General features: G+C 71.0%; 50 protein-coding genes and 1 pseudogene (1 of these 51 only partly in view). 15 read left to right on the top strand and 36 right to left on the bottom strand.

Going from position 1 to position 56562, the window contains the following annotated elements; all coding sequences use genetic code 11:
* Positions 1-262, bottom strand: partial view of a ComF family protein gene (locus BM430_RS26965; protein WP_177303186.1) — the start only. Its footprint begins 509 nt before the window's first position; the window shows 262 of its 771 coding nt (coding positions 1-262); its start codon is at positions 260-262; the stop codon falls past the left edge of the window.
* 219 nt (positions 263-481) lie between these two features.
* On the opposite strand from BM430_RS26965, the gene BM430_RS26960 reads away from it, so the two are divergent.
* Positions 482-700, top strand: a complete 219-nt coding sequence (locus BM430_RS26960) for a hypothetical protein (protein WP_093570320.1) — start codon at positions 482-484, stop codon at positions 698-700.
* Positions 701-815: 115 nt separating this feature from the next.
* Here BM430_RS26960 and BM430_RS26955 read toward each other — a convergent pair whose 3' ends face one another.
* A complete protein-coding gene (locus BM430_RS26955; protein WP_093570319.1) occupies positions 816-1571 on the bottom strand; it encodes a restriction endonuclease in 756 nt (251 codons plus the stop codon).
* A 262-nt stretch (positions 1572-1833) separates the two neighbouring features.
* Between BM430_RS26955 and BM430_RS26950 the strand changes: the two genes are divergently transcribed.
* Entirely contained in the window at positions 1834-2628 is a 795-nt protein-coding gene (locus BM430_RS26950) for a DUF1194 domain-containing protein (protein WP_093570318.1), read from the top strand.
* Positions 2629-2690: 62 nt separating this feature from the next.
* On the opposite strand, the gene BM430_RS26945 is transcribed toward BM430_RS26950, so the two are convergent.
* Positions 2691-3149, bottom strand: a complete 459-nt coding sequence (locus tag BM430_RS26945; RefSeq protein ID WP_093570317.1) for a Ros/MucR family transcriptional regulator — start codon at positions 3147-3149, stop codon at positions 2691-2693.
* 676 nt (positions 3150-3825) lie between these two features.
* Entirely contained in the window at positions 3826-4875 is a 1050-nt protein-coding gene (locus BM430_RS26940) for an adenylate/guanylate cyclase domain-containing protein (protein WP_093570339.1), read from the bottom strand.
* A 374-nt stretch (positions 4876-5249) separates the two neighbouring features.
* Between BM430_RS26940 and BM430_RS26935 the strand changes: the two genes are divergently transcribed.
* On the top strand, positions 5250-5483 hold the full coding sequence (locus BM430_RS26935; protein WP_093570316.1) for a hypothetical protein: 234 nt from the start codon (positions 5250-5252) through the stop codon (positions 5481-5483).
* 57 nt (positions 5484-5540) lie between these two features.
* On the opposite strand, the gene BM430_RS26930 is transcribed toward BM430_RS26935, so the two are convergent.
* On the bottom strand, positions 5541-5948 hold the full coding sequence (locus BM430_RS26930; RefSeq protein ID WP_093570315.1) for an EF-hand domain-containing protein: 408 nt from the start codon (positions 5946-5948) through the stop codon (positions 5541-5543).
* Positions 5949-6093: 145 nt separating this feature from the next.
* Entirely contained in the window at positions 6094-7416 is a 1323-nt protein-coding gene (locus BM430_RS26925) for a hemolysin family protein (protein ID WP_093570314.1), read from the bottom strand.
* Positions 7417-7686: 270 nt separating this feature from the next.
* Between BM430_RS26925 and purH the strand changes: the two genes are divergently transcribed.
* Together purH and BM430_RS26915 are read left to right on the top strand one after the other, a co-directional pair.
* Positions 7687-9288: a bifunctional phosphoribosylaminoimidazolecarboxamide formyltransferase/IMP cyclohydrolase gene (gene purH / locus BM430_RS26920; protein ID WP_093570313.1), complete on the top strand. Its 1602-nt coding sequence runs from the start codon at positions 7687-7689 to the stop codon at positions 9286-9288.
* 116 nt (positions 9289-9404) lie between these two features.
* Positions 9405-10688, top strand: a complete 1284-nt coding sequence (locus BM430_RS26915; RefSeq protein WP_093570312.1) for a DUF3422 family protein — start codon at positions 9405-9407, stop codon at positions 10686-10688.
* Between the two features lie 316 nt (positions 10689-11004).
* Here BM430_RS26915 and BM430_RS26910 read toward each other — a convergent pair whose 3' ends face one another.
* The 8 genes from BM430_RS26910 to BM430_RS26875 form a co-directional block, all read right to left on the bottom strand.
* Positions 11005-12693, bottom strand: coding sequence for a cation acetate symporter (locus tag BM430_RS26910; protein ID WP_093570311.1), 1689 nt, complete (start codon positions 12691-12693; stop codon positions 11005-11007).
* Positions 12690-12998, bottom strand: a complete 309-nt coding sequence (locus tag BM430_RS26905) for a DUF485 domain-containing protein (protein ID WP_093570310.1) — start codon at positions 12996-12998, stop codon at positions 12690-12692. The genes BM430_RS26910 and BM430_RS26905 overlap by 4 nt, the downstream gene beginning before the upstream one ends.
* Before the next feature lie 292 nt (positions 12999-13290).
* Positions 13291-15240, bottom strand: a complete 1950-nt coding sequence (gene acs, locus BM430_RS26900) for an acetate--CoA ligase (RefSeq protein ID WP_093570309.1) — start codon at positions 15238-15240, stop codon at positions 13291-13293.
* A 163-nt stretch (positions 15241-15403) separates the two neighbouring features.
* Positions 15404-15670, bottom strand: coding sequence for a hypothetical protein (locus BM430_RS26895; RefSeq protein WP_093570308.1), 267 nt, complete (start codon positions 15668-15670; stop codon positions 15404-15406).
* 360 nt (positions 15671-16030) lie between these two features.
* Complete coding sequence (locus tag BM430_RS26890) at positions 16031-16510, bottom strand: nucleoside deaminase (RefSeq protein WP_093570307.1); 480 nt, start codon at positions 16508-16510, stop codon at positions 16031-16033.
* A gap of 188 nt (positions 16511-16698) precedes the next feature.
* A complete protein-coding gene (locus BM430_RS26885; protein ID WP_048449273.1) occupies positions 16699-17589 on the bottom strand; it encodes a LysR family transcriptional regulator in 891 nt (296 codons plus the stop codon).
* 109 nt (positions 17590-17698) lie between these two features.
* On the bottom strand, positions 17699-18691 hold the full coding sequence (gene trxB / locus BM430_RS26880) for a thioredoxin-disulfide reductase (protein WP_093570306.1): 993 nt from the start codon (positions 18689-18691) through the stop codon (positions 17699-17701).
* 31 nt (positions 18692-18722) lie between these two features.
* Entirely contained in the window at positions 18723-19745 is a 1023-nt protein-coding gene (locus BM430_RS26875; protein ID WP_244539676.1) for a mitochondrial fission ELM1 family protein, read from the bottom strand.
* Positions 19746-19818: 73 nt separating this feature from the next.
* Between BM430_RS26875 and gltX the strand changes: the two genes are divergently transcribed.
* On the top strand, positions 19819-21165 hold the full coding sequence (gene gltX / locus BM430_RS26870) for a glutamate--tRNA ligase (RefSeq protein WP_093570304.1): 1347 nt from the start codon (positions 19819-19821) through the stop codon (positions 21163-21165).
* Positions 21166-21434: 269 nt separating this feature from the next.
* Here gltX and BM430_RS26865 read toward each other — a convergent pair whose 3' ends face one another.
* From BM430_RS26865 to BM430_RS26850, 4 genes are all read right to left on the bottom strand, one after another.
* Positions 21435-22841, bottom strand: a complete 1407-nt coding sequence (locus BM430_RS26865; protein ID WP_093570303.1) for an amidase — start codon at positions 22839-22841, stop codon at positions 21435-21437.
* Positions 22842-22845: 4 nt separating this feature from the next.
* A complete protein-coding gene (locus tag BM430_RS26860) occupies positions 22846-23193 on the bottom strand; it encodes a hypothetical protein (RefSeq protein WP_093570302.1) in 348 nt (115 codons plus the stop codon).
* Between the two features lie 14 nt (positions 23194-23207).
* Complete coding sequence (locus BM430_RS26855) at positions 23208-23774, bottom strand: Uma2 family endonuclease (protein WP_093570301.1); 567 nt, start codon at positions 23772-23774, stop codon at positions 23208-23210.
* 109 nt (positions 23775-23883) lie between these two features.
* On the bottom strand, positions 23884-25317 hold the full coding sequence (locus BM430_RS26850; protein ID WP_093570300.1) for a homospermidine synthase: 1434 nt from the start codon (positions 25315-25317) through the stop codon (positions 23884-23886).
* Positions 25318-25657: 340 nt separating this feature from the next.
* On the opposite strand from BM430_RS26850, the gene BM430_RS26845 reads away from it, so the two are divergent.
* Entirely contained in the window at positions 25658-25870 is a 213-nt protein-coding gene (locus BM430_RS26845; protein ID WP_093570299.1) for a hypothetical protein, read from the top strand.
* Positions 25871-26216: 346 nt separating this feature from the next.
* Here BM430_RS26845 and deoA read toward each other — a convergent pair whose 3' ends face one another.
* From deoA to cdd, 3 genes are all read right to left on the bottom strand, one after another.
* Positions 26217-27530 carry a thymidine phosphorylase gene (gene deoA, locus BM430_RS26840; RefSeq protein WP_093570298.1) on the bottom strand — a complete coding sequence of 438 codons (1314 nt, stop codon included), beginning with the start codon at positions 27528-27530 and terminating at the stop codon, positions 26217-26219.
* 139 nt (positions 27531-27669) lie between these two features.
* Positions 27670-28506 carry a purine-nucleoside phosphorylase gene (locus BM430_RS26835; protein WP_093570297.1) on the bottom strand — a complete coding sequence of 279 codons (837 nt, stop codon included), beginning with the start codon at positions 28504-28506 and terminating at the stop codon, positions 27670-27672.
* On the bottom strand, positions 28503-28901 hold the full coding sequence (gene cdd / locus BM430_RS26830) for a cytidine deaminase (protein ID WP_093570296.1): 399 nt from the start codon (positions 28899-28901) through the stop codon (positions 28503-28505). The genes BM430_RS26835 and cdd overlap by 4 nt, the downstream gene beginning before the upstream one ends.
* Positions 28902-29028: 127 nt before the next feature.
* Here cdd and BM430_RS26825 point away from each other — a divergent pair, with 127 nt between their 5' ends.
* Positions 29029-29250 carry a DUF2093 domain-containing protein gene (locus tag BM430_RS26825; RefSeq protein ID WP_093570338.1) on the top strand — a complete coding sequence of 74 codons (222 nt, stop codon included), beginning with the start codon at positions 29029-29031 and terminating at the stop codon, positions 29248-29250.
* Here BM430_RS26825 and lpxK read toward each other — a convergent pair.
* The 3 genes from lpxK to BM430_RS26810 are packed head-to-tail and all read right to left on the bottom strand — an operon-like array spanning position 29236 to position 32236.
* On the bottom strand, positions 29236-30207 hold the full coding sequence (lpxK, locus tag BM430_RS26820; RefSeq protein WP_093570337.1) for a tetraacyldisaccharide 4'-kinase: 972 nt from the start codon (positions 30205-30207) through the stop codon (positions 29236-29238). The genes BM430_RS26825 and lpxK overlap by 15 nt on opposite strands.
* Positions 30207-31511: a 3-deoxy-D-manno-octulosonic acid transferase gene (locus tag BM430_RS26815; RefSeq protein ID WP_093570295.1), complete on the bottom strand. Its 1305-nt coding sequence runs from the start codon at positions 31509-31511 to the stop codon at positions 30207-30209. The genes lpxK and BM430_RS26815 overlap by 1 nt, the downstream gene beginning before the upstream one ends.
* Positions 31508-32236, bottom strand: coding sequence for a lysophospholipid acyltransferase family protein (locus BM430_RS26810; protein WP_093570294.1), 729 nt, complete (start codon positions 32234-32236; stop codon positions 31508-31510). The genes BM430_RS26815 and BM430_RS26810 overlap by 4 nt, the downstream gene beginning before the upstream one ends.
* Positions 32237-32490: 254 nt before the next feature.
* Here BM430_RS26810 and BM430_RS26805 point away from each other — a divergent pair.
* From BM430_RS26805 to glcF, 4 genes and pseudogenes are all read left to right on the top strand, one after another.
* Positions 32491-32774 (top strand): annotated as a pseudogene (locus BM430_RS26805) (type II toxin-antitoxin system RelE/ParE family toxin).
* Positions 32771-33067, top strand: coding sequence for an addiction module antidote protein (locus BM430_RS26800; RefSeq protein ID WP_093570293.1), 297 nt, complete (start codon positions 32771-32773; stop codon positions 33065-33067). The pseudogene BM430_RS26805 and the gene BM430_RS26800 overlap by 4 nt, the downstream one beginning before the upstream one ends.
* 182 nt (positions 33068-33249) lie before the next feature.
* Positions 33250-34218: an iron exporter MbfA gene (mbfA, locus tag BM430_RS26795; protein WP_093570292.1), complete on the top strand. Its 969-nt coding sequence runs from the start codon at positions 33250-33252 to the stop codon at positions 34216-34218.
* Between the two features lie 128 nt (positions 34219-34346).
* Entirely contained in the window at positions 34347-35690 is a 1344-nt protein-coding gene (glcF, locus tag BM430_RS26790) for a glycolate oxidase subunit GlcF (protein ID WP_093570291.1), read from the top strand.
* A 349-nt stretch (positions 35691-36039) separates the two neighbouring features.
* On the opposite strand, the gene BM430_RS26785 is transcribed toward glcF, so the two are convergent.
* Both BM430_RS26785 and BM430_RS26780 read right to left on the bottom strand, forming a co-directional pair.
* A complete protein-coding gene (locus tag BM430_RS26785; RefSeq protein WP_093570290.1) occupies positions 36040-37665 on the bottom strand; it encodes an alpha-D-glucose phosphate-specific phosphoglucomutase in 1626 nt (541 codons plus the stop codon).
* A 106-nt stretch (positions 37666-37771) separates the two neighbouring features.
* Complete coding sequence (locus BM430_RS26780; protein ID WP_093570289.1) at positions 37772-40132, bottom strand: EAL domain-containing protein; 2361 nt, start codon at positions 40130-40132, stop codon at positions 37772-37774.
* Positions 40133-40402: 270 nt separating this feature from the next.
* Here BM430_RS26780 and BM430_RS26775 point away from each other — a divergent pair, with 270 nt between their 5' ends.
* Positions 40403-40939, top strand: a complete 537-nt coding sequence (locus BM430_RS26775) for an ankyrin repeat domain-containing protein (protein ID WP_093570336.1) — start codon at positions 40403-40405, stop codon at positions 40937-40939.
* Between the two features lie 251 nt (positions 40940-41190).
* On the opposite strand, the gene BM430_RS26770 is transcribed toward BM430_RS26775, so the two are convergent.
* The 8 genes from BM430_RS26770 to BM430_RS26735 form a co-directional block, all read right to left on the bottom strand.
* Positions 41191-42261, bottom strand: coding sequence for a lysylphosphatidylglycerol synthase domain-containing protein (locus BM430_RS26770; protein WP_093570288.1), 1071 nt, complete (start codon positions 42259-42261; stop codon positions 41191-41193).
* Positions 42258-42620: a (2Fe-2S) ferredoxin domain-containing protein gene (locus tag BM430_RS34875; RefSeq protein ID WP_177303185.1), complete on the bottom strand. Its 363-nt coding sequence runs from the start codon at positions 42618-42620 to the stop codon at positions 42258-42260. The genes BM430_RS26770 and BM430_RS34875 overlap by 4 nt, the downstream gene beginning before the upstream one ends.
* A gap of 82 nt (positions 42621-42702) precedes the next feature.
* Positions 42703-43716, bottom strand: coding sequence for an ABC transporter ATP-binding protein (locus tag BM430_RS26760; protein WP_093570287.1), 1014 nt, complete (start codon positions 43714-43716; stop codon positions 42703-42705).
* A 7-nt stretch (positions 43717-43723) separates the two neighbouring features.
* Positions 43724-44764, bottom strand: a complete 1041-nt coding sequence (locus BM430_RS26755) for an ABC transporter ATP-binding protein (protein WP_093570286.1) — start codon at positions 44762-44764, stop codon at positions 43724-43726.
* Positions 44761-45675 carry an ABC transporter permease gene (locus BM430_RS26750; RefSeq protein WP_093570285.1) on the bottom strand — a complete coding sequence of 305 codons (915 nt, stop codon included), beginning with the start codon at positions 45673-45675 and terminating at the stop codon, positions 44761-44763. Before BM430_RS26750 ends, BM430_RS26755 begins: the two co-directional genes overlap by 4 nt.
* A 4-nt stretch (positions 45676-45679) precedes the next feature.
* Positions 45680-46633, bottom strand: coding sequence for an ABC transporter permease (locus tag BM430_RS26745; RefSeq protein ID WP_093570284.1), 954 nt, complete (start codon positions 46631-46633; stop codon positions 45680-45682).
* A 293-nt stretch (positions 46634-46926) separates the two neighbouring features.
* A complete protein-coding gene (locus tag BM430_RS26740) occupies positions 46927-48549 on the bottom strand; it encodes an ABC transporter substrate-binding protein (protein WP_093570283.1) in 1623 nt (540 codons plus the stop codon).
* Between the two features lie 315 nt (positions 48550-48864).
* Entirely contained in the window at positions 48865-49614 is a 750-nt protein-coding gene (locus tag BM430_RS26735; protein WP_093570282.1) for a sulfate transporter family protein, read from the bottom strand.
* 130 nt (positions 49615-49744) lie between these two features.
* Here BM430_RS26735 and BM430_RS26730 point away from each other — a divergent pair, with 130 nt between their 5' ends.
* Positions 49745-50134: a DUF3775 domain-containing protein gene (locus BM430_RS26730; protein ID WP_093570281.1), complete on the top strand. Its 390-nt coding sequence runs from the start codon at positions 49745-49747 to the stop codon at positions 50132-50134.
* Positions 50135-50276: 142 nt separating this feature from the next.
* Here the strand turns inward: BM430_RS26730 and BM430_RS26725 are convergent, their stop codons facing one another.
* Entirely contained in the window at positions 50277-54359 is a 4083-nt protein-coding gene (locus tag BM430_RS26725) for a Pls/PosA family non-ribosomal peptide synthetase (protein WP_093570280.1), read from the bottom strand.
* Between the two features lie 198 nt (positions 54360-54557).
* Positions 54558-55151 (bottom strand): histidine phosphatase family protein, encoded by a 594-nt coding sequence (locus tag BM430_RS26720; protein ID WP_093570279.1) that lies wholly within the window; start codon positions 55149-55151, stop codon positions 54558-54560.
* Positions 55152-55245: 94 nt separating this feature from the next.
* Between BM430_RS26720 and BM430_RS26715 the strand changes: the two genes are divergently transcribed.
* Positions 55246-56199 (top strand): polyphosphate kinase 2 family protein, encoded by a 954-nt coding sequence (locus BM430_RS26715; RefSeq protein WP_093570278.1) that lies wholly within the window; start codon positions 55246-55248, stop codon positions 56197-56199.
* Positions 56200-56562: the final 363 nt, after the last annotated feature.

Genomic DNA, 56562 nt, shown 5'->3' with positions numbered 1-56562 from the left:
GGGCGCGCTGATAGACCGGCGGATCGGCGAGCGCCGCCGGCGAGAGCAGGCCCGGCGTCCCGAGATCGACCGAGAACGGCGTGCCGAGCCGTTCGCAATAGGGCCGCTCGATGAAGCGCATCTCGCTCCAGCAGCCGGCGCAGAGGGCGTGCGGCACCGCCGTCGCGGCCCCGCAGGCGATGCAGCTCGGCGGGTAGACCAGTCCGACGAATCCCCGCAGCGCGAGGCCGGGCAGCCCGGCGAGGCGGTGCAGAGCGCTCACGGGCGCCGCTCCCCGCACCCGGGCCCTGCTGCGCCGGCGGGCAGATCTGCCGCCCGCGATAGCAGAGATCCGGCGCCGAACCCGTTGCCAGGCTGTGTTCGAGCGGAAACATCGGGGAGCAAACGCTTAGCCGCGACTATTTCCCGGGCGGGAGGCATTGCCACCGGGCAGCGATCGCCGCAAGATTGAGCATAACAACAGAAACAGGAGGAAACGATCATGGCGATGGCTCCGACCCTGTCCCGACCGATCGATGTGCTCGGCGCGGCGCAGCAGGATTCGCTCCGGACCTCTCCCGACGGCCACGGCTTCGCCGATGGTGCGGAGGCCGCCGACCGTCCGGGCTTCTGTCCGGCCGCCGTGCCGATCGAGAGCCAGCGCGAGCGTGCCCAGCACGAATTCAAGCGGATCTGGGATCTCTGCACGCCGGCGCATTAGAGCATTTTCCGACGAAGCGGATACCGGTTCGTCGTAGAAAATGCGGCCAGACAAACACTTGGAGCATCTTTTCGACGACGGGACACCGTTCCCCCCGCTGATCCCCGTGCGATCCTCAGCGCGGCCGCGCCCGCAGGGCGGCGAGGGCGTCGTGATGCAGCAGCAGCACGTCGGTCGCCGCCGCGAGCTTGCGGGCCGCGGGCGTGAACCCGGCATTCGAGACCACGGCGGCGCGATCGGCGCCCCAGTAGCTGCGGGCGGCCACCACCTCCTGCACCGCGCCGTTGCCGACCGGCTTCGCGTAGCGCTTGCACTGCACCACCAGCCGCACCCCGTCCCGCTCCGCCACGACGTCGGCGCCCTGGTCGCCGGCGGCCTTCGTGGTGCGCGCCTCCCAGCCGGCCTGTTCGAGCAGGGCGGCGCAGTAGCGCTCGTAGGCGATCCCGTCCTCCGGCAGGTCCTCGGTCTCGTCCGGTATCGGGACGCTCAAGGAGGCCGCCTCGACGACGTCCAGGATCTCGTCCCAGCGCGCCTCGATCAGGTCGCCGTAGCCCTCGGCCTCCAGCCGCGGCAGCACCGTGCGCTCGGCGAAGTAGGTGCGCTCGCGCAGCCAGCCGTCGAGGATCTCGTTGCCGTAGGGGTCGACGTAGCTCTCCTGCCGGCGGCGCAGGGCCAGGGTCTCGCGGTGGCGGCGGGCGATCGCCCGGACCCGCCGGCGGAAGCGGCCGCCGCGCCCGAGCCGATGCACCACCAGCGCCAGCACCACCAGGCCGGCGACGGCGAGCGCCCGGGGGCCGAACCACAGGCTCGCCACACCCCCGGCCACGATGGGCCAGAACAGGCGGTCGGCGAGGCTGGAGGGGCGGCGCATCGGGGGGATCTCTCTCGCGCCGCGCGACCGCGGCCGGAACAGCCCGGACTCTCGGCGGGACCGCCTTGTCCCCAGCCTAAGACACCGCCCGTCCCCGGTGTCATCCACAGCGGAACGAACATCGCCCCGACGCCTGCGCGGCTTCGCCTCACGGGAGCGTGTCGAGGCAAAGCCTTCGTGGCGCTTGCATTCGGGCGGCCGGGCATCCGATCCTGGCGTTTCGCCGAGAGCCCCGCACGGGCCGGCGCAGGGGAGTCCCCGGATGAGATCACGCGTCGTCGCGCTTCTCGCCTGCCTCGTCGTCGCCGGAACGGCCGGGCCTCCCGTCCGGGCGGGGGGCGATCCGGTCGAGGTCGACGTCGCCCTGGTGCTCGCCGTCGACGTCTCCCTGTCGATGACCGGCGACGAGCAGGCGGTGCAGCGGGAGGGCTACGTCGAGGCGTTCCGCAATCCGGCGGTGCATCAGGCGATCCGCCAGGGCATGGTCGGGCGCATCGCCGTCACCTATGTCGAGTGGGCGGGCGTCGGCAACCAGCGGATCGTGGTGCCCTGGACGCTGATCGCCGGGCCCGAGGAGGCGACCGGCTTCGCCGAGAAGCTGGGCCAGAGCCCGCCCCGGCGCTCGACCTGGACCTCGATCGCCAGCGCCATCGACTTCTCGGCCGGCCTGCTCGCCGGCAGCGGCTTCGAGGCGACGCGGCGGGTGATCGACGTCTCGGGCGACGGCCCGAACAACCAGGGCCGCGCGGTGACCAAGGCCCGGGACGACGCCGTCGGCCAGGGCATCGTGATCAACGGCCTGCCGCTGATGATCCGCGAGCCGAGCGGCCCCTGGGACATCAAGGATCTCGACCTCTACTACCGCGACTGCGTGATCGGCGGCAGCGGCAGCTTCATGGTGCCGGTGCGCGAGCGCGACCAGTTCGCCGCCGCGATCCGCACCAAGATCATCCGCGAGGTGGCGGGCCGCGAGGACGAGCCGCTGCTGCGGCGGGCCCAGGGCGAGGCCCGCGCCAACTGCTTCATCGGCGAGCGCCCCAATCCCGACTGGGATTAGGGCACCCCGAGTCAAACAACTTAGAGGCGTATAGGCGGAGACGGCTCAAGCCCGCCCGCGGATCACTCCTCGCCGTCCAGGTCCTGACCGTTGGCTGCGCCGTCGCGCTGGAACTTGCGCCGCTGCTGCCCGAGACCCATGGTCTTCGCCAGCTCGGAGCGCGCCGCCGCATAGTTGGGCGCCACCATCGGATAATCCGGCGACAGGTTCCACCGCTCGCGATACTCCTCCGGCGACAGGCCGTAGCGGGTGCGCAGGTGGCGCTTGAGCGACTTGAACTTCTTGCCGTCCTCGAGACAGACGAGGTAGTCCGGCATGATGGACTTCTTGATCGGCACGGCCGGGGTGAGGGGCTCGGCCGGCTCGGCGCTGCCGGCGCGGCCGAGGCCGTCCAGCGCGTCGTGGACGGACGTGATCAGGCCCGGCAGATCGGCGACCGGAACCGAATTGTTGCTCACGAACGCCGCCACGATGTCCGCGGCGAGCCCGATATGGTTCGTCGACGCCTCACTCTCACTCATCACATCGGCCCTCTTCTGAAGGTAGACCCGCCGGACGCCTCGACATTCCCACCTCAGGACTCGGATGCCGCAGGGCCGGTCTGTCTTTGCTTAACGGTGCAACTATGATGTCGGCGCCGGAACCGCAAGGGAAAAAGAAGCAACGCCGGCCCGCGGTCAATCGCCCGCCGAAATTCTTGTTGATCCCGGTTGCAGGGAGCGGTTGTGCTGAACTCACCGTTCGCGGGGGAGCCATCCAACTCGACCGAGGGCCGGGGCCCGGCAGCATCCTCTTTGGCTTATGCCTCCTGCACGGCAACAGCACCTTTCGGACGAGAGGAAGAACATATATTGCTCATAGGCGATGTCGGGCAGCAGGACTCAACCTGACGTCAGCAACCGTGAGACGGTAAGACGTCCACCGATGGTTACAGATGCATAAAATGTTTCGCAATTTCATCATGCGCGAGCGGATCGACCGTGCGTGACGCTCCGCGCGCGACCGCTCCGGCGTTCCATGTCCGAGGAATCGATTCCCGCGCATTACATGTTAGATGCGAGGCCGCCACAACCGACGGAAGCGGGTATCCTCCGGCCCGAATAGCCACGACGATTGCGACGCGACGCCGCCTCGATCGGGGAGGGCGCCGCCGTCTTGGCGGGGCATGTTTCCCGGGAGGGCGACCCCGCGTCGGGGTCAGGCCGCGGCCCGGCCGGCGCGCGGGGCCGGTTCCAGGGCGGCGACCGCCAGGACCTGGTCGCGCCCGCGCACCGCGTGCTCGCCGAGCGGCCGGGCCCGCACGCCGTCGGGCAGGCGCGGCAGCTTGGCCAGGAGGTCGCCGGAGATCAGCACGGGCGCGTCGAGGGTCCGGCACAGCGCCTCGAGCCGGGCGGTGACGTTCACCGCATCGCCGAAATACGCGATCTTGTGCCGGTCGACCCCGACCTCGGCGGTGACCACCGGCCCGCCATGCAGGGCGGCGCGGATGCGCGGCACGGCGCCGAAGCGCTCCTCCCAGGCCGCCGCGTCCCGCGTCAGGCTCTCCTGGATCGCCAGCACGCAGGCGACGCAGCGCGCGCCCTGAAGGCCGCGGGCCATCGGCCAGGTGATCATCGCCATGTCGCCGATGAAGTCGTCGGTCGAGCCCTGGCAGCGCCGCACCGGTTCGGCGAGCGTCGCGAAGACCGCGCCGAGGAAGGCCTGGGTCTTCAGCGCCCCATGCGTCTCGGCATAGGCCGTCGAGCCGACGACGTCGACGAACAGGAAGATGCGCTCCTCCTCCACCGGCCGGTGGTAGCGCCCGACCAGAAGGTTGACGAAGACCTCGGCGCCGATGAGGTCACGCATCCGCACCACGAAGACGAGGAGCGCCGAGACCGCGAGCGCGTAGACCAGCACCCGCAGCGAGGGCACCACCGCCACCGCGAAAGGCTCCGGCGTCAGGCCGGTGCTCCAGACGATCACGCCGCCGGTGGCGTGGCCCAGCGTGATCATGCCCACATAGGCGAGCTCGGCGATCGGCACGTAGAGGAAGGTCGGCAGGCGGCGCAGGCGCGCCTGGAGCCGCGGCAGCAGGGTGCCGCGCTCCATCAGCAGCGCGCAGGCGCCGATGAAGACGCCGTGGATCGCCGCCACCAGCGGGATGCCGTTCTGGAACAGCGCATCGTAGAGCAGGCCCGCCCCGGCGCTGAGCGCGAGGATGCCGATCCAGAACCAGGCGTGCTGCGGGATCGGCAGCCCGGCCACCCGCCAGGCCTCGGTGAGGCGCGCCGGAAATCCGGCTTGCGCCGCCTCTCCCGATGGGCTGCGGTCGACGGGGCCGGCTGCGGGCACGGTGATGGTCTCCTGAGCAGATTGCGCAAAAGTGGTTGCCGGTTTTGCGACAAGAATCTGCGGCGAAACAAGAACCCCGGTGCGGCTCCGGGTCCGGCCCGCGGCTTTGCGGCACTTCACCCGCCATTCGCGCCGTTTTGAGGGCATCGGCAAGGCCGAAACGCCCGGCTCCGCGGGAGTCGCCCGGATCGCCGCGAGACTTGGTGAAGACCTCGCCGAATTTACGGAACCGTCGGCTTGACCATGGCGTTTGGAGGACGATTCACCGCTCAAGCCTGGAGACCGGCATGTCCCTTCGCCTCGCCACCCTCGCGACCCTCGCCGCCCTCGTCACGGTTCCGGCCCTCGCCGAGGACGTGACGGTGATCCGTCGCGATTCCGCTCCTGTGGAGCGCAGCACCGTGATCGAGAAGCGCTCGGTCGAGTCGACCGGCTCGGTCGGCGGCTGCGAGACCAAGACCGTCAAGAAGACCAACGAGTACGGCGACAGCAAGACCGTGCACAGCGAGCGCTGCGACTAACTGGAACGGGGCGGCCCGTGCCGGGCCGCCCCGTTCCAGTTATTTTTGTTTTAAGCCTTACTTCAGCAGACGCGCCAGAGCCTTGCCGGCCGGGGTCTTCATCTCCTTGGCATCGAGCGTGCCGTCGTTATCCGGGTCGGCCAGCTTGAAGCGGGCCTCGACCAGGGCGAGGTACTCGTTCTTGTCCAGGGTGCCGTCGTTGTCGGGATCGGCCTGCTTCATGTCCTTGCGGCTGACGCGGCCCTGCAGTTCCTTGGTGTCGAGGGTGCCGTCGGCATCCTTCTCGAGCTTGTCGAACACCGCGCCGGCCGCGGCCTTGGTCTCGGCGAGGTCGATCGTGCCGTCCGAATCCGTGTCGACGGCCGCGATGGTGCGGTCGGCCTTCGGCTTGGCCTCGGCCGAGGCGGGCAGGGCGAGCGGCGCGGCGAGGAGCGCGGCGAGCAGCAGGGTCCGGTTGAGATTCATGGGAAAGCTCCGTTCCTGAAGGCCGGGCGTCCGGTCCTGTCCGGCACCCGACCCGGGATAATCTGGCAATCCGATACCTAGCCGCACGGCGAAGGTTTGCAACCCCGATTCACGCAGGGGAAGGAACCGGATCGCCGGGAGGGCGTCACGCCTCCACCTTCTCGGCAAGGATCTTGTCGACCCGGCGCCCGTCCATGTCGACGACCTCGAAGTGCCAGCCGCCGCGCTCGAACCCGTCGCCGGCGGTGGGGATGCGGCCGAGCTGGAAGATCACGAAGCCGGCGAGCGTCGAGAAGTCGTCGGTGTCGGGCCGTTCGGTGAGGCCGAGGCGCTCGAACGCCTCCATCGCCGGCATCATGCCGTCGATCAGGAGCGACCCGTCCTGGCGCTCGACCACCATCGGCTCGTCGTCGTCGGTCTCCGGGATGTCGCCGGCGATCGCCTCGAGCAGGTCGGTCTGGGTGACGATGCCCTCGAGGTCGCCGTACTCGTCGACGACGATCGCCATCCGGACCGGCTTGGACTTGAAGGTTTCGAGCACCCGCAGGATCGGCATGCCCTCGTGCACCACGATCGGCTCGCGGATGATCGCGTCGAGGTTGATCGGCGCCCCGTCGAGGAGCTGGTTGAGCACGTCCTGCTTGCGCAGCACGCCGATGATCTCGTGGATCTCGCCCCGGCTCGCCACCAGCTGCTCGTGGCGGCAGGCCCGGATCGTCTCCAGCACCGCCTCGCGCGGGTCGTCGACGTCGATCCAGTCGACCTCGTGGCGCGGGGTCATGATGTCCCGCACCCGCCGCTCGCCGATGCCGAAGATGCGCTGCACCGCCGCCTGCTGCGCCTCCTGGATCAGGCCGGCCTCCTGGCTCGCCGCGACGAGCAGCGACAATTCGGCGGTGGAGTGCAGCGAGCCCTCGCCGGAGCCCGGCTGCAGCCCGCACAGGCGCAGCACGCCGTTGCCGAGCCCGTTGAGGAACGAGATCGCCGGGCGGAACACCAGCAGGAACAGGCGCAAGGGGCGCACGATGGCGAGCGCCGTGCGCTCGCTGCGCTGGAGCGCCAGGCTCTTGGGCGCCAGCTCGCCCAGCACGATGTGCAGCGAGGTGATGACCACGAAGGAGAACACCACCGCGATGGCGTGGGCCCCCACCGTGCCCGCGCCCTGCGGCAGGAAGGCGAGCAGGGGCTCGATCAGGTGGGCCAGGGCCGGCTCGCCGACCCAGCCGAGGGCGAGCGACGAGATGGTGATGCCGAGCTGCGTGGCCGCAAGATGCGAGTCCAGGCTGTCGACCGCCCGCTGCAGGGCGCCGGCATTGGCCCGCTTCTCGGCGACGAGCTCCTGGACCCGGCTGCGCCGGACCGCCACCAGGGCGAACTCGGCCGCAACGAAGAACCCGTTCGCGAAGACCAGGAACACGATGGCGAACAGGCCGAGGCCCGTCCCCCAAGGACTGTCGGAGAAAATCACCGCCTCCCGTGGCGCGACCGGCCGCTCCCGGGCTCGGGCGCGGCCGGCCCCCTCATAGCAAGTCTGTCCCCCGGAGCCTATCCGTCAGACGGCGCGACCGCGCGATCCTCCACGGCCGATGCCGCCGAGTAAGCCGATGGCGCGTTCCCATCCTTTTGCGGCGCAACATCTGGCCTCGACCGGCGGTTTCTGCTAGGCGCGCCCGAAATTCCTGTGCCGGCTCGGTGTCCGCCCCGTGCCCGCCCCAAGACCGAAAGACCCGGGTTCATCATGCCGAGCGACCTGTCCCGCATCTCCCGCGCGCTCCTCTCCGTCTCGGACAAGACCGGGCTGGTGGAGTTCGCGCGCGCGCTCTCCGACCGCGGCGTCACCCTGGTCTCGACCGGCGGCACCCACCGGGCGCTGACCGAGGCGGGGCTCACCGTGACGGAGGTCTCCGACCTCACCGGCTTCCCCGAGATGATGGACGGCCGGGTCAAGACGCTGCATCCGGGCGTGCATGGCGGGCTGCTCGCCGTCCGCGACAACCCGGAGCACCAGGCCGCCATGCTGGCCCACGGCATCGCGGCGATCGATCTCCTCGTCGTCAACCTCTACCCGTTCGAGGCGACACTGGCGGCGGGCAAGCCGGCGGCCGAGTGCATCGAGAACATCGACATCGGCGGTCCGGCGATGATCCGCGCGGCGGCCAAGAACCACAAGGACGTCGCGGTCGTGGTCGACGTCGCCGATTACAGTGCCGTGCTCGCCGATCTCGACGCCCATGACGGCGCCGTCACCTTCGCGACCCGCCGGCGCCTCGCCCAGAAGGCCTATGCCCGCACCGCCTCCTACGACGCCGCCATCTCGACCTGGCTCGCCGGCGAGGTCGAAGCGGCACCCGAGAGCCAGACCTTCCGGGCGCTCGGCGGGACGCTGGCGCAGGGCCTGCGCTACGGCGAGAACCCGCACATGAAGGCCGCGTTCTACCGCACCGCTGGCGCCCCGCGCCCGGGCGTCGCGACCGCGCGCCAGCTCCAGGGCAAGGAATTGTCCTACAACAACCTCAACGACACCGACGCCGCCTACGAGGCGGTGAGCGAGTTCGACCCCGCCCGCGCGGCCGCGGTGGTGATCGTCAAGCACGCCAACCCGTGCGGCGTGGCGGAAGGCGCGAGCCTTCTGGAGGCCTACGAGCGGGCGCTGCGCTGCGATCCGGTCTCGGCCTTCGGCGGCATCGTGGCGCTCAACCGCACGCTGGACGCCGAGGCGGCGAAGAAGATCGTCGAGATCTTCACGGAAGTCATCATCGCGCCCGATGCCACCGAGGAGGCGGTCGCGATCGTGGCGGCTAAGAAGAACCTGCGTCTGCTCACCGCCGGCGGCATCGCCGATCCCCGCGCGCCGGGCCAAGCCTGGCGGACGGTGGCCGGCGGCTTCCTGGTGCAGGACCGCGACAACGCCGTCGTCGACGACATGCCGCTCAAGGTGGTGACCAAGCGCGCGCCGACCGAGGCCGAGCTGTCGGACCTGCGCTTCGCCTTCCGGGTCGCCAAGCACGTCAAGTCGAACGCCATCGTCTACGCCAAGGACGGCGCCACGGTCGGCATCGGCGCCGGGCAGATGTCGCGGGTCGATTCCTCGCGCATCGCCGCCTGGAAGGCGGCCGAGGCTGCCAAGGCCGCAGGGCTCCCCGAGAGCCTCGCCCGCGGCGCGGTGGTGGCCTCCGACGCGTTCTTCCCCTTCGCCGACGGCCTGCTCGCCGCGGCCGAAGCGGGCGCCACGGCGGTGATCCAGCCCGGCGGCTCGATGCGCGACGACGAGGTGATCCGCGCCGCCGACGAGGCTGGCCTCGCCATGGTGCTCACCGGATACCGCCACTTCCGGCACTGAGGAACCGGCCGGCCCGTTGATCGACGAGCCGGCCTCGGCCACCCGGCCCGTTGACCGACGGGCCGGCCTCGGCCAAGCCTCGTCGGAGCGTGACGACAGGCAGGGCTTCTACGAGGATGCGGCTGGACGAACACCCCCTGCGGGCCCGGGTGCTGGCGGAGGTTCACGCCCGGCCCTTCACCCCGGTCAAGACGCCGCGCCGCTTCCTGCACTACGCCTTCCTGACCGACGGCGAGGCCGCGTCGGCCGACCGCGACGCGCTGGAGGCCTATTGCACCGGCCTCGGCCATCCGGGCCCGGCGCCGGGGGCCAAGCAGCACCGGGTGGTGTTTTCCGGCGCGATCCTGCGCTGGGAGAGCCACAGCGAGTTCACCACCTATACCTGGGAATACGGCGACGCGCTCGGCCACGCCTTCCAGCCCCAGCCCGACGCGCTCGAGGGCGCGATGGGGGAGGTGGCCCAGCCCGGCCCGCTCCTCGTCGCGGTCGACCTCCACCTCCTGCCGGCCGTCGATGGCGGGATGCCATCCGAGATCGTCTCGACCTTCAACGCGGCCTCGCTCGCCATGGCGGAGGCCGAGAGCGGGGCGGCGGTGATCGCCACCGACTTCCAGCCCGATCCGCACGGCTACGTCCGCATCGTCGTCGCCGACCGCCGCTTGAGCCGCCTCGGCGCGGGTGCCCTGGTCCAGCGCCTGCTCGAGATCGAGACCTACCGCACGCTGGCGCTCCTCGGCCTGCCGGAGGCGCAGAGCCTGGGGCCGACCATCCGGCACATCGAGACCGAGCTTCCGACCCTGATGGAGGCGATGCGCACCAGCGAGGGTTTCGCCGAGAACCACGCCCTGCTTGACCGGCTGATCGCTCTCGCGGCCGAGCTGGAGGCGGGATCGTCGCGCACGATGTTCCGCTTCGGTGCGACCCGGGCCTATGACGAGCTGGTGCGGTTGCGCCTCACCGCGGCGGCCGAGCACGCGCTGCCCGGCCAGACGAGCTGGTCGATGTTCCTCAACCGACGCTACAACCCGGCGATCCGCACCTGCCTGGTGATCGCCGAGCGCCAGGACCTGCTCTCCCGCCGCCTCGCCCGCGCCGCGCAGATGCTGCGCACCCGGGTCGATATCGAGCTGGAGCGCCAGAACCAGGCCCAGCTCCAGGCGATGAACGACCGGGTCAGGCTGCAACTGCGCCTGCAGCAGACCGTCGAGGGCCTGTCGGTCGCGGCGATCACCTACTACGTCGCGAGCCTCGTCCATCACGTGCTGGAGGGCGTGCACCATGCCGGCGTGCCGGTGGACGCGACGATCGGGACGGCCGTGGCGGTGCCGCTGGTGCTGGTGGGGGTGTGGTGGACGGTGAGGCGGATCCGGCGGATGCATGCGGAGCCGGGTGGGCATTGAGGGACCGCTCCGTTCCGCTGTCCCGATGAGAACAACACCCGCCGCCTGACTCACGAGATGCGGCTCGTAAGCCTAACCCTTTCCCGGACGACTGGAGCGTCAGCGGAAGGAGATCCGGGATCCAGCAGGAAAAGTCGCGAAGCGTCCTTGTGTCTGCAACGTTGCAAAGATGGAGCCGCTTCGCGGCACGTCTCTCCTGGATCCCGGATCTCCTTCCGCTGACGCTCCAGTCGTCCGGGAAAGGGGGAGAGAACGAAGCTCTCCTTGAACAATCTGAAAAAGGGGCGGCGACCACCGGTCGCCGCCCCTCGCCCCATCAATGCGCGTGCGCGCCCGCCGCACCGATGCCGGTCTCGGAGCGCACGTACTGCGCCTCGAAGGCCGCCCGCTCGCGCTTCGCCCGGGCGGAATTGTCGATCTTCGAGACCGCCCAGATGCCCAGGAAGGCCAGCGGCATCGAGAACAAGGCCGGGTTGTCGTAGGGAAAGAGTGCCGCCGGGTGGCCGAAGGTGGTGACCCACACGGCCTTCGACAGCACCACCATCACCACCGCGCTGACGAGGCCGATCAGGCCGCCGACGAGGGCGCCGAGCGTCGTGGTGCCCTTCCACAGGATCGACATCGCCAGCACCGGGAAGTTGCAGCTCGCCGCCACCGCGAAGGCGAGGCCGACCATGAAGGCGACGTTCTGGTTCTCGAAGACGTAGCCGAGATAGATCGCCACGAGGCCGATCACGACTGCCGCGATCTTCGACAGCCGCACCTCGCCGGCCTCGGTGGTGCGGCCGCGGGCGAAGACCTGGGCGTAGAGGTCGTGGCTGACCGCCGAGGCGCCGGCGAGCGTCAGGCCGGCCACCACCGCCAGGATGGTCGCGAAGGCCACCGCCGAGATGAAGCCGAGGAAGAGCGAGCCGCCGGTGGCGTTGGCGAGGTGCACCGCCGCCATGTTGGAGCCGCCCAGCAGCCCGGTGATCCGGTCGTAGGCACCGTTTGCCCCGGCCTTGAAGTAGCTCGGATCGCCCATCAGGAAGGTGATGGCGCCGAAGCCGATGATGAACGTGAGGATGTAGAAGTAGGCGATCAGGCCGGTGGCGTAGAACACCGACTTGCGGGCTGCCTGCGCGTCCGACACCGTGAAGAACCGCATCAGGATGTGGGGCAGGCCGGCGGTGCCGAACATCAGGCCGATGCCCAGCGAGATCGCCGAGACCGGATCGGCGACGAGGCCGCCGGGCGCCATGATCGCCTCGTGCTTCGGGTGCTCGGCCACGGCCGCCGCGAACAGGGCCTCCGGGTTGAAGCCGTAGCGCCACAGCACGGCGAGGGCCATGAACGAGGCGCCGGCCAGCAGCAGGCAGGCCTTGATGATCTGCACCCAGGTCGTCGCCTTCATGCCGCCGAAGGCGACGTAGACGATTATCAGGATGCCGACCGCGATGATCGCCGTGAGGTAGTCGAGGCCGAACAGGAGCTGGATCAGCTTGCCGGCGCCGACCATCTGGGCGATCAGGTAGAAGGCCACCACGACGAGGGTGCCGGTCGCCGACAGGATCCGGATCCGGGTCTGGTCGAGGCGGAAGCTCGCGACGTCGGCGAAGGTGAACTTGCCGAGGTTGCGCAGGCGCTCGGCGATCAGGAACAGCACGATCGGCCAGCCGACCAGGAAGCCGATCGAGTAGATCAGCCCGTCGAAGCCCGACGAGAAGACGAGCCCCGAGATGCCGAGGAACGAGGCCGCCGACATGTAGTCGCCGGCGATCGCCAGCGCGTTCTGGCCGGCCGAGATGCCGCCGCCGGCGGCGTAGAAGTCGGCCGCGGACTTCGAGCCCGCGGCGGCCTTGTAGGTGATGCCCAACGTGGCGAGCACGAAGAGCAGGAACATCGCGACGGCGGTCCAGTTCGTCGCCTGCTTCTGCACGGCGCCGAGGTCGGGACCGGCGGCGTAGGCCACGCCCGCCCCGAGGAGCGTGAGGGCTGTGACGAGGGCGATGCGGCGCGCGGTCATCGGCCGAGTTCCCGGTTGAGGTCGCGGGTCAGATCGTCGAAGCGGCCGTTGGCGCGGGCGACGTAGATGCCCGTGAGCACGAAGGCGGAGACGATGACGACGAGGCCGAACACGATGCCGAGCGAGGTCACGCCGGCACCGATCTTCGTCGCCATCAGGCCGTGCGCGAAGGCGACCAGCATGATGAAGACGAGGTAAATCGCCAGCATCGCGCCGGACAGGACCCAGCCGAAGCGGGTGCGCTCAGTCACGAGTTGGCGGAATTTCGGGCTCGCGAGAACCCGTGCGGTGTCTGCCTCTGCCATCGGCGGGCCTCCCTTCTGTTTCGCTTCTGTGACCAGACATGGCTCCGCCGCGCGCCGAAAACGACACGAGGTGATGAAGCCGATGCTTCGGTCTGTTCGAGTGCCTGTTCTCGACAGGCTGAGCTTGCGCCGATTGCCATTTTGCGGCGCAATAATGCGGATGACCCGATTCCGCGGCGAATGCCAGCGCAAAGAGACTGAGACGCCTCTTGCTACGACGAAGGTCTGATGCGCGCGACCGTCTCGCGCGGGATTAAATCGCCGGAGCCCGATCCGGGCCCCGGCGCCTTGGTCACTTGAGGCGGTTCTGCCGGTTCTCGATCAGGTCCTCGACCACCGCCGGCTCGGCGAGCGTCGAGGTGTCGCCGAGCGAGGAGAACTCGTCCTCGGCGATCTTGCGCAGGATGCGGCGCATGATCTTGCCGGAGCGGGTCTTGGGCAGGCCGGGGGCGAACTGGATCAGGTCGGGCGAGGCGATCGGCCCGATATCCTTGCGCACCCAGGCGACCAGCTCCTTGCGGAGCGCGTCGGACGGCTCCTCGCCCTGCATCAGGGTGACGTAGGCGTAGATGCCCTGGCCCTTGATGTCGTGGGGATAGCCCACCACCGCGGCCTCCGAGACCTTCGGATGCGCGACGAGGGAGGATTCGACCTCCGCCGTGCCCATCCGGTGGCCCGAGACGTTGATGACGTCGTCGACCCGGCCGGTGATCCAGTAATAGCCGTCCGCATCGCGCCGGCAGCCGTCACCGGAGAAGTAGCGGCCCGGGAAGGTCGAGAAGTAGGTCTGGACGAAGCGCTCGTGGTCGCCCCAGACGGTGCGCATCTGGCCCGGCCAGGACTCGTCGATGCAGAGATTGCCCTCGCAGGCACCCTCCTGGACGACGTTGTCGCCGTCCACGACCACCGGCTTGACGCCGAAGAACGGCCGCGTCGCCGAGCCGGGCTTGAGCGGCGTGGCGCCGGGCAGCGGGGTGATCAGGATGCCGCCGGTCTCGGTCTGCCACCAGGTGTCGACGATCGGGCAGCGCTCGTCGCCGACGACCCGGTAGTACCATTCCCAGGCCTCCGGATTGATCGGCTCGCCGACCGAACCCAGGATCCGCAGGGTCTGGCGCGAGGTCTTCTTCACCGGCGCCTCGCCGGCGCCCATCAGCGAGCGGATCGCGGTCGGGGCGGTGTAGAAGATGTTGACCTTGTGCTTGTCGACGACCTCCCAGAACCGTGAGATCGACGGATAGGTCGGGATGCCCTCGAACATCAGGGTCGTGGCGCCGTTCGCCAACGGCCCGTACAGGATGTAGGAATGGCCGGTGACCCAGCCGACATCGGCGGTGCACCAGTAGATGTCGCCCTCGTGGTAGTCGAAGACGTATTGGTGCGTCATCGACGCGTAGACGAGGTAGCCGCCGGTGGTGTGGACGACGCCCTTCGGCTGGCCGGTCGAGCCCGAGGTGTAGAGCAGGAACAGCGGGTGCTCGGCCTCGACATGGGTCACCGGGCACTCGTCGGTGACCTGGGCGGCGGCGTCGTCGTAATAGACGTCGCGGACCGGATCCATCTCGACGGCGCCGCCGGTGCGGCGCACCACGACGACGTGGTCGACGCTGTCGGCCGGCAGGCGCTGGATCGCCGCGTCGACATTGGCCTTCAGCGGCACCTTGCGGCCGCCCCGCAGGCCCTCGTCGGCGGTGATGACGAGCTTCGAGTCGCAGCCCTGGATGCGGCCGGCCAGCGAGTCGGGCGAGAAGCCGCCGAACACCACCGAGTGGATCGCGCCGAGCCGGGCGCAGGCCAGCATCGCGTAGGCGGCCTCGGGGATCATCGGCAGGTAGATCGTCACCCGGTCGCCCTTGGAGACGCCGCGGTTGCGCAGGACGTTGGCCATCCGGCACACCTCCGCATGCAACTCGCGGTAGGTGATGTGGCGCGATTCCGACGGGTCGTCGCCCTCCCAGATGATCGCGACCTGATCGCCGCGGGTCTCGAGGTGGCGGTCGATGCAGTTATGGGCGGCGTTGGTGACGCCGTCGGAGAACCACTTGATCGAGACGTCGCCGGGGCCGAACGTCGTCTCCTTGACCTTGGCGTAGGGCGTGAACCAGTCGATCCGCTTGCCGTGCTCGCGCCAGAAGCCTTCCGGATCGCGGATCGAGGCCTCGTACCAGGCCTGATACTTGGCCTCGTCGATATGCGCCCGCGCGCGCGCATCCTGGTTGACCTCGACGACCCGCTGGTTCATGGCGCTCTCCCTGTGTCGGTTGTGTCGGTGGCCCGTTCGGGCTTTCGCGAGGCGCGGTGGCCGGGCCGGTTGCCGCCGGTTTAGGCGTCGGCTCGCCGCGCCTGCAACCGATCATTCCGTCTAATGCAGAGCGGATTAATGCGCGGCATCGGCCGTGCCGGATCTACTCGGTGCAGCCGTCGCAGATCCCGGTCTCGATCTTGCGCTGGATCTCGCGGTCGCGCTGCTGCAGGTCCGGCGTCAGTCCGGCATCGGGCCCGAGCGCGGCGCCCGGCGGCTTGGTCTGGCCGACGTCGGTGGTGTCGCGGGTGGCGGGCCCAAGAGAGCCGGTGATCCCGGGATCCCGCGCCGGCGGCTCTGCCTGCGCGAGGAGCGGGGCCGGGGCGAGGGCGGCCGCCAGGAGGATGGCGAGACAGGGCGTGCGACGCATAAGGACCTCCTTCCAGGGTTCGGACTCGCGGGCCGGATCGGCGTGTTGACCATCCTCGGCGTCAACGTGCAGCGAAGGCCCGGGTTGCCAGATCCGTGCGCGGCTTCGACGGTGCCGAAGTCCCTCCATCGTCATCCCGGGGCCTCCAGCGGAACCCGGGATCCATAACCGATGACGGCGCAGGATGAATGAGGATGCGGTCCGCTTTGATCTCCAGCGTCAGCGGTTATGGGTCCCGGGTTCTCGTCTTCGACGAGCCCCGGGATGACGGAGAGGGGGGTGGACGTAATCGCAGGATCGACTTGAGCGCAAGAGCGACTTGGCGCATTCCGCGCCGATCGGGCTCTCACCGTCCACGCGTCAGTACGGCACCCGGTCGGTCTTGGCCTCGTAGCGCTTCCAGACCTCGATCGCCTCGGCGCGCATGATCTGGCGGATCGGGATCTTGCGCTGGTCGGCCGGCTTGCGGACCTCTTCGTAGATCATGCTGTCGTCGAAATTGCCGTGCCGCAGGGCGTCTTCGTTGGTCGAGGCGTAGAAGATCCGCGAGATGCCGGCCCAGTAGGCCGCGGCCATGCACATCGGGCAAGGTTCGGCGGAAGTGTACAGGGTGGCGCCGGGCAGCTTGAAGCTGCCCTCCTTCTTGCAGGCGTCGCGGATCGCCGCCATCTCGGCGTGCCAGGTCGGGTCGTTCTCGGCGACGACCCGGTTGGCGCCCTCGCCGATGATCTCACCGTCGCGCACGATCACGGCACCGAAGACGCCGCCCGCGCTCTCGACGAGGGCAGTCTGCTCCGACAGCGCGATGGCGCGCGCCATGAAGGTCTCGTCGTCGGTCATCGGGGCTCCTCGCGGGTAACCTTGCGGCTGCCCGAGGGAGCATGGCGCCGGCGGGCGGAAAGGCAAGCGGGGAGGGGAGGTGCGACGGCTTCGCAGCCCACTCTCCCACCCGCGACCTCAGGATGAGGTCGCGGGTCGGAGAGAGATAGAAGGCGTCCGGACTCGATCCCGCACGCCCGATCGCCCCCTCAATACGTCCAGCGCTGCGCCTTCGCGACCAGGAAGTCCCGGAATGCCTGGACGCGGGCGACCGTCCGCATCTCCTCGGCGTAGACGAGGTAGCTCTCCAGATTCGGCATCTCGTAGTCGCGCAGGACCTGCACCAGCTGCTCGTTCCCGTCGGCGACGTAGTCCGGCAGGATGCCGATGCCGGCGCCGGTCTCGACCGCGAGCTGGAGCGCCGAGATGTTGTTGACCGTGAAGTGGATCGTCCGGTGCTCGCGGCCCTCGCGGCCGACCGTGGCGAGCCAGTGGGTCGCCATCAGGTAGGAGGGCTGGTCGCCGCCGAACGAGACCAAGCGGTGCTTGTCGAGGTCGTCGATCGTCTTGGGCTCGCCGAAGCGCTTCACGTATTCGAGCGAGGCGAAGACGTGGTAGTGCACGGTGAACAGCCGGCGCTGGATCAGGTCCGGCTGGGCCGGGCGCCGCAGCCGGATCGCCACATCGGCCTCGCGCATCGCGAGGTCGAGCTCCTCGTTGGTGAGGATCAGCTCGACGCGCACGTCCGGATGCAGGTCGAGGAACTCCGCCACCCGCTGCGACAGCCAGGCGGTGCCGAGGCCCACCGTCGTCGTCACCTTGAGGTCGCCGGACGGGCGCTCGCTCGTCTCGACGAGGCGGGCCCGCGTGGTCTCGAGCCGCATCTTCATGTCCCGGGCGGCCCGGAACAGCAGGTCGCCCTGCTCGGTCAGGATCAGCCCGCGGGCGTGGCGGTGGAACAGCGGCGCCTTCAGCTCGCGCTCCAGCGCGCTGATCTGGCGGCTGACGGCCGACTGGCTGAGCCCGATGTCGTCGCCCGCCTTGGTGAAGCTGCCGGCTTCGGCGACGTTGAGGAAAATCCGGATCTTGTCCCAGTCCACGGCCGTCAAACCCCTCGCCAGAGCCCCGGCCGGCCAGGAGGACCGGTGAGTTCAGAGCGAACGCCAAAGGCCGGGGCCGGGGCTCATCCCCGGCCCCGGTACAACTCGCCTACTCGGCCGCGGCCTGGCGCGGCTGTTCGCCGATCGCCAGGTTGGCCAGGTACTTCTCCGCCTCGAGGGCGGCCATGCAGCCCATGCCGGCAGCGGTGATCGCCTGCCGGTAGACGTCGTCGGTGACGTCGCCCGCCGCGAACACGCCGGGGATCGCCGTCATGGCGGTGCCGGGCGTCACCTCGAGGTAGCCGCCGGCCCGGAAGGGCAGTTGCCCCTCGAACACCGCGGTCGCCGGCTGGTGGCCGATGGCGACGAACACGCCGTCGGCCTTGCGCTCGGTGACCGCACCCGTGACCGTGTCGCGCAGGCGGACATGGGTGACCGAGGGAGCCGGCTTGTCGCGGCCGCAGATCTCCTCGATCGCGCTGTTCCACACCACCTCGACGTTCGGGTGCTTGAACAGGCGCTCCTGCAGGATGCGCTCGGCCCGAAAACTGTCGCGGCGGTGCACGACCGTCACCTTGGAGGCGAGGTTCACGAGGTAGAGCGCCTCCTCGACCGCGGTGTTGCCGCCGCCGACGACCACGACCTCCTTGCCCCGGAAGAAGAATCCGTCGCAGGTGGCGCAGGCCGAGACCCCGAAACCCTGGAACTTCGCCTCGGAGGGCAGGCCGAGCCACTTGGCCTGGGCGCCGGTGGCGATGATCAGCGCGTCGCAGGTGAAGACCGCGCCGGAATCGGCCTCGAGCCGGAACGGCCGCTGCGCGAGGTCGACCTTGGCGATGTATTCCGAGACGATGCGGGTGCCGACATGCTCGGCCTGGGAGCGCATCTGCTCCATCAGCCACGGGCCCTGGATCGCGTCCGCGAAGCCCGGGTAGTTCTCGACGTCGGTGGTGATCATCAGCTGGCCGCCGGGCTGGAAGCCCGAAATCAGCAGCGGCTCGACCATGGCGCGGGCGGCGTAGATCGCGGCGGTGTATCCGGCGGGGCCGGAGCCGACGATCACGAGCTTCTCGTGCTGGGGAGCCTGCTTGGTGGTGGACATACGGATCTCCGGGGCTGCCGCCGGCCAGATTCTAACGAGCCTGGTGGCGGGCGAGCGCGTCGCGATGCCCGATATAGGCATTCGCCACAGCCTGCGCGATCGCGAGTGTCATGTCTAAGGGCTTGGACGGCAACGACTCAACCCGTCCGTCGAAGACATGCACAGTTCCGTGCCGTTTCAGGGCCTCGAACAGCGCGCGATGCCGGGCATAGACGTTCTGCGGCTCGAACAGCAGCACCGGGACGCCGGCGGCGCAGGCCTCCGTCACCATGTTGGCCGAATCGGCCGTCGCCACGATCGTGTCGGCGAGCGCCAGCATCGCGAGGTACGGATTCTGGCCGCTTCCGTCCCAGAAGGCGCCGCCGCGGCGCCGGGCGAGGTCTGCGAGCGCCGCCCGCAGGCGTCCGGGCGTGCGCCGCGACGCCGTGATCATCAGGCTCGCCTCGCCGGCCAGGCGCTCCAGCCCGGCGAGCAGGGCGCGCGCGTCCGTCTCCGAAAAGCGCCCGTGCCGGCTGTCGCCGCCGACCAGCACCGCGGCGCGGGGGGCGGGCAAGCCGGCGAGACGCGGGTCGGGATTGTTTCGCGCGGCGGCGAGGCGGGCGGGGGAGACTGGGTGCGGGCCGAGATCGGTCACGATCACGTTGGGGCCGCGCAAGGAATCGTGGGCCGGCACCCAGATCAGGTCGGCCGCCCGCGCGCCCAGGCGCGGATCACGCAGGAACACCGTGAAGGTTCTCTGGCCCGAGCGGCGTTTGACCGCGCGCAGCGCCGGCACCGCCCGGCGCCCGGTGGCGAGGGCGAGGTCGGGCCAGGGAGGCGTCAGCGCCCGCTCCCGCGGGTCGGCCGGGCCGCGGGGCGCGAGCCAGGAGAAGGGCGGGCGCGGCGCGACCACCCGCTCGTCGGCCGCCACCCCGAGGGCCTCGGCGAGGCCGCGGCAGGGCGCGAGGTCGCCGGCCTTGCCGTCGGTGATCAGCCACGCCGTGGTGCCGGCGGGCAGAAGAGGGGAGAGGGAGGCCACGGGTCCGCGATGCGGCGCCCGAGCAAGGTCTGTCAAGCGTCAGGTCCTTCGAGGGTATCTGCCACCGCGCGATTGCGTCCCGCTCGGCCGATGCTCTACGAGAGCCGGCATGACCCCCGTCGTTCGCTTCGCCCCCTCGCCCACCGGCTTCCTGCATATCGGCAATGCCCGGCCGGCCTTGTTCAACGCCCTGTTCGCCCGGCGGGCCGGCGGGCAATTCTGGCTGCGCCTCGACGACACCGACACGGCGCGCTCGACGCCTGAATTCGCTGCGGCGATCGAGGAGGATCTGAGCTGGCTCGGCATCGTCCCCGACGGGATGTTTCGCCAGTCGGAGCGCCTGGCGATCTACGACGCGGCCGCCGAGCGGCTCAAAAGCACGGGCCGGCTCTACCCGGCCTATGAAACGGCCGAGGAACTGGAGCGCCGCCGCCGGCGCCAGCTCGGCCGCGGCCTGCCGCCGGTCTACGACCGCGCAGCCCTGAAGCTGACCCCTGAGGAGAAGGCCGCCTTCGAGGCCGAGGGGCGCCGGCCGCATTGGCGCTTCCGCCTCGATCCCGGCACCGTGACCTGGGACGACCTCGTGCGCGGGCCCTGCCATGGCGAGGCGGACAGCCTGTCCGACCCGGTTCTGATCCGCGAGGACGGCAGCTACCTCTACACCCTGCCGTCCGTCGTCGACGACGCCGAGACCGGCGTGACCCACGTGATCCGCGGCGAGGACCACGTCACCAACACGGCGGTCCAGATCCAGATTTTTTCGGCCCTCGGCGCCCCGGTGCCGGTCTTCGCCCACCACAACCTGCTCACCACGGCGAGCGGCGAGGGGCTGTCGAAGCGCCTCGGCCACCTGTCCCTGCGGGGCCTGCGCGAGACCGGCTACGAGCCGATGGCCGTCGCGGCTCTGGCGGTGCTGACCGGCTCGGCCGAGGCGGTGCGGCCGGTGGCCGATCTCGACGAACTGGCCGCGCTCGTCGACCTCGCCCACGTCTCGCGGGCCCCGGCGAAGTTCGACGAGCACGAGCTCGACGGTCTCAACGCCCGCGTCGTCCACGGCCTGCCCTACGCGGCGGTGGCCACGCGCCTCACGGCGATGGGCGTCGCGCCGGAGAAGGGGCAAGCGTTCTGGGAGGTCGTGCGGGTGAACCTGACCCGGGTGTCGGACGCCGCCGAATGGTGGCGGGTGGTGCAGGGCCCGGTGACCCCGGTGACCGGCGAGATGCCGGACCTTTTCGCGGTGGCCCGCGAGGCGCTGCCGCCGGAGCCGTGGGATGCCGGCACCTGGAAGCGGGTGACGGAGGCGGTGCGCGCCGCGACCGGCCTCAAGGGCAAGGCCCTGTTCCTGCCCTTGCGCCTCGCGCTCACCGGCCTCGACCACGGCCCGGACCTCGCCGGCCTGCTGCCGCTGATCGGCCGGGAGCGGGCGTTGGCGCGGTTGAAGGGGGAGGTTGCGTAAGGCTTGGCTTCTGTGAGGGCAGAAGCATTGCGCCGACACTTCTCACAGTCATCCCGGGGCTCGCCGCAGGCGAGAACCCGGGATCCATAACCGCCAACGCGCCAGGATAGGGCGACCGACCTTCCGCTTCATTCTGCATCGTCGGCGTTTATGGATCCCGGGTTCCGCTGTGCGGCCCCGGGATGACGCGGAGGGAAGCATTCCGGGGCGCGACCATCGCCCTTCACGCGGTCGCCGGGCGATCTTCCCCAATCGTGGCGGAGTTTGACCTAACCCACCACCGGCCAAGGCCGCAACGCCGGCCGGATCCGCTCGAACGCCCGCGCCAGTCGCAGCACCCCGATATCATCGAAGCGCTTGCCGACGATCTGCAACCCCACCGGCAGCCTATCCGGCGTGAAGCCCGCCGGGACCGAGATCGCCGGCTGCTCCGACATGTTGAACGGTACCGTGTAGGCGATGTGGGCCATCGCCCGGGCCGGGTCGTTGGTCGGCGAGGCGTGCTCGGCCGGGAAGGGCGGGTTCGGCGAGACCGGGCCGACCAGGAAGTCGAACGGCCGGATCGCCGCGAGCGCAGCGTCGCGCATCGCCGCCATCTGGCCCATGCCATGGAAGACCGCGGCACCGCTCAAGTTCCGGCCGCCCGCCGCCCAGTCACAGATAAAGGGCAGCACGCGGGCGCGGCGCGCCTCGTCCAGCGCCTCGATATCGAGGGAGGCGCGCTGGCGCCAGAACAGGTCGAGCCCGTCGAGCATCGTTTGCGTCAGGAAGGCCGGGACCGGCTCGACGACCGCGCCGGCCTCGGCGAGAAGCCGCACCGCCTGCTCCACCACCGCCCGGTTCCCCGGATCGAGGGGAAGGCCCGCCCCGCTCTCCATCACCAGGCCGAGGCGCAGGCCCTTCAGGTCAAGGCCATCGAGGTCGAGCCAGGGCAGGTCGGCGGGCGGCAGGCCGGTCGGGTCGCGGTCGTCCGGGCGGCTGATGCTGCGCATCGCCAGGGCCGCATCCGCGACGCTGCGGGTGAGGGGGCCGGCGCAGCGGCCGTAGAACGCGTTGTCCAGGGGCACCCGTCCGTGGCTGGGTTTCAGGCCGACGACCCCGCACCACGAGGCGGGCAGCCGGATCGACCCGCCGATATCGGTGCCGAGATGGATCGGCCCGTAGCCAGCGGCCGCAGCCGCGCCCGAGCCGGCCGAGGAGCCGCCCGGGCCCTTGGCCAGGTCCCACGGGTTGCGGGTGAGGGGGTGGAAGCTGGAGAGCCCGGAGGACAGCATGCCGTAATCCGGCATGGTGGTGCAGGCGACGATCACCGCCCCGTCCTCGCGCAGGCGGGCGGTGGCCGGCGCGTCGCGCGGGCTCGGGGGCACGTCGTCCCGGGCGGCGGTGCCGAGGGGCATCGGCACGCCCTCGACGGCGATGTTCTCCTTGATGGTGACCGGCACCCCGTCGAGGGGCAGGGCCTCAGCCCTCATCCACCGCGCCTCGGAGGCGTGGGCGGCGGCGAGCGCCGCCTCGGGTGCGAAGGCGTAGAGCGCGTGCAGGTGCGGCTCGGCGGCCTCGGCCCGGGCGATCACGGCTTCCGTCACCGCGACCGGCGAGAGGGTGCGGCTGGCGTAGAGGCGCAGGAGTTCGGTCGCGGGCAAGTCGGCCGGGTTCGCGGCGGAGGGCTGGGCCATCGTCTCAGCGCGCCTCGGGCGTCTTGTCGGGCCGCCCGGCCAGCGCGACGTAGAAGCCGAGCCCATCCTGCGACGGCAAGGTCTGGAGCCGCTCGACCCAGCCGCGGCGCTTGGCGTCGAGGAGCTGGCGGCCGACCGGCTGGAACAGGGTCTCGCCGCCGCCGGGGGTCGGCCCGTCGAGGCGCACCGCCACGGTCTTGCCCTTGGCGAAGCGGCTGCGCTCCAGCATGTCGGCGAGCGAGGCCTCGGCCTGCGGCCGGGGGGCGCCGCGCAGGTCGAGCACCGATTCGGCGTCGGTCACCCCGAGGGAGCCGCGCAGCTTGTTGGCGTAGAATTCATCGAAATGGGGCAAGGGCGGCTCGGGAATCAGAGGGGGATGCCGTGATAGAGGGCGGCGATCGGAACCTCGCCGCCGAGATCGGGAAGCGGAATCGCGTCGTTCAGGCCGAGGACGCGCAGGGACCAGTCCGGGCCGTCTCCGCGCGACCAGACCTCGACCCGGGCCTCGTCCTGATCGACGATCAGGTAGGTGCGGAGAGTCCGGAGGCTTTGGTAGAACTCTGCCTTGCGACCCCGGTCGATGTGCAGGGTCGCGGGCGACAGCACCTCGGCGACGACGATCGGATCGCGGGCATGGCCGCCGGGCAGGAGCGGGCCGCAGCGCACGACCACGTCGGCGACCGGCGCGCAATCGTCGATCTCGTCGTTGAGAAGCCCGAACCCGATCAGCGATCGTCCGCCCCGCGCCCTCGCGAGCGGGTACAGCGCCATGGCGAGGTTCGTCACGATGAGCTGGTGGCGCTCGAAGGGCGGCGGCGCCAGCACCGCCTCGCCGTCGAGAAGCTCCCAGCGCTCCTCGTCCGGGCGGTCGCGGATCACTTCGAGAAATTCAGCGACCCGCATCCGCGGGGCGCGCCGCAGCGCGAGCGACATGACGGCTCCCTGTCACCGCCCCGATCGTAGCACCGGGCGGGGACGGGCGACAGCCCGCGGCGGTGAGCACCGCGCCCGAACAAGGGGCGCGGTGCCGCAAGCTTACACGTTACGCGCCGTGCACCAGCACGTTGCGGAACTGCCAGGGGTCGCTCTCGTCGATGTCCTCCGGGAAGAGGCCCGGACGGCCCGAGAGCGGCGTCCAGTCGGTGTAGACCCCGATCACGGGACCGAGATACGGCGTCTGCACCTCAAGGCAGCGGCGGAAATCGATCTCGTCGGCCTCGACGATGCCGGCCTCCGGGTTCTCGATCGCCCAGACCATGCCGGCGAGCACGGCGGAGGTCACCTGCAGGCCGGTGGCGTTCTGGTAGGGAGCGATGCGGCGGGTCTCCTCGATGGAGAGCTGCGAGCCGTACCAGTAGGCGTTCTTGCCATGCCCGTAGAGCAGCACGCCGAGCTCGTCGATGCCGTCGACGATCTCGTTCTCGTCGAGGATGTGCTGCGTCTCCTGCACCTTGCCGGCCTGGCCCCACATCTCGTGCAGCGACAGCACCGCCTCGTTGCAGGGATGATAGGCGTAGTGGCAGGTCGGCCGGTAGACCGCCTTACCCTCCTGGCGCACCGTGTAGTAGTCGGCGATCGAGATCGCCTCGTTATGCGTCACCAGGAAGCCGAACTGCGCCTGGGCGGTCGGGGTCCAGGAGCGCACGCGGGTGTCGGCGCCGGGCTGGAGCAGGTAGATCGCCGGCGCGTCGTTCGGGAGCGTGCGGCCGTTCTCCGGCATCCAGGTCTCGTGGGTGCCCCAGCCGAGCTCGGCCGGCTGGTTTCCTTCCGAGACGAAGCCCTCGACCGACCAGGTGTTGACGAAGACGCCCTGCGGCTTCTCCGACTTGGCGCGCTGGGTGTCGCGCTCGGCGATGTGGATGCCCTTGACGCCGGTCTCGCGCATCAGCGCGGCCCACTCCTCGCGGGTCTTCGGCTCGGGGGTCTGCAGGCCGAGATCGCTCGCGACGTTGAGGAGCGCTTGCTTGACGAACCACGACACCATGCCGGGATTGGCGCCGCAGCACGACACCGCGGTCGGGCCGCCGGGCTTGCGGCGGCGGGCGTCGAGGATCTGCTCGCGCAACGCGTAGTTGGTGCGGTCGGCGGGGCCGGCGTTCTTGTCGAAGTAGAAGCCCGGCCACGGCTCGGCGACGGTGTCGATGTAGAGCGCGCCGATCTCGCGGCACAGCTCCATGATGTCCCGCGACGAGGTATCGACCGAGAGGTTGACGCAGAAGCCCTGACCGCCGCCCTCGGTGAGGAGAGGCGTCAGGATATCGCGAAAATTGTCCTTGGTCAGCGCGACCTGCTCGAAGCGCAGTCCGTGCTTGTCGGCGAGCGCCTTGTGGGCGTCCGACGGCTCCACCACCGTGAACCGGGCCTTGTCGTAGGTGAAATGGCGCTCGATCAAGGGCAGGGTGCCCCGGCCGATCGAGCCGAAGCCGATCATCACGATGGGGCCGCTGATGCGGCCGTGGACGGGCCAGTCGGTCATGGCGCTCAAGGTCTCCGGACTTGTGGTTGGCGATGGGCCCCGCCTGCGGGAGCGACGCCCCCGGGCCGGTCGGCTCGCCTAGCAGGCCAGCATGACGCGCGGGCGACGGGGCACGCGACCGGGTGATTGACGCGTCGGGTCCCCGGGGTCAACCCCGGTCAACCCCTTGCTCCGCAACAGGCAAGCGTGACCGCCGGGTTAAGAGGGGCGCAAAAAGCGGCATGCCGGAATCGCATGGCGCCGCTGCACCCGCGACGCTTGTGTGCGGCGCGGCAGCGTCCATATTGCGTTGCAACAAGAACATCGGAAACGCCCGCGCGCAATCTCACAGGAGATCCCCATGCTCGCGGTCATCACTCACTCTCTGCTCGCCCCGGTCGAGGAGCGCTCCGCCGTGGAGCCCGGCATCCTCACCCTCGTCAGCCGCATCGTCCGCTCGGTTCACGCCGCCAACCAGCGCCGCCAGGAGCAGCGCATCGGCGAGTTCGTCGAGACCCGCGGCGGCCGCATCACCGACGATCTCGAGCGCCAGATCGGCCAGTACTTCTGCTGATCGCTCCGCCCCGGCTCGCCGGGGCGACGCACTCGATGCTTCAAGCAAGGCGCCAGGGGCGGGACAAACGCCCCTCAGGCGCCTTCTTGGCGTTTGGAGTGTCATTCGCGCCTGTCGTCGAGTCCGATCGCAGCGCGAAAACTATCTGACGCAGTGTCCCTGCCTGTCCCACCCGCGCCCTCATCCTGAGGTGCTGCCGCTTGCGGCAGCCTCGAAGGAGGCCTCCAGCGATCTCACCGGGATCTGGAGGCCTCCTTCGAGGCTCACTGCGTTCGCACCTCACGATGAGGTCGTGGATGGGAGGCGGATGAACGCTCGCCACGTCGGCCCTGCGAGCGAAACACCATCACTCGACCCGCCCCAGGATCACCTTCCGCTCCGCCACCACCTCCGACCCGACCTGATAAGCCGCCACGATCTCGGCCTCCGCCCGCGCGGCGGCCGCCTCGTTGCGCGCATGCACCATCGCGAGCGGCCGGTCCGGCCCGACCTCGGCGCCGACCGGCGCGAGGTCGGTGATGCCGACGGCGTGGTCGATCGAGTCCTCCGGGCGGGTGCGGCCGCCGCCGAGGCCGATCACCGCGACGCCGATCGCCCGCGTGGCGATGGCGGCCACCCGGCCTGCCCGGGGCGGGACGACCGGGCGGGTCACGGGGGCGGTGGGCAGGTGGCGCTCGGGATGCGCCACGAGGTCCGGCGGTCCGCCGAGCGCCGCCACCATGCGCGAGAAGGTCTCGGCGGCCCGGCCCGAGGCCAGCGCCTCCTCCAGGCGCGCCGAGGCCTCGGTCGTGTCGGGACACAAGCCTCCGAGGACCAGCATCTCGGCGCCGAGCGCCAGGGTCACGGCGTGGAAGCGCGGCTCGCGCCGGCGGCCGGTCAGGTAATCGATGGCATACGTCACCTCGGCGGCGTTGCCGGCGACGGAGGCGAGCGGCTGGTCCATGTCGGTGAGGAGGGCGCGGGTCGGCATGCCGGCGCCGTTCGCCACCGTGACGAGGCTCTCGGCGAGGCGGTGCGCCTCCTCGGTGCGGGCCATGAAGGCGCCCGATCCCGCCTTCACGTCCATGACGAGGCCCTGGAGGCCGGCCGCGAGCTTCTTCGCCAGGATCGAGGCGGTGATCAGGTCGAGGGACTCGACCGTGCCGGTGACGTCGCGGATGGCGTAGAGCCGCCGGTCGGCCGGGGCGAGGTCCGGGGTCTGGCCGATCACCGCGCAGCCGACCTCGCGGGTGACGCGGCGAAACAACGCCACGTCCGGCTGCGAGACGTAGCCCGGGATACTTTCGAGCTTGTCGAGGGTGCCCCCGGTATGGCCGAGGCCGCGGCCGGCGATCATCGGCACGTAGCCGCCGCAAGCCGCGACCATCGGGGCCAGGGGCAGACTCACCGTGTCGCCGACGCCGCCGGTCGAGTGCTTGTCGACGACCGGGCCGGGCAGGTCCCAGTCGAGCACCGTGCCCGAGCGCATCATCGCCCGGGTCAGCGCCACCCGCTCCGGCAGCGACAGCCCACGGAAGAACACCGCCATCGCGAAGGCCGCCGCCTGCCCCTCGGTGACCCGCCCCTCCGTCAGGCCGAGGATGAAGGCCTCGATCGCCTCCGGCGGCAGGGTATGGCCGTCGCGCTTGAGGCGGATCAGTTCCTGCGGCAGCAGCGTCATGGGAGGATTCCGAAAAAAGAGATCGTAGCCTGATCTGGTGGACGCGACAGCACCACAGATTTTTCCATCCCACCCACGACCGCGTCCTGAGGTCATGGGTGGGATGGAATCCATCGTCACGTCATACGGCCTCTTCCCGTCAAAAGGCCCCTCGCAGATGATCGGCGATGAGCGCCACGACGAGCCGCCCGACATCCTCCGCCGCTTGCGCCGCCACCCGCTTGGTCTCGGCGTGATGCGGGGCGCCGTCGGCGAAGCCTGCGGCGTAGTTCGTGACCAGCGAGAGTGCCGCGACCCGGAGGCCGAAGAAGCGGGCGAGGATCACCTCCGGCACCGTCGACATGCCGACGAGGTCGGCGCCGAGCGCCTTCGCCATGCGGATCTCCGCCGGGGTCTCGAAGCTGGGACCCGAGAACCAGGCGTAGACCCCGTCGTGCAGAGGCACCCCGCTCGCGGCCGCTGCGGCCTTCAGCGCCGCCCGCAGACCGGGATCGTAGGCCTCGACCATCGGCACGAAGCGGGCGTCGGAGGGCTCGCCGTAGAGCGGGTTCATCCCCGACAGGTTGATGTGGTCGGTGATCAGCGCGAGACGGCCGGGGCCGGCCTCGGGCAGGAGCGAGCCGGCGGCGTTGGTGAGGAGGAGCGGCGGCCCCCCGAGCGCCGCCACCACGCCGACCGGCACCCGCATCGCATCCGCCTGGCCGTGCTCGTAGGGGTGGGCGCGGCCCTGGAACAGCAGCACCCGCTCTCCGCCGAGGCGTCCCGCCACCAGCCGCCCGGCATGGCCCGAGACGCCGGAGGCCGGGAAATGCGGGATCTCGCCGTAGGGGATGGCGACCGGGTCCTCGACCCGCTCCGCCAGGGGGCCGAGCCCGGTGCCGGTGACGAGGGCGAGCGCGAAACCGCCGTCGACGCCGCGCGCCCGCAGGACACCGGCGGCCTCGGTGACACGGGGATCGTCGGGCGGGGCGCTCACGCGAGGTTGTCCGGGCCGAAGGAGGCGGGCAGCAACTCGTCCAGGGTGAAGGTCTTGCGCACGCCCTGCGGCCCGGCGACGTGGATCGGGGTGTCGGGGACGGCGAATTCGCGGATGCGCTGACGGCAGGCGCCGCAGGGGGTCACCAGCGCTTCGCCGTCGCCGAGCACCAGGATCGCCGCGATGCGCCGGCCGCCTTGCGCGACCATCGCGGCGATGGCGCCGGCCTCGGCGCAGGTGCCGACCGGGTAGGCGGCGTTCTCGACGTTGCAGCCGGCATGCACCGCCCCCGCCTCGTCGCGGATCGCGGCGCCGACGCGGAAGCGCGAATAGGGCGCGTGGGCCCGCGCCTGGGCCGCGCGCGCGGCGGAGAGCAGGGTGTCGGTCGAATCCATCCTCGCCCCGGTGATCGTTGCGGCCGGCCGGATCATGGCCGGCCGGACGCCCGCCGTCGAGCCCGTCGACAAGCCGCCCCGCGCGCCCTACACCCGCATCCTCTCTCGTGAGGAAGGAAGTTCTTCGATGCTCGGACGGTTCGAGCGCGGCGGGTCCGGCGAGGCCGTCGTGGAGTATGGCGACAGCAACCTGCGGGTGGTGCGGCCCGGCCGCTTCGTGCGCTGCGCGGTGACCGGGACCGAGATCCCCCTCGACGCCCTGCGCTACTGGAGCGTCGAGCGCCAGGAGGCCTATGCCGATCCCGACGCCGTGATGGTGCGCCTGCGCGAGCGCTCACAGCCCGCGTAGGAGCGCGTCGAGCGCCTCGGGCGCCTCGAGCGCCAGCCCCACCGGCAGCGTCGCCACCGGCAGGGCGGAGGGCAGCCGCACCCGGTCCTTCTCGGTCGTCACCAGCAGGAGGTCCTTGGCTGCCGCCTCCGCCGCCAGCGCCTCGGCCTCGGCCGCCGTGAAGGCGTGATGGTCCGGGAAGGAGCGGGTCTCGCGCAGGGAGGCCCCGACCTCGCGCAGGCTCGCGAAGAATTTGTCCGGCCGACCGATCCCCGCGAAGGCCAGGACCGGGCGCCCGCGCAAGGACGCGGCGACGGCCGGATCCGGCACGAGCCGGCCGCGCAGGGCCGGCAGACCGCGCGCTCTCGCCTCCGCCAGCACCCGGGCGCCGGGTGCGCCCTCGCCGATGACCAGGGCGGCGTGAACACGCGGCCACTGCACGGCCGCCGGCGCCCGCAGCGGGCCGGCCGGAAAGACCCGCCCGTTGCCGAGGCCGACCGCGCCGTCGACCACCGCGATAACAAACGTCTTGGCGAGGCTCGGGTTCTGCAGCCCGTCATCCATCACGATGACGTCGGCTCCGGCCGCGCGGCAGGCCCGCGCGCCCGCCACCCGGTCGCGGGCGACGATCGCCGGGGCGGCGCGGGCGAGCAGCAGCGGCTCGTCGCCGACCTCCGCCGCCCCGTGGTGGACGGGATCGACCCGCACCGGTCCGGCCAGGCGCCCGCCATAGCCCCGGCTCAGGAAGACCGGGCGCCGGCCGAGAGCGCCGAGCAGGCCGGCCACCGCCAGGGCGGTCGGCGTCTTGCCGGCGCCGCCGAGGGTGAAGTTGCCGATGCAGACCACCGGGCAGGGCGGCGCGGCGCCGTCCCGCGCCATCCGGCGGGCGGCGAGGGCGCCGTAGACGGCACCGAGGGGCGCGAGCAGCCGGGCCGCCGGAGTCGGGTCCTCCCGCCACCAGAAGCCCGGCGCCCGGATCACGAGGCGAACCGCCCGGCGATCTTCAACTGGCAGATGAAGGGCTCGATCGCCGCCATCGCCCGGTCGGTGGCGCCGCCGGCGCCCTCGATCGCCGCGGCGCCGGCCTGCGCCATCGCCCGGCGGGCGGCCGGATCGGCGAGGAGCTGGCCGGCCGCGGCCGTCAGCTCCTGCCCGTCGCGCACGATCCGGGCGCCACCGGCGCGCTCGAGGGCGCCGTAGACCTGGGCGAAGTTGCGCACGTGCGGCCCGGACAGGATCGCGGCGCCGAGGCGGGCCGGCTCGATCGGGTTCTGGCCGCCGTGGCGGGCGAGCGACCCGCCGACGAAGACCAGCGGGCACAGGCGGTAGAACAGGCCGAGCTCGCCCACCGTGTCGGCGACGTAGAGATCGACCTTGTCGTGCGGCTGGCCGCCGGTCGCGCGGCGCCCGACGCGCAGGCCCGCCGCCGCCGCGTCGGCGGCCACGCTCGGCCCGCGGTCGGGATGGCGCGGCACCACGATGGTGAGGAGGTCGGGATAGCGCCGCGCCAGCGCCCGGTGCGCCGCGGTGGCGGCGGCCTCCTCGCCCGGATGGGTCGAGGCGGCGAGCCAGACCGGACGCCCGGCGACCACGTCCGTCAACTGGCGCAGCTGCTCGGGATCCGCCGGCGGGGGGCCTGCGTCGAATTTCAGGTTGCCGCCGGCTTCGACCCGGGGGGCGCCGAGCCGCGCGAAGCGCTCGGCCTCCTCCTGGCTCTGCGCGAGGCAGAGCGCGATGCGCGACAGGATCGCGCGGGCCACCGCCGGGGTTCGGGCCCAGCCGCGGGCCGAGCGCTCGGACATCCGGCCGTTGACCAGGATCAGCGGCACCTCGCGCTCGTGCAGGGCCAGGATGGTGTTGGGCCAGAGCTCCGACTCGGCGACCAGCGCCAGGTCCGGCCGCCAATGATCGAGGAAGCGGGCGAGGTAGCGCGGCGCGTCGAGGGGCGCGAACTGGTGCAGCGCGCCCCGCGGCAGGCGCCGCGCCAGGAGCTCGGCCGAGGTGCGGGTGCCGGAGGTGACGAGCACGGCGAAGCCGCGCCGGGTCAGGCGCTCGACGAGGCCGATGAGCGACAGGGCCTCGCCGATGCTGGCGCCGTGGGCCCAGACGAGGGGCCCGGCCGGCCGCGGCTTGCCGGGCCGCCCGGTGCGCTCGGGCAGGCGTAACGGATCCTCCTTGCCGCGCCGGCGCCGCCAGGCGAGCAGGCCCGCGAGCGCCGGCTCGCCGGCGATCAGGCCGTAATGGTAGGCGCGCAGCAGCGCCGGCACATCCTCGCGCCTCATCGGGCCGCCCGTTTTCCGGTATGCACCGGGTCGATCCGGCCGACCTGGGCGAAGGCGCGGGCATGCACCGCGTTGAGGTCGGTCTCGATGCGCAGGCGCGCCGCCTCGATCCCGGCGGCGTCGAGGTCGCGGGCGATCGTGATCGGCTCGCCGAAGGCCATCACGCCGCGGCCGAAGGGCAGGCCGAGGCTCGCCCGGTCCCAGCTGTCGAACTGCAGGTAGCGGCTCGTGACGACGGCGGTCGGCACCACCGGCCGGCCGGAGAGCCGCGCCAGCATCACGATGCCCTCGCCGCAGCGCCGCGACACCTTCGGCACGTCGGCGCTGAACGCGACCGATTCGCCGTCCTCCAGCGCCTTGAGGCAGCCGCGCAGGGCCTGGATCCCCCCCTTGGCCCAGACGTCGCTCGAGCGCCGTGCACCCGAGCCGCGCATCACCCGGACCCCGAAGCGCTCCAGCACCGCGGTGTTCACGCCGCCATCGACGGAACGCGACACCATGGTGGCGACCCGATCCCCGGGCCGGCGGACGAACGGGACCATCAGGTGCTGGCCGTGCCACATCGCGGCGATGAACGGCCGCAGCGGCGTCAGCCACTCGTAGGCATCGGGCGGATCGAGGCTGAAGCGGTTCGTGCGGCGCACCAGCTTCAGGTAGCTCGCGCCGAGGAAGCCGAGGCTCTCCTGGGCTGCCCGGCTGCGGGCGATGCGGGTGACGACGCTCATTCGGCCACTTCGTGGAGGGGGAACGCTTCAGGGGAGATGCGGCGAATCCGGTCCGGCGCGGCCCCCGCGAATCCGGGCGCCGTCATGCTCCGTTCGGGCCCGCGAGGCAACCGCCGTCAGGTTGTGGGGGCGTGACGGGGCGTGCGGCACCGCACCCGTGGGGAGCGATGGTGGGCTCCCCGTCCAGGCCGTGAGCCTCGATGCGCACCTCGATGCGCACTTGGAGAACCGTGACCTGCAGGTTACAGATTGGCATATTCGAGATCCAGCAGACCGATACCTTCACGGCCTGGTTCGACCGGCTTCGCGATATTCGCGCCCAGGCACGGATCACGGCTCGGCTCCGCCGACTCTCGACGGGCCATCTCGGCGACGTGAGGCCGATCGGTGAGGGCGTCAGTGAATTGCGGATCGATTACGGTCCTGGATATCGAATCTATTTCACGCAGAGAGGAAGAACCATCTCCTTCTCGTCTGCGGAGGCGATAAATCGAGCCAGGCGAAGGACATCCAACGGGCGAAGGAGCTAGCAAGATGACTGCGAAAATCACCCCCTGGGACGCAGCCGACTTTCTCACGACACCGGATAGGATCGCCGAATACCTTGATGCCGTGTTCGACGATGGCGACCCCGCGACGATCGCGGCAGCTCTCGGCGATGTCGCGAGGGCCAAGGGCATGTCGCAGGTCGCGAAGGATACGGGTCTCGCGCGGGAGGCCCTCTATCGGGGCCTGTCCGACAAGGGCAATCCGCAGCTCGCGACGGTTCTCGACGTCTTGAAGTCGTTCGGCCTGAAGCTCTCCGTGACGCCGATCGGCGATACGGCGTGACGGCAGCGTCCTGGCCGAGATCGGGCTGGGGTTGTCGGCAGGCGAGAGTGGCGAACCTGCGCTGGCTCGTCGAACGGGGCCGCGCGCAACCTGCACGCCAGAGTGAGACCGGGATCCACGAAAGCCTTGTTTGGAATGGCTCCAATCTATAGATTGGAGCCATTCCAAACAGGATCGCACGCATGAAAGCCCTGACCGATCTCACCGAGCGCGAGGTGCTGGCCCTCGCCATCGCCAGCGAGGAGGAGGATTCCCGCATCTATCGCAGCTTCGCCGAGAGCCTGCGGGCCGACCTGCCGGGCTCCGCCGGGCTGTTCGAGGCGATGGCCGACGAGGAGCGGGGGCATCGCGACGATCTCTACGCGGCCTATCGCGAGCGCTTCGGCGAGCACCTGCCGCCGCTGCGGCGCGAGGACGTGCGCGGCTTCCCGCGCCGCCGCCCGTTCTGGTGGCAGGGGCTCGATGCCGGCCGGATGCGGCGGGAGACGGAGGCGATGGAGGCGCAGGCCGCCGGCTTCTACGAGCGGGCGGCCACGCTCACCCGGGATCTCGGGGTGCGCCAGCTCTTCACCTGCCTCGCCGAGATCGAGCGCGGCCACGGCCGCCGGGCCGAGGCGCTCACCGCCGAGCAGGAGACTGGGGACGCCGCCGCCGAGGAGGCGAAGGCCGCCCACCGGCTGTTCGTGCTGCGCTACGTGCAGCCGGGCCTCGCCGGGCTGATCGACGGCTCGGTCTCGACGCTGGCGCCGCTCTTCGCCGCCGCCTTCGCCACCCACAACAATGGGCAGACCTTCCTCGTCGGCCTCGCCGCCTCGATCGGCGCCGGGATCAGCATGGGCTTCACCGAGGCCCTGTCCGACGACGGCAGCATCACCGGGCGCGGCTCGCCCTGGCTGCGCGGCCTCGTCTGCGGGATCATGACCACGGTCGGGGGCCTCGGCCACACGCTGCCCTACCTGGTGCCGGATTCCTGGACCAACGCCTTCGCGATCGCGACTTTGCTCGCCGCCCTGGTGGTCGCGGTGGAACTGCTCGCCATCTCGGCGATCCGCACCCGCTACATGGAGACGCCGTTCTGGCGCGCCGCCCTCCAGGTGGTGCTGGGCGGCGTCCTGGTGCTGCTCGCGGGCGTCGCGATCGGCAGCGCCTGAGATGTCATGCGGCACCGTGCGCGGGAGGCGGCCCGGAAAGCCGCTCCCGCCACCTTGAAAATGGTCTAGATACGGGACGCGAAGGCGCTGAAGAATCGCCCCCCAAGGACCCGCCCCGAGGAATCGCCGTGCAGACCAGCTTCACCCCCGCGCAGCTCGCCGACCCGGCCATGGCGGCCTCGGAGAAGATCCTGCGCACCTGCGTGCATTGCGGGTTCTGCACCGCCACCTGCCCGACCTATCTGCTGCTCGGCGACGAGCTCGATTCGCCGCGCGGACGCATCTACCTGATCAAGGACATGCTGGAGGGCGGCAAGCCGGCGAGCCCGGAGGTGGTCAAGCACGTCGACCGCTGCCTGTCGTGCCTGTCCTGCATGACGACCTGCCCGTCGGGGGTGCATTACATGCACCTCGTCGATCACGCCCGCGCCCATATCGAGAAGACCTATGCGCGCCCGGTCGAGGACCGTTTCCTGAGAGCGGTGCTGGCCCGCGTGCTGCCCTACCCGAACCGCTTCCGCCTGGCTTTGCTCGGTGCCACCCTCGGCCGGCCGTTCCGGAGCATCGCATCGAGGATGCCGAAGGTCGGCAACCGGCTGGCCGCGATGCTCGACCTCGCCCCCGCCGCGCTGCCGACCCGCTCGGCGCAGGACAAGCCCGGCCGCTTCCCGCCCGCCGGCCCGCGCCGCGGCCGGGTGGCGCTGCTGCGCGGCTGTGCCCAGAGCGTGCTGCGGCCGGACTTCAACGAGGCGGCGATCCGGCTCCTCAACCGCCACGGCGTCGAGGTGGTGCAGGCCAAGGGCGAGGGCTGCTGCGGCGCGCTCACTCATCATATGGGCCATGAGGACTCGTCGCACGCGCTCGCCAAGCGCACCATCGACGCCTGGATCGCCGAGATGGACGGCGAGGGGCTGGATGCGATCGTGGTCACGGCCTCGGGCTGCGGCACCACGATCAAGGATTACGGCTTCATGTTCCGCGACGACCCGGCCTACGCGGCGAAGGCCGCGCGGGTGGCGGGCATCGCCCGCGACGTCACCGAGTACGTGACGGGCCTCGGCCTGTCCGAGCCGGTGGTCGAGACCGACCTCGTCGTCGCCTACCACTCCGCCTGCTCGATGCAGCACGGGCAAGGCCTGCGCACCGAGCCGAAGGCGCTGCTGGCGCGGGCCGGCTTCACCGTCAAGGACGTGCCCGAGGGCCATATCTGCTGCGGCTCGGCCGGCACCTACAACATCCTGCAGCCGGAGCTGGCCGCGCACCTGCGCGCCCGCAAGGTCGCCAATATCGAGCGCGTGCGTCCCGACGTGATCGCCACCGGCAACATCGGCTGCGCCACCCAGATCGGGAAGGGCACCGCCATCCCGATCGTCCACACGGTGGAACTCCTCGACTGGGCGACCGGCGGCCCGCGGCCGGCGGCGCTGGACGGGGTGGCGGAGACGCGGCCGGCTCTCGCGGCGGCGGAGTAGGGGGGCGGGGCGACGAGGAGAAGCACGGACTTTCTCCTCTCCCCGCCTGCGGCAGGGCTGTCCGGGGAAAGAAGTGGCGCGGGTTTCCCCTCTCCCCGCGGGCGGGGAGAGGCTTTCGTCCCCCTTGCCGGGGACGAAAGAAGCGGAGGCGCAGCCGGAGCGAGGGTGAGGGGGTATTCCCGGATGAGGCTCCTCCGGCACCACCCCCTCACCCTCGGCTGCGCCTCGCTGCGTCCCCTGAACGGGGACACAGCCCTCTCCCCGCCCGCGGGGAGAGGAGGATTCCCGCGCCATTCTTTTCCCCGGACAGCCCTGCGCCCGCGGGAAGAGGAGAGAACCAGCGCCTTCCCTACGTCACCACCGACGGCTCGGTCCGCCCGGTATGCTGCGCGATCCCGGCGACCGCCTCGGCGGCAGCCACGACGGGGGCCAGCATCTCGGCGGTCGGGGCGTCGAGCCGGTCCTTCGAGAAGCGCTCGAGATAGACCCGTAAGGTAGCCCCGACCGTGCCGGTGCCCGACAGGCGGAACACCACCCGGGCATCCTCGCGGAAGAGGATCCGCACGCCCTGGCGCGCCGTCACCGAGCCGTCGACCGGATCGGTATAGGCGAAGTCGTCCGCCGCCTCGACGGTCAGTTCGCCGATGCGCTGCCCCGGCAGCCCGGCCAGCTTCTCGCGCAACGCGCCCATCAGCCCCTCGGCGGCGGCGCTCTTCACCTCCTCGTAGTCGTGGCGGGCGTAGTAGTCGCGGCCGTAACGAGCCCAGTGGTCGCGCACCACCTGGTCGGCGCGCTTGCCCGTCGCGGCGAGGAGGTTGAGCCAGAGCAGCACCGCCCACAGCCCGTCCTTCTCGCGCACGTGGTTCGAGCCGGTGCCGGCGCTCTCCTCGCCGCAGAGCGTGATCCGCCCGGCATCGAGCAGGTTGCCGAAGAACTTCCAGCCGGTCGGGGTCTCGAAGGCCGGAATGCCGAGCGCCGCCGCGACCCGGTCGGCGGCGCGGCTCGTCGGCATCGAGCGGGCGACGCCCGACAGCCCCGCCTTGTATCCGGGCGCCAGATGGGCGTGGGCGGCGAGGATCGCCAGGCTGTCGCTCGGGGTGACGAAGAGGTGGGGGGCGACGATCATGTTGCGGTCGCCGTCGCCGTCGGAGGCGGCGCCGAAATCGGGCGCGTCCGGGCCGGTCATCAGCGCCATCAGGTCGTGGGCGTGGACCGGGTTCGGGTCCGGGTGGTGGCCGCCGAAATCGGGCAGGGGCTCGGCGTTGACCACCGTGCCGGCCGGGGCGCCGAGGCGCCGCTCCAGGATCTCCTTGGCGTAGGGCCCGGTCACCGCGCTCATCGCGTCGAACTGCATCCGGAAGCCGGAGGCGAACAGGGCCTCGATGGCGGGAAAGTCGATCAGCGTCTCCATCAGGGCGGCGTAATCCGCCACCGGGTCGATCACCGTGACGGTGGCGTCGCCGAGAGCCACGTCGCCGAGCGCATCGAGGTCGATGTCGGGGGTCTCGACGATGCGGTACTCGGTGATCGCCCTGGTGCGGGCAAAGATCGACTCGGTCACCGGCTCGGGCGCGGGACCGCCGTTGCGGCCGTTGAACTTGATGCCGAAATCGCCCTCCGGACCGCCCGGATTGTGGCTCGCCGAGAGCACCACGCCGCCGATCGCGCCGTATTTGCGGATCACGCAGGAGGCGGCGGGGGTCGAGAGCAGGCCGCCGCGGCCGACCAGGATGCGCGAGAAGCCGTTCGCCGCCGCGATCTTCAGGGTCGTCTGCACCACCTCGCGGTTGAGGAAGCGCCCGTCGCCGCCGACCACCAGGGTCGTGCCGGCCCGGTCGGGCAGGCAGTCGACGATCGCCTGGACGAAGTTCTCCACGTAACCGGGCTGGCGGAAGACCGGGACCTTCTTGCGCAGGCCCGAGGTGCCGGGCTTCTGGTCGGGAAAGGGCTGCGTGGGAACGGCCTTGACGGTCATGGGGTCTCGTCTCGGTGAAGGCGGGAGGACCGGCCCTTGCCGGCCGGTCCCTCGACCTCGGCTTATGCCGCCTCGCGCCGCCGCGTGCCAGCCTGCGCGGGCGGATTCACGCGGCGGCCTCCTCCCCGCGCGGCCGGCCGGTGGTCAGGTGGCGGAAGGACTCGATCGGGGCCGGGCGGCCGAACAGGTAGCCCTGCGCCTCGTGGCAGGCCTCAGCCCCCAGGAAGGCCAGCTCGGCCGAGGTCTCGACTCCCTCGGCGAGGACAGGCAGCCCGAGGCCGCGGCCGAGCCCCAGCACCGTGCGCACGATCGTGGCGGCCTGCTCGCTGGTATCGACCGAGCGGGTGAAGGAGGAATCGATCTTGATCTTGTCGAACGGGAAGGCGCGCAGGTTCGACAGCGACGAGTAGCCGGTGCCGAAATCGTCCATCGCGATCCGCACCCCCATCGCCTTGACCCGCCGCAGCGTCGAGAGCGCCCGCGGCAGGTCGCGGATCAGCGCGGTCTCGGTGATCTCGAGCTCGAGGCGGGCGGGCGCGAGCCCGGTCGTGAACAGCACCTCGTGGACCAACTCCGAAAAACCCGGGGCGTGGAGCTGCACCGCCGAGACGTTGACGGCGATGCGCAGGGGTTTGTCCCAGGCGGCGGCCTCGCGGCAGGTCTCGCGCAGGACCCACTCGCCGATGCCGAGGATGCTGCCGGTCTCCTCCGAGATCGGGATGAACAGGTCGGGCGGGATGGTGCCGCGCTCCGGATGGTGCCAGCGCAGGAGCGCCTCGAAGCCCACCGCCTCGCCGGTATCGATGCGGGTCTGGGGCTGGTAGACGATCCTGAACTCCCCCCGCTCGACGGCGTGGCGCAGGTCGTGCTCGATCTGGCGCCGCTCGCGGACCTGCACGCCCATCCGCGCCTCGTAGAAGCGCAGGCGGCCTCGGCCCTCCTGCTTGGCGCGGTAGAGGGCGGTGTCGGCCTGGATCATCAGGGTCTCGGCCTCGGTGCCGTCATGCGGGAAGACCGCGATGCCGAGGCTCGCCGCCGCGATCGCCCCGGCCGGCCCGGTCTCGGCCTGGCGCAGCGCCGCCAGGATCGCCTCGCCGAGGGCCTCGGCGCCGGCGGCGTCGAGGTTCGGCGCCAGCACGGCGAACTCGTCGCCGCCGAGCCGCGCCAGCATCTGGCCGCGGCCGAGCACGGCGGTGATCGCCGCGCAGACCGCGCGCAGCAGGCCGTCGCCGGCGGCGTGGCCGAACAGGTCGTTGACCTCCTTGAACCGGTCGAGATCGGCGCAGAGCACCGCCAGCGGCCGGCCGGCGGCCTGGGCGAGCGCGATCTCCTGCGCCAGCCGGGCGTTGAAGCTGTTGCGGTTCGGCGCCCCAGTCAGGGCGTCGTGGTGGGCGAGGTAGGCGATCCGCGCCTCGGCGCGCTTGCGCGCCCGCAGGTCGCGCACCGCCAGGGCGGCGTGCGGGCGACCGGCGAAGTCGATGACCCGGCGGATCACCTCGACCGGCACCAGGCCGCCGTCGTGCCGGCGCAGCTGCGCCTCGGGCGCCTCGGCGGCGTCGGTCGCGGCCGGCTCGACGAGGACGCCCGACAGGGCCGCCCCGGTCAGCGCCTCGGGGGTGAGGCCGACGAGGTCGGCGAAGCTGTCGTTGAGGGTGACGATCCGGTCGCCGTCGCAGACCACCAGCCCCTCGGCGGCGGCGTTGGCGAGGCCGCGCATCCGGTCGCCCTCGAGCACCGAGCGACGCTCGTCGCGCAGGTGCAGCCACAGCCCGGCGAAGGCCAGGACCAGGATCGTGATGCTGGCGAGCGCCACCGCCACGGCGAGGATCGCCGCCGGCACCGCCGTGCCGGACAGCGCGACGGACGGATCCGGCACGATCACCGCCGCGCCCATCGCGGTGAAGTGCAGGCCGCAGATGCCCGCCACCATCAGGCCGGCCCCGGCGAGCTTCACCCCGACGGAGGCGGCCCGCAGGGTGGTGGCGAGCGCCAGGCTGCCGAGACCCGCGCCCACCGCGAGCGCCGCCAGGACGAGGCCGGGATCCCAGACGATGCGGCCGGCCACCTCGAAGGCCGCCATGCCGGTGAAATGCATGGCGCCGACGCCGAGGCCGATCTGCGCGCCGCCGATCCACGCCGCTCCGGGCAAGGGCCGCAGGGCGATCCAGAAGCCCGCCGCCGCCATGCCGATCCCGATCAGGAGGGACAAACCGGTCAGGCCGAGGTCGTAGGCGGAGGGAATGCCGGGCGAGAAGGCCAGCATGGCGATGAAATGCGTCGCCCAGATCCCGGTCCCGCCCGCCAGGGCGGCGGTGGCGAGCCATAGCTGGCGCTCCCGGCCGGCATTGACGCGGGCATGGTCGAGGAGCGCCAGGCTGGTCGCCGCAGCAAGGTTGCATACAACCGCCGCGAGCAAAACCAACTTAAGGTCGTGATTTCCAGTAATACAATCGTAGAGGGCGGTCACGATCAGCGTCCCATGTGCGGGCTCTTTGTGCCCAATCAAGTGCGCCGAGGGTGATGAACATCCATGTTGTCTCTTGCCCGTCCCGATCTTTTCCGTGCCGCGTAGTGAATTTGTTCCTAATCGGCCCGGTGGCCGATCCTGGCGCCGGCTCGGCAGGATTCCTGTCCGGGCCCTCCCGCTCCGGGCTCCTTCCTCGGGGTCCTTCCAGCCCTTGGCAGGCCGGCGCCGTCGCCCGATATCGGTCCTCGACGAGGAACGGACGTGAGCGCGATGCAGAATGAGGAGCGCGGTGCCCCGGCGCGGCCGATGCTGGACGAGGATACGATCGCCTTCGCGGGCCGGGTCTTCCAGTATGCCCGCCTCGGCCACCACGCGGAGCTGGGCGAGTTGCTGGGCATGGGCCTGCCGCCGAACTTGCGCAACGACAAGGGCGACACGCTGCTGATGCTCGCGGCCTATCACGGCCACGTCGAGACGGTCGGCGTGCTGATGGCGCACAAGGCCGATCCGGAGATCGCCAACGACCGCGGCCAGACCCCCCTGGCCGCGGCGGCGTTCAAGGGCGCGATGCCGGTGGTGCTGGCCCTCCTCGACGGCGGGGCCGCCATCGACGGCGCCGGGCCGGACGGTCGCACCGCCCTGATGACGGCAGCGATGTTCAACCGCGTCGAGATGGTGGAGACGCTGCTCGCCCGCGGTGCCGACCCAGGCCGCCGGGACGCGAGCGGCCACACCGCCGAGAGCGCCGCCCGCGCGATGAACGCGCCGGATACCCCGGATGTGCTGGCGCGGGCGACGGCAGGTTGAGCGCGGGGACGTGATGCTGTCCGGATCAGATCCCGGAAGTTGTCGGATTGCAGCAGCGCAGTTGAAGGCCACAATGTCATTCCGGGGCCGCGCAGCGGAGCCCGGAATCCAGAACCGCAGGTGGACCAAGAAAGACCAGGCCGCGCCCGGCTTCGTTCTGCATCACCTGAGTGTCTGGATTCCGGGCTCCGCTTTCGCGGCCCCGGAATGACCCTGAGGGTGTCTCGACGGTCGAGCGGACCTGTATAGGCTCACACCGCCGGCGGCGCCTTCACCATCAGCCCGCGCCGGGCCTCGATCGTCTGCCAGGCCATCAGCGCCGGCAGGCCCAGCACCACGTCCGGTACCCGCTTGACCAGCGAGAGGGCGAGCGCGGTGTGGGGATCGATGCCGAACAGGCTGCCGAGGAGCACGAAGCCCCCTTCCTGCACGCCGAGCCCGCTCGGGACCGGGAAGGCGGCGGACTTGATCGCTTGGCTGAGCGATTCGAGCACCACCGCCTCGGCGAGGGTCACGCCCTCGATGCCGATGCAGCGCAGGGCGATCCAGATCTCCAGGGCGCCGAGGAACCAGGCCGCGAGGTGGAGCAGGAAGCCCTGGCCGAGGGGCAGCCAGCGCCGGCGGTCCCAGACCGCGTCGAGGGCGGCCTGCACCCCGCCGCCGGCCGGCGCCGTTCCGCCCTCGGCGGCGAAGCGGCGGGCCAGCATCGTCACCCGGCGCTCGATGAAGGCGGCACCGCCGTAGCGCTGAACGGCGAAGAAGGCGGCCAGCACGACGCCGCTGAGCGCCAGCCCCTTGGCGCACCAGGCGGCGAGCGTCGCGGCCTGCTCGCCCTCGAGCTGCGACAGCAGCACGACTCCGCTCAGCGCGAACAGGGCCTGGGTGACGACCTGGAAGAACATGTCGACCAGGATGCCGGCGGCGCTCGCCGCGCCGGTGACGCCCCAGAAGGTGAGGAGCCGCGCGCCCAAAACCTCGCCGCCGACCGAGGCGACGGGCAGGAGCACGTTGACGCCCTCGCGCACGAAGCGCAGCAGCACGAAGGGCCCGGTCGCCACGGCGACGAGACCCGTCAGCGTCCGGGCCCAGGCGAGCCCGCACAGCCCGATGATCGCGACGCGCACCCCGATCACCGCGACGATGCCGAGGAGGCCGACGCGCCCGAAGGCGTCGGCCACCGCGCCGACGTCGTTGGCGGCGACGAGCCAGAGGGCCAGCACCACGCCGATCACGGCGCCCAGCAGCGGCACCCGCCGCAGCAGGCGTCGGCCGAGGCTCGGACGCGCGTCCGCCCGGGTGGCGCCGGTTCCTGCCGCCGTCACGGCAACGCGCCCGGATTTCGACCCGGAAGGAGGGCGTCCAGCATCGCGGCGGGTTCGAGGGCCGGATCGAGCACCAGGAGCCGGCCCGCACCGAGGGAGCCGGCGGTGGCGAGCGTCAGGCTGCGCTTCGGGCACAGGCCGAGGCAGCCGGTCTCGACCACCCGCACCTTGCGGCCGCGGCGATCCGCCTTGAGGGCGCGCCTCAGCCCGCCCCGGACCGCCTTGGCGCCGATCCCCTGCCGCTTGGCGCACTTGGCGCACACCATCACGATCTCGGCGAAAGGAGCGGTCGCCGCCTTGGCAGTTCCCTTGGCAGTTCCCTTGACGGGCCCGCGTTTCGTCACCTCGGCCTTGCTCACCGCGCCCCGGTCTCCCGTTCCGTCACCGTATCCGGGCCGTGGTTAACCCCCGGCCGGAGCGGGCGCAACGCGGCATCCGGCCTTACGAGACGGCCTCGCCGAGCCGCACGCACCGCGCCGCATGGCCGACGCCCACCGCCACCCGCGCCGGCAGCCCCTCCCGGCAGGCCGGGACGACGAGGCCGCAGCGCGGCTCGAACGGGCAGCCCGGGGGTGGGTCGGCGAGGTCGGGGGGCGAGCCGGGGATCGTGGCGAGCCGCACGCCCTTCGGCGAATCCGGGGTGATGCGGGAGGCGAGGAGCCCGCGCGTGTAGGGATGCGCCGGCGTGCCGACCACCGCGCCGCTCGCGCCGACCTCGACGAGGTGGCCGCCATACATCACCGCCACCCGGTCGGCGACCTGCACCGCCACGCCGACATCGTGGGTGACGAAGATCACCGCGAGGCCGAGGTCGCGCTGCAGCTCGCGCAACAGGAGCAGGATCTGGATCTGCACCGTCGCGTCGAGGGCCGTGGTCGGCTCGTCGGCGAGCAGCACCTTCGGCCGGCAAGCCAGCGCCAGCGCGATCATCGCCCGCTGGCGCATGCCGCCGGACAATTCGTGCGGGTAGGCATCGAGGCGGCGGGCCGGCGAGGGGATGTGGACGCGCTCGAACAATTCGAGCGCCCGGGCCCGGCCGGCGGCGCGCGACACGCCCTCGTGGCGCACTACGGCCTCGGCGATCTGGTCGCCGATGCGGTAGACCGGATCGAGGGCGAGGCCCGGATCCTGAAAGATCATCGCGACGGTGCCGCCGCGATAGGCCGAGAGCGCCTTCGGCTTCAGCGTCAGCACGTCGTGCCCGTCGACGCGCAGGTGCCCGCCGATGCGGGTTCGCGATTCCGGCAGCAGCCGCATCAGCGCCCGCAGGGTCACGGACTTGCCCGAGCCCGATTCGCCGAGGAGCGCCAGGGCCTCGCCGGCGCGGATCGAGAAATCGACCCCGCCGACCGCCCGGACCGGCTTGCGGCCGCCCAGAAAATCGACCGTGAGGTCGCGGACCTCGATCAGGGCCTCGGTGGTGGCGGTGTCGGGGTTGCGCAGGGGTGCGTTCATTGCTGCCTCACGCCGCCATCGGGACCCGGGGAGCCTTCGGGTGGCCGGAGCCCGCCGCCGCCATGTGACAGGCGGCGAGATGCGCCGGCGCCACCGGATCGAGGCCGGGCTCGCGGGTGCGGCAGATGTCGGCCGCGAACTGGCAGCGGGTGTGGAAGCGGCAGCCCGGGGGCGGGTTGATCGGGTTCGGCGGATCGCCGGTCAGCGGCGCCTCCTCCAGCCGGGCATCCGGGTCGGTCGAAGGCTGGGAGGCCAGCAAAGCCGCGGTGTAGGGATGGCGCGGCGTCCCGAGGATCGCGTCGGCCGGGCCGATCTCAGCGATCCGGCCGAGATACATCACCATCACCCGGTCGGACATGAATCGCACGACGTTGAGGTCGTGCGAGATGAAGATGTAGGTCAGGCCGAATTCGGTCTTGAGGTCGGTCAGCAGGTTGAGCACCTGCGCCTCGACCGACTTGTCGAGGGCCGAGACCGCCTCGTCGAGGATCAGGAGCCGCGGCTCGAGGGCCAGCGCCCGGGCGATGTTGACCCGCTGGCGCTGGCCGCCCGACACCTCGTGCGGATAGCGCCCGCCGAAGCGCCGCGGCTCCAGCCCGACCCGGCGCAGCAGGTCGTGGGCGCGCGACAGGGCGGCCGCCGCCGAGAGGCCGTGCGCCCGCGGACCGAAGGCCACCGATTCCTCGACCGTGAGCCGCGGGTTGAGCGAGGCGTAGGAATCCTGGAAGACCATTTGCACCTGGCGGCGATAGGCCTTCAGGTCGAGGGCGCGGGAGCCGAGCAATTCGCCGTCGAAGACGATGTCGCCGCGATCCTGCTTGGCGATCTGCATCAGGAGCCGGGCCGTGGTCGACTTGCCGCAGCCGGATTCGCCGACGACGCCCAGCGTCTCGCCCTTCATCACGGAAAAATCGACGCCGTCGACGGCGCGCACGGCCGGGCCCTTGCCGAACAGGCCGCCCTTGCCGGCAAAATGCTTCACCAGGCCGTCGACGGTCAGCAGCGGCTGCGCGGGACCGCCGCGGTCGCGGGGATCGAGCTCGGTCACTGGCGCACCTCCATGGCCGAGCGCAGGCCGTCCGAGAGCAGGTTGAAGGAGATCGAGGTGAGGAAGATCATCACGCCGGGGAGCGCGGCCACGACCGGGTTGACGTAGATCGCGGTGCGCAGGGTGTTGAGCATCAGGCCCCATTCCGGCTCCGGCGGCTTCACGCCGAGGCCGAGGAAGGAGAGGCCCGAGGCCAGGATCATCGAGACCGAGATCAGGCTGGTGGCATAGACGAAGACCGGGCCCAGCACGTTGCCGAGCACCTGCACCCGCACCACCGTGAACGGGTTGGCGCCCGAGACGCGGGCCGCCTCGACGTAGTCGCGGTTGCGGATCTGCACCGTGACGCTCTCGGCGACGCGGGTGATCTGCGGCACGAACACGACGGTCAGCGACACGATCGAGTTCAGGATGCCGGCCCCGAGCGCGCCCGACAGCGCGATGGCGAGCAGCACCGACGGGAAGGCGAAGAACACGTCGACCACGCGCATGATCAGCGTGTTGACCCAGCCGCCGGCATAGCCCGCCAGGATGCCTAAGCCCGATCCGATGAAGAACGCGATGACGACCGGCAGCACGCCCATGAACAGCGACAGGCGGCCGGCATAGAGGAGCCGTGTGAGCATGTCGCGGCCGAGCTCGTCCGAGCCGAGCCAGTAGGTCGCGTCGCCCACGTGGCGCAGGCGCCGGACCATCGAGCCCTTGAACGGGTCCATCGGGGCGATCAGCGGCGCGAAGATCGCCGCGAGCACGATGCACAGGATGACGAAGCCGGCGCCCATCGCGACCGGATCGCGGGTCAGCCGCCGCAGGACGCTGCCCCAGTAGCCGCGGGACGCGACGACCGGGATCTCGGGGGCAGCCACCGCCGCGACGGGGTCACCGGTGGCGAGGGAGGTCTGGATCGTCATGGGATCACGCCCTCTCGATGCGGGGGTCGAGGGCGGTCTGCACCACGTCGACCAGGAGGTTGAGGGTGACGAAGAACATCGCCAGCACCAGGATCGTGCCCTGCAACAGCGGCAGGTCGCGCTGGAAGATCGCGGCGTTGAGGAGGAAGCCGGTGCCGGGCCAGGCGAAGACGGTCTCGATCAGGATCGAGCCGCCGAGCAGGTAGCCGAGCTGCAGCCCCATGATGGCGATGGCGGTGGGGGCCGCGTTCTTCACCACGTGGCGGAAGACGCCGAATTCCGACAGGCCCTTGGCCCGGAGCGCCTGGACGAAGTCCTGGTGCAGGATGTCGCCGACCAGCGCCCGCACGGTCCGGGAGATCACCCCCATCGGGATTACCGACATGGTGATGGCGGGCAGCAGGATGTAGCGCAGGTGCTCGAGGTCCGGGAACCAGTTGCCGGACCCTTGCGGCCCCGCACCCGTCGGCGGCAACCAGCCGAGGGTGGCCGAGAACACGATCACCATCACGATGCCGAGCCAGTAATGGGGCACGCTGACCCCGAACACCGCGATGGCCGAGGCCACCCGGTCGAGCCAGGAATCGCGGGCATAGCCGGCGACGAAGCCGAAGAAGGTGCCGAAGGTGAAGCCGATCAGCGTCGCCACGGAGGCGAGGATCAGGCTGTTGCCGACGGCGCGGCCGACCTCCGCCAGGACCGGGCGGCCGGTGGCGATCGAGGTGCCGAGGTCGCCGTGCAGCACCTTCCAGAGCCACAGGCCGTACTGCACCGGCAGCGGCTTGTCGAAGCCGTAGGCGGCGCGCATCTGCGCCTGCATCTCGGCCGTGGCGTCGACCGGCAGGATCGCGCTCAGGGGATCGCCGGGGGCGAGGTGGACGAGGAGGAAGCACACCAGGCTGACGCCCAGGGCGACCGGGGCGGCGTAGCCGATGCGCTTGAGGATGAAGAGGATCATGAGCGAGAGGATCCTGGGGCTGCGCCGGGTGTCGGTGTCGTGGTCCGCCCGGCGGAAGGCCGGGCGGGATGTCCCATGGCCCGCCCGACGGGACCTGACATCCACTCCGTCATCCCGGGGCTCGCCGAAAGGCGAGAACCCGGGATCCATAACCGCTGACGTCGAAGATAAACGCGGATCGCGCTCCGCTTCGTCCTGAAGCGTCGGCGGTTATGGATCCCGGGCTCCGCTTCGCGGCCCCGGGATGACGAAGAGGGTGTCAGTGCCGTCGCGCGAGGCGAGCGGATGTCGAACTACTTCGCCATCGTGATCGGCGAGAAATCCTGGAACCAGCTCTGGGCCTGGACGAAGCCCTGCACCTTCTTGCTCATCGCCCGCGGGTTGACGTCGTGGGTGACCATCAGGAACAGCGCGTCATCGACGAACTTCTCGTGGATCTTCTGCAGGACCGCGACCTGATCCTTCGGCTCGAAGGTGGTGCGGACCTCGTCGAACAGCTTGTCCATCGCCGGATCGCAGTAATAGCCCCAGTTTGTGCCGTTCGGCGGGGCCAGGTTGCACTGCGCGTGACGGATGAAGGCGGTGAAGGGATCCTGGATCAGGTAGGAGTAGTTCATCGCGGTGCCGCCGCGGGCGCTGTCGGACTTGGAGCCGGCGCGCCAGATGTTGATCAGCGTGTTCCACTCCACGACCTCGTAATCGACCTTGATGCCGACCTCGGCGAGGTTCTGCTGGATGAACTCGTTCATCGGCAGCGGCTGCATCTGGCCCGAGCCCGAGGCGGAGATCAGCACCTTGGTGGTGAGCGGCTTGTTCGGGCCGTAGCCGGCCTCCTTCAGGAGCTTCTTCGCCGCTTCCGGATCGTACGCGACCTTGAAGGTGGGCTTGCCGAACCAGGGATGGCCGGGGGTGAGGAAGCCTTCGGCCGGGGTGGCGAGGCCGCCGAGGAACTCCTTCAGGCCCTCGCGGTCGACCGCGAGGTTCGCGGCCTTGCGCACCCGCACGTCGTTCCACGGCGAGCCCTCGGCCCGCGACAGGTGCCAGGTCCAATTGTGCGGGTAGAGGTTGGTGACGAGGGCGAAGCCCGCCGACTTGAGCGAAGCGACCGCGTCCGGCGCCGGTGCCTCGATCCAGTCGACCTGCCCCGACCGGAGCGCCGCGACACGGGCATTGGCCTCGGGCAGCGGCACCAGCACCATCTTGTCGAGCTTGGGCACCCGGCCCTTGTCCCAGTACTCCTTGTTGGGCACCATCTCCAGGCGCTCGCGCGGCACGAAGCCGGTCACCTTCCAGGGGCCGGTGCCGGAGGGCGCTTTCGCCACCGCGTCCCAGCTCTTGCCCTGCTTCTCCCAGTTGGCAGGAGACGACATCAGGATCCAGGCGAGCTGGTAGGGGAAGGTCGCGTCCGGGGTCTTGGTGACGATCTCCAGCGTCATCGGGTCGACCGCCCGGTATGAGGCGACGGCCGGGATGCGGGTGCGCCCCTGCGCCGACTGGCGCGGGTCGAATTGCGGGCTGTCCGACTTCAGAAGCTTGTCGAGGTTCCACACCACCGCGTTGGCGTCGAAGGCCGAGCCGTCGTGGAAGGTGACGCCGGGCCGGAGCGTGAAGACCCAGCGGGTCTTGTCGGCGGGGTCGACCTTCCAGGAGGTGGCGAGACCGGGTGTCAGGTCCGAGGCCTTGTCGGCGCGGCTCAGGTCCCAGTTGATGAGCGCGTCGTACACCGTGTAGCCGGTGAAGCGCATGCCCTCGCCGCCATTGTCGGCCTGGCCCGTGGTGAGCGGGATGTCGGAGGCGGTCATGCCGATGCGCAGCACGCCCTGGGCGCTCGCAGGCCCCACCAGCGCGAGGGCGAGGGCGAGACCGGACAGGGTCCGCCCGAGCGGGCGCAGGGGCAGGCGGGTGGGCAGCGGCATCGTGAAACATCCCCGGTGGTGAGTGACGGGAATGGGGCTGCAAGAGCCCTGCCAACTCGTTCGCGTCCAGGCGCCGGAATTCCAGGCAACGACAATGCCTAAATTCCGGGCTGCATCATTCGAAGGCGAACGATCCAGCCCAAATTGCCCTCACGCGAGGCAGGCTTCGGCTTGTGTGGCCTCGATCTGCCGGCCGGCGACGAGATGGGCGAGGCCGTGCACCAGGGCCCAGGCGCGCAGGGCCTCGCCCTCGGCACGGCCGGAGGGCTCGCGCTCCGCGCCCTGCGATCCGCAATCCAGCGATCCGCAAGCCGGTCAGCGCCGGCCCGCACCGAGCCGGTCCCGGTCCATCGCCACCGGCGGCCGGGTCGCCGGCGGCATCAGCAGCCGGTCGCGGCTCAGGCCCTTGTGGACGTGGACCATCAGGGCGATGCCGAAGAGCGGCGTGAGGAGGTTGAGGACAGGGATCAGCATCAGCCCGGCGAGCAGCGCGCCGGCGAGCATCACGGTCCCGGTGTGGTAGCGCCGCATGGCGCCGGCCTCCTGGAGCGGCCGGAACCGCGCGGCGGCGAGCTCGAAATACTCGCGCCCCAGCAGGTAGGTGTTGGCGAGGAAGAACGCCGCGACGTTGATGCCCGGCACCAGCAGCAGCGCGAGCGCCGCGAGGTTGACGGCGAGCGCGAGGCCGGCGAACCGCACCGTGTAAAGCATCGCCTGGCCGAACGGCATCGCCCGGCCCGGCACCTCGTCCGGGAAATCGGTGCGCTCGACGATGAGGGCCGCGTCGTCGAGGAAGTAGCCCGCCACCAGGATCGAGACTGGCGGCAGGATGAAGGCGAGCCCGACGAACAAACCGGCCCCGGCGAGGAACGACGCCACGGCGTTGACCATCGCGTAGTCGGTCGAGATCGGGTGGGCGGCGATCAGCGCCGCGATGCCCTTGGTGAGCAGGAACCAGATCAGGGCGAGGAGCCCGACCGTGAGGCCGAGCGACTTCCACAGGATCGCGCGGAGCGGGCGGGAGAAGACCTGCCGCAGGGCCGCGAAGGCGGCGTTGATGAGCATCGGGACCTCGGGGGTGGACGCAGAGGCTCACTTGATGCCGAACGGCCTCGCCGTCCAGGGGCGAACCGCGTCACGCTTCGCGGGTTGAGGCAGCAGCAAACGTCACGTGTGCGGAATGGAGGTTCGACCGATGGACATCGCCGTCGACAAGGTCAGTGAGTTCATCCTGCGGGCCCGGGCCCTCGACGTGAAGGAGGGTTTGAGCGATCCCGATTCGGGCTCGAACCCGATCGACGACGGCGCCCGCGACGTGCTGGTCGACGGCACCGACGACGCGACCGAGGAGGAGTTGCGCGAGATGATCGCCGGCCTCAACGACGACGAGCGCGCCGAGCTGGTGGCGATCCTGTTCGTCGGTCGCGGCGACATGGAGCCGGAGGAGTTTCCCGACGCGGTCCGCCTCGCCCGCGAACGCGAGGCCGCCGGCACCCGGACGGCCGACTACCTGCTGGGGATTCCGAACGTGGGCGACCTGCTCGACGAGGGACTGGCGGCGTTGGGGTTGAACTCGGAGGTGTAACCAGCTGATCGATCCGCCCCGGCGGATCTGAAACCCTCGATGTCATCCCGGGGTCCGCTGCGCGGCCCCAGGATGACACGGAGGATGTCAGGACCGTCGGAGGGCTTGAAGCAACCTTCGACGGCACCCCCGGTCGTCCCCGCTACTCCGCGGCCATCGCCTGGTGCACCACCGGCACCGCCGGCGCGCCCTCCCAGCGGGAATTCGCCGGAATCGTCTCGCCCTTCATCACGATGGTGAGCGGGCGCAGCTGGGCGTAGTCGCCGACCTTGGTGTCGTAGAGCACGGTCGCGAAGGCGCCGACGCTGACGCCGCGGCCGACCTCGACCCGGCCGACCTTCATCACCCGGTCCTCGTAGAGGTGGGTCTGTAGCGCCGACATCCGGTTGACCGAGGCGAAATCGCCGATCGTCACGCAGTCGAACTCGGTGATGTCGGTGGCGAGCATGCACACGCCCTCGCCGGTGCGGGTGCCGAACAGGCGCAGCACCCAGGGCAGGAACGGCGTGCCCATCAGGTGCTCGAGCAGCACCTTGCCGGCCAGGCCCCAGTACATCACCGCCACGGCTTCCGTGCGCATCGCCCACCACGACCACATCGGGTGCATGCCGGGCTCGTAGCGGCCCATCAGGAGCCACTTGACGGCGATGACCACGAGCGTCTGCAGCACCGCGATCACCACGCTGGTGGCGACGAAGCTGACGGCGAGGCCGCCCCAGTCGCCGGCCAGGATCGCCGGGTAGAACACGAAATCGATCGCCAGGATGGCGAAGGTGATGAACAGCATCGGCGAGAACGACGAGGTGAAGGCCTCGAAGATGCCGCGCCGCAGCCGCGGCCAGAGGCCGGGCTCGAAGGTCTGGGCCTGGCCGAGATCGACCTTCTGGCGGACCGGCAGCTTGATCGGCGGCGAGCCGAACCAGGTCTCGCCCGGCGCCATGCGGTCGTTGGCCGGCGGCTTCGACTTGATGCCGATCAGCACGTCGTCCGGGATGATCGCGCCCGGCGGCACCACCGCGTCGTTGCCGACGAAGACCCGGGCGCCGGTGCGCACCGGCGCCAGCTCCATCACGCCGCGGCGCACCTCCTCCTCGCCGTAGACGACCTCGTCGGCGATGAAGTTGCGCGGGCCGACCTCGGCGAGGTCGTAGCGGCCGGCGAGGTTGGTCGAGATCTCGGCGCCCTGGCCCATCCCGGCGCCCATCAGCCGGTACCAGGCCCGCATGTAGACCGTGGCGAAGAGCGACGAAAGGGTCTCCAGCGTCACCTCGGCGGCGAGCGCCACCGCCCATTTGCGCAGGTAGGTGCCGCTGTGGATCGAGTAGCTGCCCTCGCGCAGGCGCGGCAGCACCGCCCAGCGGATGCCGGCGATCAGCCCGACCGTGCCGGCGGTCATCAGCATCGCGGTCGGCCAAGTCAGGAGCGGCAGGTAGACGTGGTAATCGACGTCGGTCAGCGTCGCCAGCGTGTCGCTGATCTGGTCGAAGATGTAGAAGGCCGGGAAGATCGGCAGGAGCCCCACCGCCGGGATCGCCGCGAGCAGGATCGCGTAGATCACGAAGAACACGGCGCGCCGCTGGGGCGAGGCCTCCGGCATGGGATGCAGGTGCGAGACGTCGACCATGCCGACCTTGCGGCCGGGCGAGCCGTCCCAGGCCTCGGCGCGGCCGACCAGGGTGCCGGAGGGCACGGTCGTCAGGTCGGCGAGCTCGGCGTGGTCCTCGATCCGGGTGTCGTAGCCGACGACGCAGGAGGTGCCGATGGCGACGTCGTCGCCGATGAAGACGGGGCCGATGACCAGCTCGTTGCCGACCACCTCGGCATTGGCGAGCGTCAGCCGGCCGCCGAGGGACGCGCCCCGCCCGATGCTGACGAGGTCGGGGGCGCCGATCTCGATGTCGGAGATGAGCGCGTCCTCGCCGATCTTGGCGCCCAGCAGCCGCAGGTAGATGCGGATCATCGGCGAGCCCTGGAGCCACTTGACGTGGACGAGCGGCGTCAGGCGCTGGGTGAGCCACCAGCGGAAATAGTAGGTGCCCCACAGGGGATAGCGGCCGGGCCTGGTGCGGCCGAGCACCAGCCACTTCATCGCGATGGCGATGAGCGCCGTTGCGGCGTTGAGGCCGATATAGACCAGCAGCAGCACCGCCATCTCGGCGAAGAAGCCGAGCTCGCCGCCGGTGATCAGCAGGTAGGTGACGAAGATGCCGAGCCACTGCGCGGTCGCGAGCGCGATCACGAAGGGCAGCACCGCGGCTTGCGCGAGGCCGCACAGGAAGCGCCGCAGGAGCGGCGGCGGCGCGAAGGACAGGTCGTGGGTCGTGGCGGCCGCTCCCGCCCCGCCGGTGCGCGCGATCAGCGTCTCGGCCATCGCCCGAAGCGTACGGCCGTTATAGACGTCCTGGAGCGTGATCGCGGCGAGCGCCGGCACCTCGCGCACCGCCGAGACGAAGCGGGCGGCGAGCAGCGAGTGACCGCCGAGATCGCCGAAGAAGTCGGCCTCGAACGGGATCGGCTGGTTGCCGAACACCTTCTGCGCCGCGGCGAGCAGCGCGGCCTCGGTCTCGTCGCGGGGCTCCTCTTGCTCGCCCGTCGCTTCGACCACCGCGAGCGGCCGGGCGCGCAGGGCCTTGCGGTCGACCTTGCCGGAGGCGGCGAGGACGGGGAGGCTCTCCACCACCTCGAAATGCGCCGGGATCATGTAGGGCGGCATCGTCTCGGCGAGGGCCGCGCGCAGGCGGCCGCGGTCGAACTCCGCCCCGCGCTCGGGCACCACGAAGGCGACCAGCCGGTCGACGCCGTCGTCCTGGCGCAGCACCACCGCGGCGGAGGAAATCCCGGCCTGCGCCCGGATCCGGGCCTCGATCTCGCCGAGCTCGACCCGGAAGCCGCGGACCTTCACCTGGTCGTCGATGCGGCCGTGGAAGACGATGCGGCCGGCGTGATCGAGCGAGACCGCGTCGCCGGAGCGGTAGAGCATCGGGTCGGACCCGTCGCCGCCATACGGGTTGGCGACGAATTTCTCCGCCGTCAGCTCCGGCCGGGCGAGGTAGCCCTTGGCGATGCCGGGGCCGCCGATCAGCAATTCGCCCTGCACGCCGGGCCCGACGAGGTTCAAGCCCTCGTCGGCGATGTAGGCGGTATAGTTGGCGATCGGCCCGCCGATGGTGACCGGATCGCCCGGCCGCATCTCGGCGGCGGTCGCCACCACGGTCGCCTCGGTCGGCCCGTAGGTGTTGAACAGCTTTCGCGTTCGCGTCGCCCAGCGGGCGATCAGCGGCTCGGGCAGGGCCTCGCCGCCGAGCAGGATCAGCCGCAGGCGCGGCACGTCCTTGGTCATCAGCCCGAGCAGCGTCGGCACCGTGTCGAGGACGGTGATGCCGGCCTCGATCAGGATGTCGGGCAGGGCCTCGGCGTCGCCCATCTGGGCCGGGCTCGCCACGAACAGGGTCGCGCCGGCGAGGTACGGAACCCAGATCTCCTCCATCGAGAGATCGAAGGCGACCGAGGCGCCCTGGAACACCACGTCGTCGCCGGTCACGCCGTAGAGGTCGTTGGCCGAGCGCAGGAAGTGGCAGATGTTGCGGTGGCTGATGACGATGCCCTTCGGCACGCCGGTCGAGCCCGAGGTGTAGATCAGGTAGGCGGGGTGCTCGGGGGTGAGGCCGGCGGCGCGCAGGTCCGGCGCCGGGCCGCTCGCTTGGGCCGCCACTTCGTCCGGGGTGAGGGCCGGGCAGGCCTCGGTCGGCGCCTTGTCCTTGAGCGCTGCCGAGGTCACCAGCGCCTTGGCGTCGGCATCCTTCAGGCAGACCGCGACGCGGTCGGAGGGCGCCTCGGCGTCGAAGGGCAGCCAGGCGGCGCCGGCCTTGGTGATGCCGATCTGCGCCACCAGGAGGTCGGGCGAGCGCGCCATCCACAGGCCGACCACGTCGCCGGGCTTGATGCCCCGCGCCGCGAGGCCCGAGGCGATCGCGTCGGAGCGCCGGTCGACCTCGGCGTAGGACAGGCGGGTCCGCGAGGCCGCGTCGCCGCCGCTCGCCGCGTCGATCAGCGCCGTGTGCTCGGGCCGGGCGCGGGCGGTCGCGCGAAACACCTCGGCCAGCACCTCGTCGCGGACGAGGTCCGGCCGGACGGGGCCGCGCAAAACCGCCGCGCCTGCGGGCGGGACGGCCGGCGGGCGCGTCCCGGGGCTGGGCGTGCGGACGGTCCCGGCGGTGTGGTTCATCAAGCGACTCCGCTGGCCCGGGCGGGCCGTTGACCTTCAAGGCGCCGACCGGAACGGGCCCCGGCGCTGACTTCGGCCCGATTTCGGGTCCGCGGGAGGTGGACGAGAACCGGGGCCGGTTCAAGGCACGGTCGGGCACAAAACGCGGCGTCATCCGGCGCGGGCTCGGGCACCGCCCTAGCGTCGCGTCCGGACCGCTCAGACCCAGCGCCGTGCGCCGCTCTCGAACACCAGGATCCGGCCCTGAAGGATCTCCAGATGGGGCGCCTCCTCGCTGTTCGCCGCCCCTAGCGTCACCATGACGGCGCGGGCGACGCCGCCATGCGCCACGATGACCACCGGCCGGTCGAGTGCGTCGAGGAGCGGGCGCACCCGGTCGGCCACCATGGCGTAGCTCTCCGCGCCCTCGCCCGGGGGGCAGAAGCCCCAGCGGTCGCGGTCCCGTGCCTGGGAGCGGGCGGGATCGCTGCGCCGGACCTCCTTCCAGGTCAGGCCCTCCCAGGCGCCGAAGCCGATCTCGCGCAGGCGCGGATCGACCGTGTAGCCGGCCGGATCGAGGCCGAGCGCCGCGCGCAGGCCCTCCATCGTGTGGCGGGTGCGCTCCATCGGGCTCGCGATGAAGGGCAGGGTGCCGATAGCGTCGCCGAGAAGGGCCCGCAGGCGCTCGCCGGCCTCCGCCGCCTGGGCATGGCCCTTGGCGTTGAGGGGCGTATCGCGCTGGCCCTGCAGGCGGCCTTCGGCGTTCCAGTCGGTCTCGCCGTGGCGCACGAAGTAGAGCGGGGCACGGCTCACCGGCCGCCCCTCGCGGAACGGCCCCGGTTGCCCGCCGTTATTTCTTCCACGATCCGTCGCACGCTGCTGTCCCCGCCGGAGCCCCCACCTTCCGATGTCGAAGAAGACCCCGAAAGACAAGCCGGTTTCGCTCCCGGGCCATCCGCGCCCATCCTCCGCCGCCTGGGCGAACGCGGCCGGATCGCTGGCGGCGGCGAACCCGGCCTTCCTCGCCGAGCACGGCGCGACCATGCCGGTGCCGCCGCCGGGAGTGGTGCAGTGCCGGCCCGAGGCGCCGTGCCGGCTCGCCGAGATCGACCCGGACGCGCCGGGCTCCTCCGACGGCAAGGCGGCGGCGGAGGCCGAGCTCGCGGAGGTGCGCGCCCGCATCCAGGCCTTGCAGGAGCGGCTCTACGCCGAGCGCAAGCGCAGCCTGCTGGTGGTGCTGCAGGCCATCGACACCGGCGGCAAGGATGGCACGATCCGCCACGTCTTCGAGGGCGTGAACCCGCAGGGCTGCCGTGTCTCGTCGTTCAAGACGCCGAGCCCGGAGGAGCTCGACCACGACTTCCTGTGGCGCTACCACCGCGAGGCGCCGGCCCGCGGCATGATCGGGGTGTTCAACCGCAGCCATTACGAGGACGTGCTGATCGTCCGCGTCAAGCAGCTGGTGCCCGAGGCGGTCTGGCGGCCGCGCTACGACCTGATCAACGATTTCGAGCGCCTGCTCACCCTCTCGGGCACGACGGTGCTCAAGATCTTCCTGCACATCTCGAAGGCCGAGCAGAAGGAGCGGCTCGAGAGCCGCCTCGCCGACCCGACCAAGAACTGGAAGTTCGACCCCGCCGACCTCGTCGAGCGGCAGGCCTGGGATTCCTACCAGGCGGCGTTCCAGGACGCGCTGACCCTGTGCGGCACGCGGCTGGCGCCGTGGCACGTGGTGCCGGCGAACCGCAAGTGGTTCCGCAACCTCGCGGTGGCGCGGCTGATCGCCGACACGCTGGAGGCGATGGACCCGCGCTTTCCGGAGCCGAAGGCGGATCTGACGGGGGTGACGGTGCCGGATTGAGGTGGTTCGGCCCACGGTTCGCAGGCCGCAACGCACATCCTCCCCGTCATGTATGGACGGCCCCCGTTTCGCAAGGGTTTGTGAGCATCGGTTTGAGCCAGTCGGTTCAGGAGCAGTCATGTATCCGGCCTCTGATGCCGTCGTGCCGCCGCGGTTGATGCGACGAGGACGACGGCGGGCCACCAAGGGGTGCGCACAAGCGTTCCTTGCGAAGAACCAGGCTCCCAACATCCCGACGCGCTGTGACGCGCGATGACGTGGCGGAGTGTCCTGGTCCCAGGTCCCTCATCCTGCTCTGGCCTTGGCCGTGCTTACAGCTCCTTGCTCACCGAAGGTCGCGTCCCGCCGCTCCTCAAGCGGCGG

This window comes from Methylobacterium sp. 174MFSha1.1 (assembly GCF_900116815.1).
Lineage (GTDB): Bacteria > Pseudomonadota > Alphaproteobacteria > Rhizobiales > Beijerinckiaceae > Methylobacterium.
This window is presented reverse-complemented; position numbering and strand designations above follow the sequence as displayed.

Excerpts from the sequence above, each read along its gene's own strand:
- BM430_RS26960 (WP_093570320.1), top strand. The coding sequence starts at position 482 with ATGGCGATGGCTCCGACCCTGTCCCGACCGATCGATGTGCTCGGCGCG.
- BM430_RS26955 (WP_093570319.1), bottom strand. The coding sequence starts at position 1,571 with ATGCGCCGCCCCTCCAGCCTCGCCGACCGCCTGTTCTGGCCCATCGTG.
- BM430_RS26950 (WP_093570318.1), top strand. The coding sequence starts at position 1,834 with ATGAGATCACGCGTCGTCGCGCTTCTCGCCTGCCTCGTCGTCGCCGGA.
- BM430_RS26945 (WP_093570317.1), bottom strand. The coding sequence starts at position 3,149 with ATGAGTGAGAGTGAGGCGTCGACGAACCATATCGGGCTCGCCGCGGAC.
- BM430_RS26935 (WP_093570316.1), top strand. The coding sequence starts at position 5,250 with ATGTCCCTTCGCCTCGCCACCCTCGCGACCCTCGCCGCCCTCGTCACG.
- BM430_RS26930 (WP_093570315.1), bottom strand. The coding sequence starts at position 5,948 with ATGAATCTCAACCGGACCCTGCTGCTCGCCGCGCTCCTCGCCGCGCCG.
- purH (WP_093570313.1), top strand. The coding sequence starts at position 7,687 with ATGCCGAGCGACCTGTCCCGCATCTCCCGCGCGCTCCTCTCCGTCTCG.
- BM430_RS26915 (WP_093570312.1), top strand. The coding sequence starts at position 9,405 with ATGCGGCTGGACGAACACCCCCTGCGGGCCCGGGTGCTGGCGGAGGTT.
- BM430_RS26910 (WP_093570311.1), bottom strand. The coding sequence starts at position 12,693 with ATGACCGCGCGCCGCATCGCCCTCGTCACAGCCCTCACGCTCCTCGGG.
- BM430_RS26905 (WP_093570310.1), bottom strand. The coding sequence starts at position 12,998 with ATGGCAGAGGCAGACACCGCACGGGTTCTCGCGAGCCCGAAATTCCGC.
- acs (WP_093570309.1), bottom strand. The coding sequence starts at position 15,240 with ATGAACCAGCGGGTCGTCGAGGTCAACCAGGATGCGCGCGCGCGGGCG.
- BM430_RS26895 (WP_093570308.1), bottom strand. The coding sequence starts at position 15,670 with ATGCGTCGCACGCCCTGTCTCGCCATCCTCCTGGCGGCCGCCCTCGCC.
- BM430_RS26890 (WP_093570307.1), bottom strand. The coding sequence starts at position 16,510 with ATGACCGACGACGAGACCTTCATGGCGCGCGCCATCGCGCTGTCGGAG.
- trxB (WP_093570306.1), bottom strand. The coding sequence starts at position 18,691 with ATGTCCACCACCAAGCAGGCTCCCCAGCACGAGAAGCTCGTGATCGTC.
- gltX (WP_093570304.1), top strand. The coding sequence starts at position 19,819 with ATGACCCCCGTCGTTCGCTTCGCCCCCTCGCCCACCGGCTTCCTGCAT.
- BM430_RS26865 (WP_093570303.1), bottom strand. The coding sequence starts at position 22,841 with ATGGCCCAGCCCTCCGCCGCGAACCCGGCCGACTTGCCCGCGACCGAA.
- BM430_RS26855 (WP_093570301.1), bottom strand. The coding sequence starts at position 23,774 with ATGTCGCTCGCGCTGCGGCGCGCCCCGCGGATGCGGGTCGCTGAATTT.
- BM430_RS26850 (WP_093570300.1), bottom strand. The coding sequence starts at position 25,317 with ATGACCGACTGGCCCGTCCACGGCCGCATCAGCGGCCCCATCGTGATG.
- BM430_RS26845 (WP_093570299.1), top strand. The coding sequence starts at position 25,658 with ATGCTCGCGGTCATCACTCACTCTCTGCTCGCCCCGGTCGAGGAGCGC.
- deoA (WP_093570298.1), bottom strand. The coding sequence starts at position 27,530 with ATGACGCTGCTGCCGCAGGAACTGATCCGCCTCAAGCGCGACGGCCAT.
- cdd (WP_093570296.1), bottom strand. The coding sequence starts at position 28,901 with ATGGATTCGACCGACACCCTGCTCTCCGCCGCGCGCGCGGCCCAGGCG.
- BM430_RS26825 (WP_093570338.1), top strand. The coding sequence starts at position 29,029 with ATGCTCGGACGGTTCGAGCGCGGCGGGTCCGGCGAGGCCGTCGTGGAG.
- BM430_RS26815 (WP_093570295.1), bottom strand. The coding sequence starts at position 31,511 with ATGAGGCGCGAGGATGTGCCGGCGCTGCTGCGCGCCTACCATTACGGC.
- BM430_RS26810 (WP_093570294.1), bottom strand. The coding sequence starts at position 32,236 with ATGAGCGTCGTCACCCGCATCGCCCGCAGCCGGGCAGCCCAGGAGAGC.
- BM430_RS26800 (WP_093570293.1), top strand. The coding sequence starts at position 32,771 with ATGACTGCGAAAATCACCCCCTGGGACGCAGCCGACTTTCTCACGACA.
- mbfA (WP_093570292.1), top strand. The coding sequence starts at position 33,250 with ATGAAAGCCCTGACCGATCTCACCGAGCGCGAGGTGCTGGCCCTCGCC.
- BM430_RS26785 (WP_093570290.1), bottom strand. The coding sequence starts at position 37,665 with ATGACCGTCAAGGCCGTTCCCACGCAGCCCTTTCCCGACCAGAAGCCC.
- BM430_RS26775 (WP_093570336.1), top strand. The coding sequence starts at position 40,403 with ATGCAGAATGAGGAGCGCGGTGCCCCGGCGCGGCCGATGCTGGACGAG.
- BM430_RS26760 (WP_093570287.1), bottom strand. The coding sequence starts at position 43,716 with ATGAACGCACCCCTGCGCAACCCCGACACCGCCACCACCGAGGCCCTG.
- BM430_RS26750 (WP_093570285.1), bottom strand. The coding sequence starts at position 45,675 with ATGACGATCCAGACCTCCCTCGCCACCGGTGACCCCGTCGCGGCGGTG.
- BM430_RS26745 (WP_093570284.1), bottom strand. The coding sequence starts at position 46,633 with ATGATCCTCTTCATCCTCAAGCGCATCGGCTACGCCGCCCCGGTCGCC.
- BM430_RS26740 (WP_093570283.1), bottom strand. The coding sequence starts at position 48,549 with ATGCCGCTGCCCACCCGCCTGCCCCTGCGCCCGCTCGGGCGGACCCTG.
- BM430_RS26735 (WP_093570282.1), bottom strand. The coding sequence starts at position 49,614 with ATGCTCATCAACGCCGCCTTCGCGGCCCTGCGGCAGGTCTTCTCCCGC.
- BM430_RS26730 (WP_093570281.1), top strand. The coding sequence starts at position 49,745 with ATGGACATCGCCGTCGACAAGGTCAGTGAGTTCATCCTGCGGGCCCGG.
- BM430_RS26725 (WP_093570280.1), bottom strand. The coding sequence starts at position 54,359 with ATGAACCACACCGCCGGGACCGTCCGCACGCCCAGCCCCGGGACGCGC.
- BM430_RS26715 (WP_093570278.1), top strand. The coding sequence starts at position 55,246 with ATGTCGAAGAAGACCCCGAAAGACAAGCCGGTTTCGCTCCCGGGCCAT.